At 64.6% G+C, this 56,203-nt stretch carries 53 protein-coding genes, 1 tRNA gene and 1 riboswitch; of the genes, 31 read left to right on the top strand and 23 right to left on the bottom strand.

The window, feature by feature from the left end:
• The first annotated feature begins 77 nt into the window (after positions 1–77).
• A complete protein-coding gene (locus tag OIU93_RS10390) occupies positions 78–1,544 on the top strand; it encodes an APC family permease (RefSeq protein WP_264270001.1) in 1,467 nt (488 codons plus the stop codon).
• A 204-nt stretch (positions 1,545–1,748) separates the two neighbouring features.
• Here OIU93_RS10390 and OIU93_RS10385 read toward each other — a convergent pair whose 3' ends face one another.
• A complete protein-coding gene (locus OIU93_RS10385) occupies positions 1,749–3,122 on the bottom strand; it encodes an aspartate aminotransferase family protein (RefSeq protein WP_264270000.1) in 1,374 nt (457 codons plus the stop codon).
• Positions 3,123–3,153: 31 nt separating this feature from the next.
• Entirely contained in the window at positions 3,154–4,647 is a 1,494-nt protein-coding gene (locus OIU93_RS10380) for a CoA-acylating methylmalonate-semialdehyde dehydrogenase (RefSeq protein ID WP_264269999.1), read from the bottom strand.
• A 118-nt stretch (positions 4,648–4,765) separates the two neighbouring features.
• Between OIU93_RS10380 and OIU93_RS10375 the strand changes: the two genes are divergently transcribed.
• Positions 4,766–6,418, top strand: coding sequence for a PucR family transcriptional regulator ligand-binding domain-containing protein (locus tag OIU93_RS10375; RefSeq protein ID WP_264269998.1), 1,653 nt, complete (start codon positions 4,766–4,768; stop codon positions 6,416–6,418).
• 21 nt (positions 6,419–6,439) lie between these two features.
• Here the strand turns inward: OIU93_RS10375 and OIU93_RS10370 are convergent, their stop codons facing one another.
• On the bottom strand, positions 6,440–8,389 hold the full coding sequence (locus OIU93_RS10370; RefSeq protein WP_264269997.1) for an acyl-CoA dehydrogenase family protein: 1,950 nt from the start codon (positions 8,387–8,389) through the stop codon (positions 6,440–6,442).
• Positions 8,390–8,561: 172 nt separating this feature from the next.
• Positions 8,562–9,230 carry a metalloregulator ArsR/SmtB family transcription factor gene (locus OIU93_RS10365; RefSeq protein WP_264269996.1) on the bottom strand — a complete coding sequence of 223 codons (669 nt, stop codon included), beginning with the start codon at positions 9,228–9,230 and terminating at the stop codon, positions 8,562–8,564.
• 96 nt (positions 9,231–9,326) lie between these two features.
• Between OIU93_RS10365 and OIU93_RS10360 the strand changes: the two genes are divergently transcribed.
• Both OIU93_RS10360 and OIU93_RS10355 read left to right on the top strand, forming a co-directional pair.
• A complete protein-coding gene (locus tag OIU93_RS10360; protein WP_264269995.1) occupies positions 9,327–9,734 on the top strand; it encodes a DoxX family membrane protein in 408 nt (135 codons plus the stop codon).
• Positions 9,735–10,228: 494 nt separating this feature from the next.
• Entirely contained in the window at positions 10,229–10,513 is a 285-nt protein-coding gene (locus OIU93_RS10355; RefSeq protein ID WP_264269994.1) for a cupin domain-containing protein, read from the top strand.
• Between the two features lie 114 nt (positions 10,514–10,627).
• Here OIU93_RS10355 and OIU93_RS10350 read toward each other — a convergent pair whose 3' ends face one another.
• Together OIU93_RS10350 and OIU93_RS10345 are read right to left on the bottom strand one after the other, a co-directional pair.
• Positions 10,628–12,043 (bottom strand): aspartate aminotransferase family protein, encoded by a 1,416-nt coding sequence (locus OIU93_RS10350; protein ID WP_264269993.1) that lies wholly within the window; start codon positions 12,041–12,043, stop codon positions 10,628–10,630.
• Positions 12,040–12,477: an Lrp/AsnC family transcriptional regulator gene (locus OIU93_RS10345; RefSeq protein WP_071213195.1), complete on the bottom strand. Its 438-nt coding sequence runs from the start codon at positions 12,475–12,477 to the stop codon at positions 12,040–12,042. The genes OIU93_RS10350 and OIU93_RS10345 overlap by 4 nt, the downstream gene beginning before the upstream one ends.
• A 318-nt stretch (positions 12,478–12,795) precedes the next feature.
• Here OIU93_RS10345 and OIU93_RS10340 point away from each other — a divergent pair, with 318 nt between their 5' ends.
• The 8 genes from OIU93_RS10340 to rpsN all read left to right on the top strand — a co-directional run bounded on the left by OIU93_RS10340 (position 12,796) and on the right by rpsN (position 18,730).
• Entirely contained in the window at positions 12,796–14,031 is a 1,236-nt protein-coding gene (locus OIU93_RS10340; protein ID WP_264269992.1) for a spermidine/putrescine ABC transporter substrate-binding protein, read from the top strand.
• Positions 14,032–14,134: 103 nt separating this feature from the next.
• Positions 14,135–15,289 (top strand): ABC transporter ATP-binding protein, encoded by a 1,155-nt coding sequence (locus OIU93_RS10335; protein ID WP_264269991.1) that lies wholly within the window; start codon positions 14,135–14,137, stop codon positions 15,287–15,289.
• Positions 15,286–16,230: an ABC transporter permease gene (locus OIU93_RS10330; RefSeq protein WP_264269990.1), complete on the top strand. Its 945-nt coding sequence runs from the start codon at positions 15,286–15,288 to the stop codon at positions 16,228–16,230. The genes OIU93_RS10335 and OIU93_RS10330 overlap by 4 nt, the downstream gene beginning before the upstream one ends.
• Positions 16,231–16,241: 11 nt before the next feature.
• A complete protein-coding gene (locus OIU93_RS10325; RefSeq protein ID WP_264269989.1) occupies positions 16,242–17,039 on the top strand; it encodes an ABC transporter permease in 798 nt (265 codons plus the stop codon).
• Positions 17,040–17,129: 90 nt separating this feature from the next.
• Entirely contained in the window at positions 17,130–17,603 is a 474-nt protein-coding gene (locus OIU93_RS10320; protein WP_264269988.1) for a MarR family winged helix-turn-helix transcriptional regulator, read from the top strand.
• Between the two features lie 415 nt (positions 17,604–18,018).
• Positions 18,019–18,255: a 50S ribosomal protein L28 gene (rpmB, locus tag OIU93_RS10315; RefSeq protein ID WP_132359223.1), complete on the top strand. Its 237-nt coding sequence runs from the start codon at positions 18,019–18,021 to the stop codon at positions 18,253–18,255.
• Positions 18,255–18,422 carry a 50S ribosomal protein L33 gene (rpmG, locus tag OIU93_RS10310; RefSeq protein WP_007270730.1) on the top strand — a complete coding sequence of 56 codons (168 nt, stop codon included), beginning with the start codon at positions 18,255–18,257 and terminating at the stop codon, positions 18,420–18,422. The genes rpmB and rpmG overlap by 1 nt, the downstream gene beginning before the upstream one ends.
• A gap of 2 nt (positions 18,423–18,424) precedes the next feature.
• Complete coding sequence (gene rpsN / locus OIU93_RS10305; protein WP_068733062.1) at positions 18,425–18,730, top strand: 30S ribosomal protein S14; 306 nt, start codon at positions 18,425–18,427, stop codon at positions 18,728–18,730.
• A gap of 101 nt (positions 18,731–18,831) precedes the next feature.
• Here rpsN and OIU93_RS10300 read toward each other — a convergent pair whose 3' ends face one another.
• The gene (locus tag OIU93_RS10300; protein ID WP_264269987.1) at positions 18,832–19,470 is read right to left on the bottom strand and encodes a DUF1992 domain-containing protein; all 639 of its coding nucleotides are present in this window, start codon (positions 19,468–19,470) and stop codon (positions 18,832–18,834) included.
• Between the two features lie 204 nt (positions 19,471–19,674).
• Between OIU93_RS10300 and OIU93_RS10295 the strand changes: the two genes are divergently transcribed.
• From OIU93_RS10295 to OIU93_RS10255, 9 genes are all read left to right on the top strand, one after another.
• Positions 19,675–20,652, top strand: a complete 978-nt coding sequence (locus OIU93_RS10295; RefSeq protein WP_264269986.1) for an SDR family NAD(P)-dependent oxidoreductase — start codon at positions 19,675–19,677, stop codon at positions 20,650–20,652.
• Positions 20,653–20,975: 323 nt separating this feature from the next.
• Positions 20,976–21,260 carry an HU family DNA-binding protein gene (locus OIU93_RS10290; RefSeq protein WP_071212675.1) on the top strand — a complete coding sequence of 95 codons (285 nt, stop codon included), beginning with the start codon at positions 20,976–20,978 and terminating at the stop codon, positions 21,258–21,260.
• Positions 21,261–21,447: 187 nt separating this feature from the next.
• Positions 21,448–22,083 (top strand): hypothetical protein, encoded by a 636-nt coding sequence (locus OIU93_RS10285; RefSeq protein WP_264269985.1) that lies wholly within the window; start codon positions 21,448–21,450, stop codon positions 22,081–22,083.
• A 58-nt stretch (positions 22,084–22,141) separates the two neighbouring features.
• Complete coding sequence (locus OIU93_RS10280; RefSeq protein ID WP_264269984.1) at positions 22,142–22,738, top strand: copper resistance protein CopC; 597 nt, start codon at positions 22,142–22,144, stop codon at positions 22,736–22,738.
• Between the two features lie 132 nt (positions 22,739–22,870).
• Positions 22,871–25,000: a bifunctional copper resistance protein CopD/cytochrome c oxidase assembly protein gene (locus tag OIU93_RS10275; RefSeq protein ID WP_264269983.1), complete on the top strand. Its 2,130-nt coding sequence runs from the start codon at positions 22,871–22,873 to the stop codon at positions 24,998–25,000.
• Positions 24,990–25,769: a hypothetical protein gene (locus tag OIU93_RS10270; protein ID WP_264269982.1), complete on the top strand. Its 780-nt coding sequence runs from the start codon at positions 24,990–24,992 to the stop codon at positions 25,767–25,769. The genes OIU93_RS10275 and OIU93_RS10270 overlap by 11 nt, the downstream gene beginning before the upstream one ends.
• Positions 25,770–25,915: 146 nt before the next feature.
• Positions 25,916–27,871, top strand: a complete 1,956-nt coding sequence (locus OIU93_RS10265) for an NHL domain-containing thioredoxin family protein (RefSeq protein ID WP_264269981.1) — start codon at positions 25,916–25,918, stop codon at positions 27,869–27,871.
• A gap of 229 nt (positions 27,872–28,100) precedes the next feature.
• Complete coding sequence (locus OIU93_RS10260) at positions 28,101–28,589, top strand: MarR family winged helix-turn-helix transcriptional regulator (RefSeq protein ID WP_264269980.1); 489 nt, start codon at positions 28,101–28,103, stop codon at positions 28,587–28,589.
• 5 nt (positions 28,590–28,594) lie between these two features.
• Positions 28,595–29,866 (top strand): MFS transporter, encoded by a 1,272-nt coding sequence (locus OIU93_RS10255; RefSeq protein WP_264270103.1) that lies wholly within the window; start codon positions 28,595–28,597, stop codon positions 29,864–29,866.
• 32 nt (positions 29,867–29,898) lie between these two features.
• On the opposite strand, the gene OIU93_RS10250 is transcribed toward OIU93_RS10255, so the two are convergent.
• The 10 genes from OIU93_RS10250 to OIU93_RS10205 form a co-directional block, all read right to left on the bottom strand.
• Positions 29,899–30,894: a hypothetical protein gene (locus OIU93_RS10250; protein ID WP_264269979.1), complete on the bottom strand. Its 996-nt coding sequence runs from the start codon at positions 30,892–30,894 to the stop codon at positions 29,899–29,901.
• 46 nt (positions 30,895–30,940) lie between these two features.
• Positions 30,941–32,650, bottom strand: a complete 1,710-nt coding sequence (locus OIU93_RS10245) for a helicase HerA-like domain-containing protein (RefSeq protein WP_372342907.1) — start codon at positions 32,648–32,650, stop codon at positions 30,941–30,943.
• 83 nt (positions 32,651–32,733) lie between these two features.
• Positions 32,734–33,516 carry an amino acid ABC transporter ATP-binding protein gene (locus OIU93_RS10240; RefSeq protein WP_302264883.1) on the bottom strand — a complete coding sequence of 261 codons (783 nt, stop codon included), beginning with the start codon at positions 33,514–33,516 and terminating at the stop codon, positions 32,734–32,736.
• Positions 33,503–34,168 (bottom strand): amino acid ABC transporter permease, encoded by a 666-nt coding sequence (locus tag OIU93_RS10235; protein ID WP_264269977.1) that lies wholly within the window; start codon positions 34,166–34,168, stop codon positions 33,503–33,505. Before OIU93_RS10235 ends, OIU93_RS10240 begins: the two co-directional genes overlap by 14 nt.
• 71 nt (positions 34,169–34,239) lie before the next feature.
• Positions 34,240–35,061: an amino acid ABC transporter substrate-binding protein gene (locus OIU93_RS10230; protein WP_264269976.1), complete on the bottom strand. Its 822-nt coding sequence runs from the start codon at positions 35,059–35,061 to the stop codon at positions 34,240–34,242.
• 181 nt (positions 35,062–35,242) lie between these two features.
• Positions 35,243–36,169 carry an AEC family transporter gene (locus OIU93_RS10225; protein WP_264269975.1) on the bottom strand — a complete coding sequence of 309 codons (927 nt, stop codon included), beginning with the start codon at positions 36,167–36,169 and terminating at the stop codon, positions 35,243–35,245.
• Between the two features lie 99 nt (positions 36,170–36,268).
• Positions 36,269–36,339: transfer RNA gene (locus OIU93_RS10220), tRNA-Gly, on the bottom strand.
• An 88-nt stretch (positions 36,340–36,427) separates the two neighbouring features.
• The gene (locus OIU93_RS10215; RefSeq protein WP_264269974.1) at positions 36,428–37,615 is read right to left on the bottom strand and encodes a cation:proton antiporter; all 1,188 of its coding nucleotides are present in this window, start codon (positions 37,613–37,615) and stop codon (positions 36,428–36,430) included.
• A 17-nt stretch (positions 37,616–37,632) separates the two neighbouring features.
• On the bottom strand, positions 37,633–38,115 hold the full coding sequence (locus OIU93_RS10210) for a cation:proton antiporter regulatory subunit (RefSeq protein WP_264269973.1): 483 nt from the start codon (positions 38,113–38,115) through the stop codon (positions 37,633–37,635).
• A 74-nt stretch (positions 38,116–38,189) separates the two neighbouring features.
• Positions 38,190–38,681, bottom strand: coding sequence for an SseB family protein (locus OIU93_RS10205; protein ID WP_264269972.1), 492 nt, complete (start codon positions 38,679–38,681; stop codon positions 38,190–38,192).
• A 110-nt stretch (positions 38,682–38,791) separates the two neighbouring features.
• Between OIU93_RS10205 and OIU93_RS10200 the strand changes: the two genes are divergently transcribed.
• Complete coding sequence (locus OIU93_RS10200; protein WP_264269971.1) at positions 38,792–40,498, top strand: fumarate hydratase; 1,707 nt, start codon at positions 38,792–38,794, stop codon at positions 40,496–40,498.
• Positions 40,499–40,654: 156 nt separating this feature from the next.
• Here OIU93_RS10200 and OIU93_RS10195 read toward each other — a convergent pair whose 3' ends face one another.
• Positions 40,655–41,488, bottom strand: coding sequence for a D-alanyl-D-alanine carboxypeptidase family protein (locus OIU93_RS10195; protein ID WP_264269970.1), 834 nt, complete (start codon positions 41,486–41,488; stop codon positions 40,655–40,657).
• Positions 41,489–41,668: 180 nt separating this feature from the next.
• On the opposite strand from OIU93_RS10195, the gene dcd reads away from it, so the two are divergent.
• On the top strand, positions 41,669–42,250 hold the full coding sequence (gene dcd, locus OIU93_RS10190) for a dCTP deaminase (RefSeq protein WP_264269969.1): 582 nt from the start codon (positions 41,669–41,671) through the stop codon (positions 42,248–42,250).
• 90 nt (positions 42,251–42,340) lie between these two features.
• Here dcd and OIU93_RS10185 read toward each other — a convergent pair whose 3' ends face one another.
• From OIU93_RS10185 to OIU93_RS10175, 3 genes are read right to left on the bottom strand one after another with little or no spacing between them, the layout of a single operon-like run.
• Positions 42,341–42,829, bottom strand: coding sequence for a GNAT family N-acetyltransferase (locus tag OIU93_RS10185; RefSeq protein WP_264269968.1), 489 nt, complete (start codon positions 42,827–42,829; stop codon positions 42,341–42,343).
• A gap of 29 nt (positions 42,830–42,858) precedes the next feature.
• Positions 42,859–43,887: a malate dehydrogenase gene (locus tag OIU93_RS10180; protein ID WP_264269967.1), complete on the bottom strand. Its 1,029-nt coding sequence runs from the start codon at positions 43,885–43,887 to the stop codon at positions 42,859–42,861.
• A 26-nt stretch (positions 43,888–43,913) separates the two neighbouring features.
• Complete coding sequence (locus OIU93_RS10175; protein ID WP_264269966.1) at positions 43,914–45,257, bottom strand: MFS transporter; 1,344 nt, start codon at positions 45,255–45,257, stop codon at positions 43,914–43,916.
• Positions 45,258–45,504: 247 nt separating this feature from the next.
• On the opposite strand from OIU93_RS10175, the gene OIU93_RS10170 reads away from it, so the two are divergent.
• The 6 genes from OIU93_RS10170 to mnhG are packed head-to-tail and all read left to right on the top strand — an operon-like array spanning position 45,505 to position 51,856.
• A complete protein-coding gene (locus OIU93_RS10170; RefSeq protein WP_264269965.1) occupies positions 45,505–48,492 on the top strand; it encodes a Na+/H+ antiporter subunit A in 2,988 nt (995 codons plus the stop codon).
• Positions 48,489–48,953: a Na(+)/H(+) antiporter subunit C gene (locus tag OIU93_RS10165; protein WP_264269964.1), complete on the top strand. Its 465-nt coding sequence runs from the start codon at positions 48,489–48,491 to the stop codon at positions 48,951–48,953. Before OIU93_RS10170 ends, OIU93_RS10165 begins: the two co-directional genes overlap by 4 nt.
• Positions 48,950–50,578, top strand: a complete 1,629-nt coding sequence (locus OIU93_RS10160) for a Na+/H+ antiporter subunit D (RefSeq protein WP_264269963.1) — start codon at positions 48,950–48,952, stop codon at positions 50,576–50,578. Before OIU93_RS10165 ends, OIU93_RS10160 begins: the two co-directional genes overlap by 4 nt.
• Positions 50,575–51,189 (top strand): Na+/H+ antiporter subunit E, encoded by a 615-nt coding sequence (locus OIU93_RS10155; protein ID WP_264269962.1) that lies wholly within the window; start codon positions 50,575–50,577, stop codon positions 51,187–51,189. Before OIU93_RS10160 ends, OIU93_RS10155 begins: the two co-directional genes overlap by 4 nt.
• The gene (locus OIU93_RS10150) at positions 51,186–51,449 is read left to right on the top strand and encodes a monovalent cation/H+ antiporter complex subunit F (protein ID WP_264269961.1); all 264 of its coding nucleotides are present in this window, start codon (positions 51,186–51,188) and stop codon (positions 51,447–51,449) included. The genes OIU93_RS10155 and OIU93_RS10150 overlap by 4 nt, the downstream gene beginning before the upstream one ends.
• Positions 51,449–51,856: a monovalent cation/H(+) antiporter subunit G gene (gene mnhG, locus OIU93_RS10145; RefSeq protein ID WP_264269960.1), complete on the top strand. Its 408-nt coding sequence runs from the start codon at positions 51,449–51,451 to the stop codon at positions 51,854–51,856. The genes OIU93_RS10150 and mnhG overlap by 1 nt, the downstream gene beginning before the upstream one ends.
• Before the next feature lie 99 nt (positions 51,857–51,955).
• Here the strand turns inward: mnhG and OIU93_RS10140 are convergent, their stop codons facing one another.
• On the bottom strand, positions 51,956–52,216 hold the full coding sequence (locus tag OIU93_RS10140; protein WP_264269959.1) for a DUF4235 domain-containing protein: 261 nt from the start codon (positions 52,214–52,216) through the stop codon (positions 51,956–51,958).
• A gap of 70 nt (positions 52,217–52,286) precedes the next feature.
• Positions 52,287–52,408, top strand: a riboswitch (TPP riboswitch).
• A gap of 54 nt (positions 52,409–52,462) precedes the next feature.
• On the opposite strand from OIU93_RS10140, the gene OIU93_RS10135 reads away from it, so the two are divergent.
• Both OIU93_RS10135 and OIU93_RS10130 read left to right on the top strand, forming a co-directional pair.
• Positions 52,463–53,086 (top strand): ECF transporter S component, encoded by a 624-nt coding sequence (locus OIU93_RS10135; RefSeq protein ID WP_264269958.1) that lies wholly within the window; start codon positions 52,463–52,465, stop codon positions 53,084–53,086.
• A gap of 15 nt (positions 53,087–53,101) precedes the next feature.
• The gene (locus OIU93_RS10130) at positions 53,102–55,471 is read left to right on the top strand and encodes an ATP-binding cassette domain-containing protein (RefSeq protein WP_372342906.1); all 2,370 of its coding nucleotides are present in this window, start codon (positions 53,102–53,104) and stop codon (positions 55,469–55,471) included.
• Between the two features lie 88 nt (positions 55,472–55,559).
• Here OIU93_RS10130 and OIU93_RS10125 read toward each other — a convergent pair whose 3' ends face one another.
• Complete coding sequence (locus tag OIU93_RS10125; RefSeq protein WP_264269957.1) at positions 55,560–56,021, bottom strand: NUDIX domain-containing protein; 462 nt, start codon at positions 56,019–56,021, stop codon at positions 55,560–55,562.
• Between the last annotated feature and the right edge of the window lie 182 nt (positions 56,022–56,203).

Below are 56,203 nucleotides of genomic sequence, written 5' to 3'. Positions count from 1 at the left end.
CGCTCACGCAAAGCCAAGCGCCAAATGGATACGTTCGCGCACGCTTGTAGGAAAGACGCTTCAAGGAGGAACTTCCCATGGCTGCATCCACTGATCCACGCATCACCGAGGCCCCGAGCCTCGGCAAACGCACACTCGGGGTACCCGCGCTGGTCTTCATGATCATCGCCGCCTCGGCACCGCTGACAGTTGTCGCCGGAGGTGTCACCAGCAACTACGCGGTGACCGGAGTGCTGGGCATCCCGCTTTCCTTTATCGTCCTCGGCATCGTCTTGTTGGTCTTCGCCGTTGGATACACTGCCATGAGCCAACACGTGCACAATGCCGGGGCGTTTTACGCCTACGTCGCGCGAGGTCTGGGAAAGGCAGCCGGTATCGGCGCGGCCTGGGTCGCGTTGATCAGTTACAACGCCATGCAGATCGGCATCTACGGACTCTTCGGCTTTGCCATGTCATCGTTCCTTGCCGGTACCTTCGGGCTGAGCCTCCCATGGTGGGGGTGTGCCCTGATCGGCTGGGCCGTTGTTGGGGTTCTTGGGGTGAACAAGGTTGACCTTTCGGCCAAGCTCCTGGGCATCGTCGTGGCCTGCGAGTTCCTCGTGGTCATCGTGTATGACGTGCTGGCCATAAAGGTTGCCCCCGAGGGAATCAGCACCCAGACCTTGGAACCGGGGAGCCTGTTCACTGCGGGAATCGGTGCAGCCCTGTCCTTCAGCATCGCTGCCTTCATGGGCTTTGAATCCGGGGCGATCTACGGCGAAGAGGTCAAGGACCCCAAGAATACCCCTCGTCGTGCCACGCTGATCGCCGTGGGAATCATCGCGGTTTTCTACGCCATTTCCGCTTGGGCCATGGCCGTGGGTGAGGGAGACAGCGCGGTCGTGGGCAGGTCGGCCGAGATGGGCCCGGATCTGATGTTTGTCTTCTTGGCGGAGCACACCCCGGGCTGGTTCGTGGATTTGGGCAACGTTCTCTTTATCACCAGCCTGCTCGCCGCCCTGATCGCCTTCCACAATGTGGTGGCCCGTTATCTGTTCTCGCTGGGACGCGAGGGAGTCCTGCCACGGGTGCTGGCCCGCACCAATCCCCGCACACATGCCCCGATGGCCGGTTCGTTGGCCCAATCGGTGTTGGCCTTGGTGGTCCTGGTGGTCTTCGCATTCATCGGCAACGGGCAGGACGAGATGTTCCCGGTGCTCACCCTCTTCACCTGGCTCACGAACACCGGTGCCTTCGGCCTGGTCATGCTCATGGCACTGACCTCCTTTGCCGTCATTGGATATTTCCGCACCGAGCCGCACGGACTCGGTCCGTGGGCCGCACAGGTGGCACCGCTGCTCGCCGGGGTGAGCCTGACGGTTCTTTTCGGCGCGATCGTGGTGAACTTCGATGTGCTGATCGGGCTGGAAGAAGCCAGCGTTTTGGGATGGCTGCTGCCGGCAGTCGTCATAGTTCCGGGGATCCTCGGTGTGCTGTGGGCCTTCCGCCTTCGCCGCAGCCAGCCTGCGGTCTATGCCAGGGTGGGCCGCGGCGGCGACCTTTAGGCAACCTGAAAGTTCCCGGGAATTCGCTTCCCATGGCCAGCGGGGCCAGCGCGAAGATGCTTGCCCGCCGGTTTCTGTCGGCAACTCCGGCTTGTCAGGTCGAAGGCAAGGCGGAGTTACCTGCCCTTAACGGCCGGTGGCCGTGTCCCGGGGAACTAATCCTCGGGACACGGCCACCGAAGGTGGTGCATATTCGCAGGGGTGTCAGGCCTCGACGAACGTGTCTGCGACGCTCAGGGCCGTATCCAGCATGGCCAGCCCTGTACGCAAATCCTCGTCCGTGATGTTCAGTGGCGGGACCACGTGGATGCGGTTGAAGTTCACGAACGGCAGCATGCCTGCCTTTTTCAAGGCACCGGTCACCGCGGCCATGGCCGGCGAGGATCCGCCGTACGGTGCCATCGGCTCGCGGGTCTCGCGGTTGGTGACCAGTTCGACGGCCCAGAAGCAGCCGGTGCCGCGCACGTCTCCCACGGAAGGATGCCTGTCCTTCAGCTCGCGCAGTGCCGGGCCGATGATGTCCGCCCCGAGGCGGGCGGCGTTCTCCACCAGGCCCTCATCCTTCATGGCGTTGATGGTCGCCACCGCGGCGGCCGAGGCCAGCGGGTGGCCCGAGTAGGTCAGCCCGCCCGGGTAGGGACGTTCGCGGAAGGTCTCGAAGATGGCCTCGGAAATGGCCACGCCGCCCAGTGGCACGTAGCCGGAGTTCACGCCCTTGGCGAAGGTGATCAGGTCCGGGGTCACGTTCCAGTGGTTGACGGCAAACCACCGGCCGGCGCGGCCGAAGCCGGCCATGACCTCGTCGGCGATGAAGACGATGCCGTACTTGGTGGTGAGCTCCCGTACACCCTCCATGTAGCCCCCCGGCGGCATGTAGATGCCGGCACTTCCCGGGATGGATTCCAGCACCAAGGCCGCGATGGTGCCCGGGCCCTCGAGGACTATGGTGTCCTCCAGGTGGCGCAGGGCGCGTTGGGTCTCTTCGGCCTCGGTGGTGGAGTGGAAGTAGGAGCGGTACGGGTAGGCCGGGAAGAAGTGCACGATCCCGTCGGTGGCGTTGTCGGATGCCACGCGGCGCGGGTCGCCGGTGACGTTGACCGCAAGGTGCGTGCCGCCGTGGTAGCTGCGGTAGGCGGACAGGACCTTGTTCCTGCCGGTATGCAGGCGGGCCATGCGGATCGCATGCTCGTTGGCGTCGGCGCCGCCGTTGGTGAAGAAGATCTTGTTCAGGTCCCCCGGGGTCAGTTCGGCGATCAGCCGCGCGGCCTCGGACCTGGCGTCGTTGGCGTGCTGCGGGGCGATGGTGCAGATCCGTGCTGCCTGCTCCTGGATGGCGGCGACGACCTTCGGGTGCTGGTGGCCGATGTTGGTGTTGACCAGCTGGGAAGAGAAATCGAGGAGCTTGTTGCCCTCCCCGTCCCAGACCCAGGAACCCTCGGTCTTAATGATGGTCATGGGGTCGAAAGGTCCTTGTGCCTGCCAGGAATGGAAGACATGCTTGCGGTCCAGCTCGTGGGCGCGGGCGCCGGCGGCGATCTGCTCGGGCGTGATGGTTTCGGTGCTCACATCGATGCTCATGGGGGTACCCCTTTCCGGGATTCTCGAGGCCCTAGGCGTTCTGCGGGAAGCCGAGGTTCAGGCCACCGTGGCTGGGGTCCAGCCAGCGGGAGGTGACGACCTTGCCGCGGGTGAAGAAGTTGATGCCCTCGGCGCCGTAGGCATGGGTGTCGCCGAAGAGGGAGTTCTTCCAGCCGCCGAAGGAGTAGTAGGCCATCGGCACCGGGATCGGCACATTGATTCCAACCATACCGACCTGGATCTCGTTTTCGAAGCGGCGTGCAGCGCCTCCGTCGTTGGTGAAGATGGCTGTGCCGTTGCCGTACGGGTTGGAGTTGATGGTCTCGATGCCTTCCTCGAAGGAGGCGACGCGGAGCACGGAGAGGACCGGGCCGAAGATCTCATCGGTGTAGATGGACATGTCGGTGGTGACGTTGTCGAAGAGGGTCGGGTTCAGGAAGAAACCCTCGCCCTCCGCGTCCGGGTTCACGCGCCGGCCATCCAGCACCATGGTGGCTCCAGCGGCCTCGCCGGCGTCGATGTAGCCGGCGACCTTGTCGCGGTGCGCCGCGGTGACCAGCGGGCCCATGTCGCAGCCGCGGGTGCCGTCGCCCACGCGCAGGGTTGCCGTGCGCTCGGCGATCTTGGCCACGAGTTCGTCGGCGATCGAGTCGATGGCGACAAGCGCGGAGATGGCCATGCAGCGTTCGCCCGCGGCTCCGAAGCCGGCGTTGACGGCAGCGTCGGCGGCCAGGTCCAGGTCGGCGTCGGGGAGGACGAGCATGTGGTTCTTGGCCCCGCCCAGGGCCTGGACGCGCTTGCCGTGTGCCGTGCCGGTCGCATAGACGTACTGGGCGATGGGGGTCGAGCCGACGAAGGAGACCGAGGCGACGCGCGGGTCGGTCAGCAGCGTGTCGACCGATTCCTTGTCGCCGTGCACCACGTTGAAGACGCCGTCGGGAAGGCCTGCTTCCTTCCACAGCTCGGCCATCCACTGGGCCGCTGTCGGGTCCTTTTCACTCGGCTTCAGGACCACGGAGTTGCCGGCCGCGATGGCGATCGGGAAGAACCACATCGGCACCATGGCCGGGAAGTTGAACGGGGAGATGATGGCCGCGACGCCGAGGGGCTGGCGGATGGAGTGCACATCAATCTTGGTGGAGGCGTTTTCCGTGTAGCCGCCCTTGACCAGATGCGGGATGCCGCAGGCGTACTCGACGACCTCCTGGCCGCGGGCGATCTCGCCCATCGCGTCCTCGAGCACCTTGCCGTGTTCCGCGGTGATGATGGCGGCCAGTTCGCCCTTGCGCTTGTTCAGCAACTCGCGATAGTTGAACAGGACCTGCGAGCGGCGGGTCAGCGAGGTGTCGCGCCAGGCCGGGAACGCGGCGTGGGCCACGGCGATCGCCTCGGCGGTCGTGTCGGCCGAAGCCAGGGCAACGCGAGAGGACACCTTGCCGGTGGCCGGGTTGGTCACGTCGGCAAAACGGGAATCGGTCGGGACTTCGAGGTTGGTTCCGTCGATCCAGTGGGTGAGTGTCTGCATGGTGTGTGGTTCCTTTCAAGGCGGGGCAATGGTCTGCTGAATCCATTGTGTAGCGCGGGACACACCTGGGCTATGGACAACCTGTCAACTCTTTGTCTAAAAGCAATACACTGTGTCCATGAGTACAGTCGCCAGTCGCCAAAAGCCTGCCGTTGCCGGGACCCTGAGCATTGCAAGGGTCCTTGAATTGCCTGCGGTAGCCGCGGGGGAGCCCGAAGTGTTGGGGGGTGCGGACATGCTGGGCAACCCCGTGCGCTGGGTGCACGTGGCCGAAACCCCCGATCTGGCCGATTTGCTTTCCGGCGGGGAACTGGTGCTGACCACCGGGCTGGCCTTCGGCGAAGCGGGGTCCGGAGTGGCTGGCTTTGTCTCACAAGTTCAGGCTGCGGGAGCGTCGGGACTTATTGTCGAGCTGGTTGCCGCCGGGGCGGCCGTGGACCAACAGGAATCCATCGCCGCGCTGCGTCGGGTTGCAGGGCAAGGCGACTTCCCTGTCATCCTGTTGCAGCGACGGGTGCGCTTTGTCGAGATCACCGAGGTGGTTCACCGCATGCTGGTCTCGGACCAGCTTGCCGCCTTGGAACGCTCCCGGATGATCCACGAGGTGTTCACCGCGTTGAGCTTGCAAAACGCCACGGAGGAAGGGATAGTGTCCCGGGCAGCCGAACTCATCGGTGCCCCGGTGGTGCTGGAGGACGTGGCGCACCTGGTCCTGGGCTTCGACGCCGGCCCGCAACCGGACGCCGGGCTGCTTGCACATTGGCCCGAACGCTCGCGTCGGGTCGGTTACCTGGAGGCCACGGGGCGCGGGGCGGGGGAGGAGAGCTGGTTGCAGACCCCGGTGGGAATCCAGGGTCAGCGCTGGGGGCGGTTGGTTGTTCCCAGGCAGCTGGGAAACGACGAGGACGCTGCCATGGTGCTCGAGCGCGCGGGGCAGACGCTGTCCATTGCCCGATTGGCCGGGCGGGACCAAAAGGAGCTGTTGCACCAGGCCCGCGCGGGACTGCTGCACGAGCTGCGCCAGCCCCATGCCCTGAGCGCGGACGAAGTGATGATCCGTGCCGGCGCGCTGGGTCTTGCGGAGTCGCCACACTACGTCCCGGTCGTTTTCCGCCTTGATGACCGCCGGGGGCAAACGCCAACCGGCGTGCAATTGCGCGAACGTGCACTGCTGGACGCACTCAACGACGTCGTGGGATCGGCCCGGGCAACCTCGCTGTCCGCCAGCCTGCAGAGCGGCCAAGTCGGCATGGTGCTGGGCGTGGGTGCCAGGCTACTCGAGGAGCCGCTGCTGGAACGAATCTGCCGGCAGCTGGCCCAAGGCCAGCAATCCGTCGAATGGTCGGTGGGCGTGGGGCGCGGGCGAAAAAGCGTGAAGGATGCGGCCCGTGGATTGGAAGAAGCGGTCCAGGTCGCCGAGACCGTGGCAACCCTTGACACCCGTGCCCGGCCCTTCTACCGCTTTGCCGACGTGCGGCTGCGCGGGCTGCTCGCGCTGATGCACGACGACGCGCGCCTGAAGGCCTTTGCCGAGGCCGAGCTGGCCGGGATCCTGGACCCGCTGGACGAGCCCGCACTCGAGTTGCTCGGGCTGTACCTCAAACACGGCGGCAACAAGTCCGCCCTGGCCCGCACCGGATTCCTGAGTCGGCCGGCGCTCTACGCCCGGCTCGAAAAGCTGGAGGACAAGCTAGGCGTCAGCCTGGATGACGCCGAGTCGCGGACCTCTTTGCACGTGGCCTTGCTTTGGCGCGGGTTGGGCCGGGCGTAGGGAACCGGCCGGGGACGACACCTATGACCCGTAGGGGCGCCGCCTGTCCGGCAAGTTCCCTGTGGACCAGGGAGCGATCCATTCGCCGGTGCCCTCCGAGGGATCGAGGATGCCCTTTTCCAACCAGGTGAAGTCCCCGGCGAGCACCTTCTTGGACAGTTTCCGATCGGTCTTGTCGCTGTTGGCCCACAGGTCCCGGAACAGGGCCTCGCAGCGGTGCTCGGCCTGTTCGCAGAACGCCAGCGCCAGAAGCTCGGCCGAGGCCGCGTTGGCCGGGTCCCGCGTGCGCATGAGCTCTACCCGGGAAATGCAGGCCGCCATGGCAAAGAGCTCAGCCCCCACGTCAACGACCCTTCCCAGGAACGCCTGGTGCTGTTCCATCCCCGCCTGCCACTTGGCCATGCCGGCGAAGGTGTGCCGGGCCAGGCGGCGCGAGGCCCGCTCGATGAAGCGCAGGTACTTGGCAAGCCTTCCGTGCTCCGCATAGGAGTTGGGAAGCAACCCCGATCCCAGGGCGAGGGTCGGCAGCCACTTCGCGTAGAAGCCGGAGGCGCCCATGGCGGCCTTGGCTTTTGCCTGCAGGTCCGAGTCCTTGTCGGCAAGTGCGCCGGCGGCCTTGAGGTGCGCGTCGACGGCCTCGCGGGCGATGAGCAGGTGCATGATCTCGGTGGAGCCCTCGAAAATGCGGTTGATGCGCAGGTCCCGCAGTGCCTGCTCCACGGGTACAGCGCGTTCCCCGCGGGCCCGCTGCGAGGCCGCGGTTTCGTAGCCGCGTCCGCCGCGGATCTGCAACAGCTCGTCGGCGATCTTGTAGGAGACCTCCGAGGAGAAGAGCTTGGCCAGCGCGGCCTCGATGCGCACGTCCTTCATCCCGGCGTCGGCCAGGGCCGCGGAAAGCTCGAAGACCGACTCCAGGGCGAAGGTGCTGGCGGCAATGTAGGCGATTTTCTTGCCGACGGCCTCGTGCCCCCCAACGGGCCTGCCCCACTGAATGCGGGCGTTGGACCATTCGCGGGCGATCTTCAACGACCATTTCCCGGCACCTGCGCACATCGCCGGAATGGACAGGCGGCCGGTGTTCAGGGTGCTCAGGGCGATCTTCAGCCCGGCTCCCTCCTTGCCCAGGCGGTTGGCGGCCGGGACCCTGACGTCGTGGAAGCGGGTGACGCCGTTTTCGATGCCGCGCAGTCCCATGAAGGCGTTGCGGTTTTCCACGACGATTCCGGGGGAGTCCGCTTCGACCACGAAGGCGCTGATGCCGCCGCGGGCCGTGGTTCCGTCTGGCAGTTGGCGGGCCGGAACGGCGGCCATGACCACCAGCAGCTCTGCAACCACCCCGTTGGTGGTCCAGAGCTTGGCACCATTGATGAGGTAGCTTTGTCCATCGTCCGCGAGGACTGCGGTGGTGCCCAGTCGGGCCGGGTCGGATCCCACGTCGTTTTCGGTCAGCAGGAAGGCCGAAATCGCTCCGGCGGCGCAGCGGGGGAGGAATGCCCGTTTTTGTTCCTCGGTGCCGAACATCTTCACCGGTTCCGGAACCCCAATGGATTGATGGGCCGAGAGCAACGCGCCGAGGCTTGGACTCAGGGTCCCCAAGAGCATCAGCGCCCGGCCGTAGTCGGCGAGGTCCAGGCCCAGGCCTCCGTATTGGGTGGGAATCTTCATGCCAAAGGCGCCCACGTCGCGCAGGGCCTTGATGTATTCGTCGGGGATCCGGGACTCGCGTTCAATGACGCCCGGGTCGAAGTCCTTGACGGCCGTGCGCAGGGCCACCATGAAGGCCGCGCCGCGTGCTGCGGCCTCGGGGTCGGGTTGTGGGTGGGGGTGGATCAGGCTCCAATCGAAATTACCCATGTACAGGCCCTTGGCGAAGCTGGGCCGATCCCATCCCTGCTCGCGTGCGGCCTCGGCCACCTGCCGTGCGGCCTTCTCATCGATGCGTCCACCGGAGTGCTTTTCGTCAATGCTCATGGCGCTTCCCCTGTCGAAAACAAGGGGCCTGCCATGCGGACTCACAGGCCCCGACGTATTCATGTCAGCCTAGCCGCGGCCATCGGTTGCCGATAGGGGCCCTCGGCGTCCTTTCCCGCGCGCGGTGTGGGTCGGGGAAATCTTAGGAGGCCGTCGAATTCCGATGCGGTAACTACTCCCGGGGGTCCAGCCTCACGCAGCAGTGGTGCTGGTGCGTGGGCGGATCAAGGCAGACGCGGTATGGCGCTTCGGCCCCGTCGACTACCGCCGTTAGCAGCTCGAGGTTCATGGAGCACACGGTGTCCCTGTGGTTTGCCGAAAGGTGGTGGAACGGACAGTCGAGGAGCTCGACGGAGCCGTCCCGGCGGACCTCCGGGCGGTACCCGTGATCCGCCAGCAGCTGGTTCAGTGAGCCTGCGCGGGTGCCGATCACCCGTCCGGCTTCCCGCGCGACCTCCGCCAATACTGTGGTGACCGGCCGGTCTTCGCTGCCGGCCCTTTCGATGGCCTTGGCCATGAGATCCGCGGCCAGGGCGTATTCGCGGTGCGGCACACTGGCCGCCACGTCCAGATGCGCGGCCGCGTAGAGCTTTGCCGGCCGTCCGGAACCCGGGCCGCCCTTTCCCTTAAGTCGGCGGAACTCCACGGTCAGCAGCCCTTGGTCGGCCAACTTGTCCAGCTGAAAGGCCACGGTGTTGCGGGGCCATCCGAGGGCGGCGGCGCACTCGTCCCGCCCCACGGCCGCCTCGCTGGTGCGCACGAATTCGTACACTGCCTTGCGTACCGGATCCGCCAACGCGGCCACGGCCGAGAGCCCTTGATCACCTGGTGGAAACTTCATGACTCCAGTGTAAATCTAAAGCTAGTAGCTGTTGACTTAGAGATGACTGCGTTTCTAAAATTAGGCATCATCACTTTAGAAAGAAGGGCCGACATCATGGCCACTCACACAGTGAGTGCTGCAACCGAACGCAGCGCCAAGCTCAATCACCAAGCGTTCGTGCTCCTGCGAACCATCTTTACCGTCGCGCCGATCGTCTTCGGGCTCGACAAGTTCACCAACATCCTCACCGATTGGACGCAATACCTGGCACCCTTGGCCACCGACATCATCCCGGTCAGCCCACAGGTGTTCATGTACGTGGTCGGTGTCGTGGAGATCGTTGCCGGCATCCTGGTCGCGCTGCGCCCCAAGATTGGATCGCTGGTCGTCGCCCTCTGGCTCCTGGGCATCATCGTCAACCTGCTCGTGCTGCCTGGCTTCTTCGACGTCGCCTTGCGCGATTTCGGGTTGCTGGTCGGCGCACTGGCGCTGAACAGGCTTGCATCGGCACGTGGAGCCTAGCTAGCGCCCGCTTCGGCGACGGCCGGAGTTTCCATCCGCAAAGGAATTTCAAGGGTCGGGGAAGTTCATGAGGAACCTCCCCGACCCCTTCTTCGTGAAATCAGTTGGGAAAGGTCGAGTTGTTCTTGCGCGTGTTGTTGTCGCTCATCGCCGGAATTGATTCTGCGACGCATCGGGTCCTGGGGCCAGGAACACGATGATGAGCGGCATCAGCCGACGAAGCGAGAGCCAGATGGCGGTGATGAATGGTTCACCTGCACCAGCGTCGCGGCGTTCTCGGCCGGGACTACTTCCCCCGGGAGCGGTTGCCCATTTCGGGTCCCGGCCATGTTTCTTGTCCTGGCCATTGGCATTGAGACAGAATGAGAGCGGCGAGGCAAGCCGCGGCGTTGTTGTCAGCCTTGCCCGGCTACGGGCCGGCGAACCGCGGCATTCCCCCTGGCTTCCACCTGAACATTGGGCTAGTACCGAAATATGGAGAGCGAACGATAACGATGACACGCCCTGCTGCCACTGCCACCATCCAGATAGAGAATGAGCGAATACGCGTCACCGAATGGCGTTTCGCCCCGGGAACGGCGACCGGCTGGCACGTCCATCCCGCCGACTACATCGTGGTTCCGATGTCCACTGGTGAGCTGGGTATGGAGACAAGGGACGGTGTCGTCGTGAATTCCTTGCAGGCGGGAATTTCCTACACCAGGGTCGCAGGCAGCGAGCACAACGTCTTCAACGACGGGGCATCCGAGTTCGTGTTCGTGGAGATCGAACTTAAGTAGCCAGGCCTTGGCGCCGACAGGGACGGCGGGGGCGCGAAAGTACAGCGGAGCAGAACAGGGACGGGAGCCGATGAAACCCATCGACTCCCACCCCTGCTGATGACCGAGCACTTTCTAGAAGTGGTTCTCCGCTTCGGTGAGCACCGACCGCAGGATCGACTCCATCGCATCGAACTCCGGCGGGCCCACCGTCAGCGGCGGTGCCAACTGGATGACGGGGTCCCCGCGGTCATCGGCCCGGCAATACAAGCCGGCGTCAAAGAGTGCGGTGGACAGGAAGCCGCGCAACAGGCGCTCGGACTCATCGTCGTTGAACGTCTCCTTGGTCTTCTTGTCCTTGACCAACTCGATGCCGTAGAAGTAGCCGGCACCGCGCACGTCGCCGACGATCGGCAGGTCCTTGAGCCTCTCCAGAGTGGACTTGAAGATCGGTGCGTTGTCTTTGACCCGTTGGTTCAGGCCCTCGCGCTCGAAGATGTCCAGGTTCGCCATCGCCACGGCTGCGGACACGGGGTGCCCGCCAAAGGTGTAGCCGTGATAGAACGTGGTGTCCCCGTGCTTGAACGGCTCGAAGAGCTTCTCCGAGGCGATCATGGCACCCAGCGGAGAGTAGCCGCTGGTCATGCCCTTGGCGCAGGTGATGATGTCCGGCACGTAGCCGAAGTCGTCGCAGGCGAACATCGAACCGATGCGGCCGAAGGCACAGATGACCTCGTCAGAGACCAGCAACACGTCGTACTCGTCGCAGATTTCGCGCACCCGCTGGAAGTAGCCCGGCGGCGGCGGGAAACAGCCGCCGGAGTTCTGCACCGGTTCAAGGAAGACCGCCGCTACGGAATCCGCCCCCTCGAACTCGATCGCCTCGCGGATGCGCTCGGCGGCCCACAGCCCGAAGTCCTTCTCGTTGTCGGCGAACTGCTCCGGGGCGCGGTAGAAGTTGGTGTTCGGCACCCGGAAGGTCCCGGGCACCAGCGGCTCGAACGGTGTCTTCATGTCCGGCAACGACGTGATGGCCAGAGCACCCTGCGGGGTGCCATGGTAGGCAAGAGCGCGGGAAATGACCTTGTGCTTTCCCGGTTTTCCCTGCAGCTTGAAGTACTGCTTGGCTAACTTGAATGCCGATTCGACGGCTTCTCCGCCGCCGGTGGTGAAAAAGACGCGGTTAAGGTCGCCTGGTGCGTAGTTGGCCAGGCGCTCGGCCAGGTCGATGGCCGGTTCGTGCGCATAGGACCACAAGGGCATGAAGGCCAGTTTCTCCGCCTGCTTGGCCGCGGCCTCGGCCAGCTCGGCCCTGCCGTGGCCGGCGTTGACGACAAAGAGACCGGCCAATCCGTCGATGTAGCTCTTGCCCGCATCGTCGTAGAGCATGTGCCCCTGGCCGCGGGTGATGATCGGGACTCGGGCCCCGCCCTGCAAGGGAGAGTGGCGAGCCATGTGCATCCACAGGTGGTCCCGGGCGGCTGACTGTCGGTCGGTTCCCAGGGGCGTGGTGCTGGTGGGGGTGCTGGCGGTGGTGCTTGAAATGCTCATCGGGTACCCCAGTTATATTCCTGTTTGCGTAGCGAGAGATACATGAACGTTTCGGTTTCACGTACCCCTTCCACGGATCGAATTTCAGTGATGATACGAAGCAGGTCCTCGTCATTGGCGCAAATGACTTCGGCAATGATGTCCGAGGGACCGGCCACCACAACGCAGTAGTCGACTTCGGGCAGGGCGGCGATCCGATCCGCGGTGGCAATGATGTCGCCGGTGGACCTAATGCCCAGCAGGGCCTGGCGCTTGAAGCCAAGCTGGAGGGGGTCGGTGACCGCAACCACCTGCATGACTTTGCTATCGACGAGTTTCTGGACCCGTTGCCGCACCGCGGCCTCGCTCAGGCCAACCGCTTTGCCGATCGCTGCGTAGGAACGGCGACCGTCCTGCTGCAACTGCTCAATGATGGCCTTGGAGGTTTCATCCATGATGAAACCGTTGGATGCTCCGTTGGGTGGGGACTGGGTCACTTCCTATCGACCTCCTGATCGATCAGACGGGTGTCCGTGCTCCGCGACGTGGCCCCTGCCACATTGCTTGGGAATGAGCATAACCCGAAGGAATCAGTTGCGGAAGGGTCGTCTTACGGTTGATTTCCTTCGTGTTCGAAATGTAAGTCAACGAAAACTATTGTCAGCACAGATGATTCCTGACATGATCCATGTCAAGAGTCGAGCGTGACTGGGGTCACGATCACCCACTGCGCGTCAAGGGAAGGCGCTGCCCAGTTGAAGGGGAATCCGAGTATGTCCAAGCAGAAGCAGCGTGAGCTGCCCAGGGATCCAGCGGTACGGGCCCTGGTCCAGCAGGCGCAAAGAATCCAGCTCTCGCGACGCAAGTTGCTGGCCGGTGCCGGGGGCCTTGGCCTCGCGGCCTTCCTGGCCGCCTGCGGAACCGGAGGCACGGGAAGTAGCACCGCGAGTAGCGCCCCCGCAGTGAGCGACTTGTCCCAAAGCGACAAGAACATCTTCTGGGCCAACTGGACCCTCTACCTGGACTACGACGATGAAGCCAAGAACTATCCGACGCTGGAGGACTTCACCAAGCGCACAGGAATCAAGGTGAACTACGCCGAGGACATCGACGGAAACGATTCCTATTACGGCAAGGTCCAGGCGCAGCTCGTCGCCGGGCAGGACATCGGGCAGGACATCATGACCCTGACCGACTGGATGGCGGGCCGCGTGATTCGCCAAGGGTTCACGCAGGAGCTGAACCAGGCGAACATCCCCAATATCAAGAACCTGCTGCCGAGCTTGCAGGAAGTCGACTTCGACCCGGGGCGCAAGAACTCGTTGACCTGGCAAAGCGGCTACGCGGGCATTGCCTATAACAAGGCAAAGTACCCCAAGGGCCTTCGGACGGTCTCAGATCTGTGGAATTCTGACCTCAAGGGCCGCATCACCGTACTCGATGAAATGCGCGACACCATGGGCCTGCTGATGCTCGACAACGGAGTGGACATCGCCGGCGGCTGGGGAGACACCGAATTCGCGGCCGCCACCGACGTGCTCTCCCAACAAATCGCCAACGGACAGATCCGACAGGTCAAGGGTAACTCCTACAAGGAAGACTTCATCTCCGGGGACGCGATTGCCGGAATAGTCTGGAGTGGCGACATCACCCAGATGAACTTCGAGAACGACGACCAGTGGGAGTTCGTGCTCCCGGAGGCAGGCGGAACGCTGTGGAGCGATAACCTCATGGTTCCCGTGGCATCCCCCCGCAAGGCCAATGCCGAAAAGCTGATGGATTACTACTACGAACCGGAGATCGCGGCCCAGGTGGCTGCCTACGTGAACTTCATTTCCCCGGTCCAGGGCGCCAAGGAGGCGATGGAAAAAATCGATCCGAGCCTGATGGACAATCCGTTGATCTTCCCCTCTGAGTCCGATCTGGCCAAGGCGCACGTGTTCAGGTCCCTGAGCGCCGAGGAAGAAACCAATTTCAACGGCCAGTTCCAGACATCGATCGGCGCTTGATGCCATTCCTCGGACACCGCCGGGCCTCGCACCGGCGACCAGTCCGCGGGATGGCCGAAACCCCGGTCCACAACAAGTCCCAGCAAGTGATTGGCGTCCGATAATGACAACCACGACCACCCTGAAGGACCAAACCCAGCCCACGGCCTCGTCCGGAGCCGACCTCCACCTGGGCAATGTCACGAAGCGGTTCACGGATTTCACCGCCGTCGACGACCTGACGCTGACGGTGCCAAGCGGTACGTTCTTCGCCCTGCTGGGACCCTCGGGCTGCGGCAAGACCACCACGCTTCGGATGATCGCCGGCCTGGAACAGCCCACCAGCGGCACCATCAGCATCGGTGGCAAGGACGTCACCAAGCTCCCGTCCTTCCAACGCCAGGTGAACACGGTCTTCCAGTCCTACGCCCTTTTCCCGCACATGACCGTTCTGGACAACGTGGCCTTTGGACTCAAACGCAAGCGGGTCAAGGATTCACTCGAGCGGGCCAAGGCGGCGCTGGCCATGGTGGAGCTGGACCACATGTCCGCGCGCAAGCCCATGCAACTCTCCGGCGGGCAGCAGCAGCGAGTGGCCCTCGCCCGCGCCCTGGTCAACCGCCCCGCGGTCCTGTTGCTCGACGAACCCCTCGGTGCGCTGGACATGAAGCTGCGGCGGCAAATGCAGGTCGAACTCAAATCCATCCAGACCGAGGTCGGCCTGACGTTCATCCACGTGACCCACGACCAGGAGGAGGCCATGACCATGGCCGACACCGTAGCGGTGATGAACAAGGGCAAGATCGAGCAAATGGGTGCACCGCGGGATTTGTATGAACTGCCCAGGACCGCCTTTGTCGCCAACTTCCTGGGCAAATCCAATCTCATGCCCGGAACCGTCACCGAGGACCTCGGCGACGCCGTCGCCGTCAACGTGGCGGGCCACCGGCTGGTCATGCCCAAGGAGCGGGCCGTGTCGCATCATGGTGCCGCGGTGGTGGGCGTTCGACCGGAGAAGATGCGGGTGATGAACGTGACCGACGAATACTCGGCCAGCGCCAACATGCTCACCGGCTCCGTCCTGGACGCCTCGTTCACCGGGGTCAGCACCGAATACCTGGTGGAGGTCCAAGGCATCGGAACCATCGCCACGTTTTCCCAGAACCTGGGACAAGCCCCGGCACAGCGCGGGGACACCGTCCGCATGACCTGGGAACCGGAATTCTCCTTCGGTCTCGACGGGTCAGAGAAGACCACAACAGGGCAGGACGCGGTATGACCGCCACGGCTGCCCGTTCGCCCCGGCGCAAGAGCAGGCCTCCACAGGACCTGCGCAGCGAAGAGGAAATCCTCGCCGAAAGGCGCAAGGGCCGGATCGGCCTGTACCTGATCATTCCGGGCATGGTCGTCCTGGCCCTGTTCTTTGCGGCCCCGGTCGTGGTGCTCCTGGGAATGTCGCTCTACGCCAGGCCGCCGGGAGCCGAAATCGGCGAGTTCGTTCCGGGACTCGAAATCGGCAACTACGCCACGGTGGTCAGCGCCTATTGGGAGGTGTTCCTGCGCTCGTTCCTCTTCGCGTTCATCGCAACCGTTGCTGCCTTGGTCATCGGCTACCCCATGGCGTATCTCGTGGCGGTTCGGCTGAGGGGGCGGCAGCTGTTGCAGGGGATCCTGTTGGTGCTTTTGATCGCACCCTTCTTCTCCAGCTTCATTCTGCGCACCCAGGCGTGGAAGCAGATTCTCTCCGACGAAGGACCGGTGGTGACGGTGCTGCGGGCCATCGCGATCCTGCCGGCGGACGGCCACCTCACCGCCACCGCTTTCGCCGTCGTGTGCGGTCTGACCTACAACTTCCTGCCGTTCATGATGTTGCCGATCTACGCGAACCTGGACCGGCTGGACACCAACCTCCTGGAGGCCTCGGGAGACCTGTACGCCAGTCCGCTGACCACCTTCTTCAAGGTGACCTTGCCCCTGTCGATGCCCGGCGTCTTTGCCGGTACCCTGCTGACCTTTATCCCGGCGGCCGGCGATTACGTCAATGCCGCACTGCTGGGGAACAACCGCGACACGGCCATGATCGGGCAGATCATCGATTCGCGCTTTTTCAAGGTTGTCGACTACCCCGGGGCCTCGGCGCTGAGCTTCATCCTGATGATCCTGATCCTTGCATTGGTCATGATCTACATCAGGCGCTTCGGTACCAAGGAACTGTTCTAGGAAGGCTTGGCATGAGACAAAAATTTGGGCGCTGGTTCATTCCGGTCGCCGGGGGCCTTGCCTTCATCTATCTGCTGGTACCAATTGCCTACATCTTCGTTTTCTCGTTCAACGATGCCGGGCGAACCAATCTTGAGTGGCGTGGATTCACGCTCGACAACTGGAAGAACCCCTGCGGTGCGCCCAACGTGTGCGAGTCGCTGGTGAACTCACTGCAGATCGGCGTGGTTGCCACCATCTTCGCCACGGTTCTCGGAACCTGCGTTGCACTGGGGCTGGTGCGCTACAAGTTCAAGTTCCGCAATACCGCGGACTTGCTGATCATCCTGCCCCTGGCAACACCGGAGGTGGTGCTCGGCGCCTCCCTCCTGGCCCAGTTTCTGAACCTTGGATGGGAACTCGGATTCAGCACCATCGTGATTTCCCACATCATCTTCTGCATGTCGTTCGTGGTGGTTACGGTTAGGGCGCGAGTGTCGTCGCTGGACCCGCGCCTGGAAGAAGCAGCCTCCGACCTCTACGCCAGTCCGTTCGCCACTTTCTGGAAGGTGACCTTCCCGCTATTGGTTCCCGGCATCGTGGCCGCGGCATTGCTGTCGTTTGCGATGAGCTTCGACGACTTCATCATCACGAACTTCAACTCCGGGAACTTCTCGACCTTCCCGAAGTTCATCTACGTCTCTGCCACCCGGGGCATCCCGGCCCAGGCGAACGTGATCGGATCGGCGATGTTCATCCTTGCGCTGGTGGTCGTGGTGACCTCCCAGGTCATTGCCTACCGCCGCCGCAAGGCGCTTGCCGCGCGCTGACGGTGCAAGGAGGGCGATTTATGCCACTAACCACTTGTGACAAGGGCGAAAAAGGGGAATGCGGGCGGGGCCTATGGAAGGATAGTGCCCATGACTGAACCGAAGTGGCTGACGCCCGTGGAACGAGAAGCCTGGTTGGCACTGGTGTCGGTTACGACGTTGTTGCCGGCGGCTCTCGACAGCGAATTGCAGGTCCAGGCAAAGATCACCCTGTTTGACTACACGGTGCTGGCCATGTTGTCGGAGGCACCCGATCACATCCTCCCCATGAGCGAGCTTGCATCGCGCACCAGTTCCTCGCTGTCGCGCCTCTCGCATGTGGTCAAGAAGCTTGAGGGGCGCGGGTGGGTCATGCGCAGCAGGTCCGCCGAGGACGCCCGGGTCACCATTGCCAAGCTCACGGGCGAAGGTTGGGGCACTGTCGTTTCCCTGGCCCCCGAACACGTCGATTCGGTGCAAAAGCTGATTTTTCAGGGACTTGACGACCGCGATGTCGCTGAATTGGCGCGAATCGGCCGGAAGCTCGTCGGCCGGCTGAACCCCGAACACTGGATCCTTCGGTAGGGAGCGTCCGGGCCATTCTGCCCCGCAGTGGCCCACTCAGCCGCGGTAGTGAGGTAGATCGCATGCAGGGAAGCTTAAAAGGCCTGTTGTCGATTTGGCTGCCGATGTGTTAATCGCCTAGAATGATTAGGCGTTAAGTCGTGCATGCCCAATCGGGTTTGTGCGGTTACCCGTAAAACCGAATATCGCGGTTATGTGAGTAGGGAAAAATACTCACCGACCGCGAGGTTCACCGTCTTTCACGCTAATCAAGGCGCTTCGGTTGGTTCTCACCCAGCCTGGTTACCTTCAAAGTGTGCAGTAATAACGGTGTCACAACTGGTGGCGGGACTCTTATACGCAGATTCAGAGGCAGCAGTTTCCGCTGTATCTGTCAACGAGTACCGCCAATATTTACTACAACTGAGGAGTGATCATGGCAGCAGTATGCCAGGTGACTGGTGCAGTTCCGAACTTCGGACACAGCATCTCCCACTCGCACCGCCGCAACAAGCGTCGGTTCGACCCGAATATCCAGAAGAAGCGCTACTGGGTTCCGTCCCTGCGCCGTAACGTCACGCTGACCCTGTCGGCAAAGGGCATCAAGCTCATTGACGTTCGCGGTATCGACGCCGTTGTAACCGGACTCATTGCAAAGGGTGTGAAGATCTAGTGGCTAAGGATAAGGACGTACGTCCCATCATCAAGCTCAAGTCGACCGCCGGCACCGGTTTCACTTACGTGACCCGTAAGAACCGTCGTAACAACCCAGACCGCATGGTTCTGAAGAAGTACGACCCGGTAGTCCGCAAGCACGTCGAATTCCGAGAGGAGCGCTAAAGATGGCCAAGAAGTCCATGATTGCTAAGAACGAGCAGCGCAAGGTCATCGTAGAGCGTTACGCCGAAAAGCGTGCAACCTTGAAGAAGACCCTCGTTGACCCGAACGCAACCGATGAGGCACGCGAAGAGGCCCGCTTGGGCCTGCAGAAGCTGCCCCGCAACGCATCGCCGATCCGCGTTCGCAACCGCGACGCCATCGACGGCCGTCCCCGCGGTACCCTCCAGAAGTTCGGTATCTCCCGTGTTCGCTTCCGCGACATGGCACACCGTGGCGAGCTTCCGGGCATCACCAAGTCTTCCTGGTAAATTCCAGAAGCAGTCAATGGCTCCAACCGATTCGGTTGGGGCCATTGGCCATTTAACCGGCCAGCGACTTTATTGCTGGCTGACTCCGGGCGACGTCGGGATTAGTGCGTTTTGCGCGTAGTCAGCCATCGACCGAGCCAGAAGGCACGCGGGCGCACCTCCGGCGTCTCATCAGTCCCTGCATCGGCGTTTCGCCGTGATTTCCAGGCTGCGATTTCGGCGTCGACGTCCCGTAGGGGAGTGATTACCGGAGGACCGCCCAATAGTTGGCGGCGTGCCTCGATGACACGGGCGTTGAAGTCCTCCAGCAGCTCGCGCACGGCGGTCTGGCCGGCCAGCTGGTCGAGCGTCGACTCAAGCTCTTCGTCTTCCTTTCGCAGCATCAAGGCAGGGGGACCGAGGCCGCTGATGTGCTCTCGCTCAATAAGTCCCTTGACCCACCAATCGGGGTCCGTTGAGGTGCCCAGGCCGGGTATGGGTTTGCCGGCGTATGCAAGGTTGTCGAATTCGCCCCGTGCAAAAGCTGCATCGAGGGCGCTGTTGGCGACCTCCCAAACATCGTCGTCGGCGTGGAACTGCGGGATGGTCGATGTCGAGTCCTCAGTGTCGCCAAATGTTTTCCCGGTCCGCCGGGCGTATTCATCGGCGGGTATGTGTTCTTCGGCGTTTTCACGTTCCGATCGGTAACGGGCCGAACGCAGCGAGGCCTCGCTGTTTTCCTCAAGATTGCGTCGGGACATGTGTAGTGCCAGCCTTCCAGAACGGTTCGTTGCCAAGACTATCGAGGCCAAGACAACGGGGCAACGAAGAACCATGGTGAGATTTGCAGGACCTGTGGTCGGGGCTTTCGGGCTGTTGCCCCCCCTGCGCCGAGGAGAGGGTGGGCGGCATCAACCACGCCGCAACGCCGGCCGAATGGAAGGCAGGCTGTAGCTTTGGAAATCATGAGCAAGAATCAAACCACAGATACGAACCCGAATCGGGCCGCACCACTGATGGACACCGAGGCACAGGCCGGCGATGCATCGGGGATGCGGATTCTGGTTACCGGGGCGAATGCCGGAATCGGCTTTTGGAGCAGCCTCCAGCTCGCCCAGCGCGGCGCCGAGGTCATCATGGCGTGCCGCAACACCGGCAAGGCCGAAATCGCTGCCAAGGCCATCCGAGCCCGGGTGCCCGAAGCAAATCTTCGCACCGTCGAGCTCGATGTATCCAGCCTCGATTCCGTGGCCAACACGGCCAAGATGCTCAACGGTCTCTCACATCTGGATGTCCTGATTGCCAACGCCGGCATGGTCCACACTCCGCGCACGCGCCGGAGCAGCGTGGATGGACTGGAACTGGTGGCAGCGACAAACTACTTCGGCCACTTTGCCTTGGTCGCCGGACTTCTGCCTGCATTGGAACGGGCAGGCGCCGCCCGCGTGGTGACACTTGGATCGCTGTCGACACGGCTGGTTCGCCCGTACCTTGACGATCCGCAGTTGCTGGAAAACTATTCGCCGTGGCGTGCCTACGCGCAATCCAAGATCATGGTCCAGTCCTTTGCCTTCGAGCTCGACCGACGACTCCAGCTGGCGTCGAGCAGCATCCGTGCACTGTGCGCGCATCCCGGCTATTCGATTTCCGGGCGCACCCCCGCTGTTGCCGGGATCAATGAGCCAGGCATTCTGAAGCGAACCGGCGATACGCTCCAGGCGCCCTTCACCCAGGGCAAGGACCGCGGCGCCTGGCCCATCGTTCGGGCGTCCCTGGACCCCAAGGCTTTCGAGCTGCCGGGACCAGTGTTTTACGGTCCGCGGGGTTGGGTCAAGGGTGGCCCAACAGTGGCCAGGCCCGCATCCATCACCACGAACCGGGACGCGGCGAAAGCCATCTGGTTCGCGGCCGAATCCGCCACCGGAAATTCCCTGCTCGGCTAGGGCCTGGTATCGCCCATGATTCGATCCCGGCGGGGCAAACCACACCGGAAATTGGTCGGCTAAAGGACAGTAAACGGTCGCTGGGGGTGACAGACCTGCTTGAACCCCTCTCGGTGCCCAAGCGTGCTGTTCGTCTCTCTTTTAGGGAAAAATCTACCGCTGACAGCGAAAAACCTGCCAAAGTTCAAAAATTTCCCGGGAATTCGGCCCAAATCGGGCGTTTCGCGCAGGAAGATTTGGTAAGTTCTCACACAGAAGTCCCCGCGAACGCGAGGCGACCCGCGCCGATAACGGGCGGGAAGAGAAGTCCAGGAGGACATACTTTGGCTATGAACCGTAGTGAACTTGTTGCAGCTGTCGCCGAGAAGACCGGCAACTCCCAGGTAGCCGTCAACGGTGTTTTGGATGCAGTGTTCGACGTATTCGTTTCCCAGATTTCCAAGGGCGAGAAGGTCTCGATCCCGGGATGGCTCGCAGTCGAGCGCACCGACCGTGCAGCACGCACCGGCCGCAACCCGCAGACCGGCGAAGCCATCCAGATTCCGGCCGGCCACTCGGTCAAGCTGACCGCTGGCTCGAAGCTGAAGGCTGCCGTCACCGGCAAGTAGTCTGCGCCCCGCGCAACAGCTTTCAAACCGCCTCCAGCCTCGGTCCACCGACCGGGTGCCAGGGGGCGGTTTGGCGTTAACGGGAGCCCTCGGCGAAATCCGGGTTCTACGTACAGTAGAAACCCGTAGAATGTCTGCTGGAACTTGTAGGCAAGACCTCGAAATTCCCTAGCGGAGGAATCACGGCATGAAGATTCAAGGCCTGCGCATACTGCGTGGCTGGATTGGTGCACTTCTATGCACCTGCCTTGCAGCTGCCTCCCACACCTTGGTCGACGGTGCCCTGCCGCCGCTGCCGATTCTCGGACTCTTGCTCTGCATCAGCGCGGCCATCTGCACGGCGTTGTCCTCGAGCGGGATCTCGTTGTTGCGCACCGTCCTGGCCGTGGCATTGAGCCAGGGTGCCTACCATGGGGCTTTCGCCCTTTTCGGGCACCGACACCAGCCCTCCGGATTGCTCCATGAGTCCACCGGCCTCGCCGGACATGCGGCACACGAAATGGATCTGGTCGTCGGTCCGTCATTGGCAGGCGCAGGCACTGGTGATGCCTCCCATCCCTGGTTGATGCCCGTCGCCCACCTGGTCGCTGCACTGCTGACCATTGCCGCCCTGCGCCGGGGCGAAATGGCGGTTCGTGCATTTGCCGAGGCAGTGTCCCTACGCGTGCCGCGACGGATCCTCTTCATTGGCGGCCTGCCGTCCGCAAGCGGCAAACAGCCGTTGCTCGGCGTCGCCTACCAGTCCCCGGTCCTCAGGGACGTGTTGCGGCCTGCCTTGCATCGCCGAGGTCCTCCCGGTGGTCCCGCTTTCGCCTTCTCGTAGAAGCCCCAGACCACAAGCGCGGCGCATAGCTGCCGCGAAGGACAGGACCACAAGACCCATGACCGATGCAATCCAAACCCCACGAACGGCTACCCGAATTGGCGTCATCTTTGCCGCAGTGCTGCTGTGCCTGATGACCTTCATTGGGGTCTCAAGTGCCCAGGCGCACGACGAACTGATCTCTTCGACTCCTGCCTCCGGCGACGTGCTGAAGAGCGCACCAACATCACTCGTGCTTACCTTCAGCGGTGACATCAAGAAGATCGGCACGATTCTCGAACTGAAAGCGGCGGACGGTCAAAAGGTCGGGACGACATTCAACGTCGACCGCCGAGACGTCACGGTGACTCCGGAGGCCCCGCTGACCAACGGCAGCTACACGCTGGTGGCCCGCGTGGTGTCCTCCGACGGCCACCCGATCGCCAAGGACATTGACTTCGAGATCAACGACCCCGCGGAGGTCGCCAGCTCCGCACCCGAGGGCGCGAACGCCAGCCCGCCTGCGGCAGCACCCGCACCTGTCGAGGCCACAGAGGATTCCGATGACAGCCAGCCCCTGGCCGGCATGCCCGCCGGCCTCATCTGGACCATCCTCGCACTTGCCGGCATCGGCATGATCGTCCTGGTGCTGCTCAAGGTCCGCCGGCAAAAGTAGCCGGCGTGTGCGGTACCGGAGCCGCATGCGCCGGGCAGCGGCCGGAGGGCCAGGGGTGGCACAGGCCACCCTGGTCCCTCGGCTTCTGCCAATCGGTGGGAGAATGAAGCGGCAGGACGCTGAAAGGACATTGTGAACAAGTCACGGAACACGCAGGCCACGGCCTCCCGGGCGCAGGCGGCGACCCCCACGGGGCCGCTTTGGCCCCTGTTGACCCTTCCGGCGCTGCTGGTCGGCGTGCTGGTGCTCGTCGCCGCCAGCTACTTTGCCGGCACCGCAACGGCCAGCGAGCTGGGGGACCCCGGTCCGTTGGTTCGGTGGGCCCTCCCTGCGGCCAAGGCGTTGCACCACTCCTCGATGGCCATCACCGTCGCCGCCCTGGTCTTTGCCGCAACCATCCTGCCGCGTTCCACCAAGCCCAAACGCCCTGCACCGGGTGAACAGGACACCGATGGCGGCGAAGTCCACCCGGCCTTTGCCCGCGCCATGAACCTGGCCGCCGCCGCCGGATTGCTCTGGACGGTTTCCGCGGCGGCGGTGCTGGTCTTCACCTTCTGGGACCTCGTGGGCAAGCCCATGAGCACCGACCCGAGCTACACATCCGCGATGCTCGACTACGTCCTGAATATTTCCGTGGGCCGGGCATGGGCCTGGATGATCGTGATTGCCGCGATCACCTCGTCGCTGGCCTTTGGCGTGAGGTCCCCGTCATGGGTCGGTGCCACCGCCGTCTTCTCCCTGGCCGGAGTCCTCCCGATGTCGCTGATCGGACACGCCGCGGGCGGCGACGACCACTGGGGCGCGGTCAACTCGATCATGCTGCACCTGGTAGGCGTGTGCCTCTGGTTCGGCGGCATCGTCGTGCTGGCCGCTCTGGCACCGCTGCTGGCCTCCAAGGCCCCGGGGCGCCATTCGGGCACCCGGCCCATCCTGGCCGGCACCGTGCTGCAGCGTTTCTCGGCATTGGCCACCATCTCCATCGTCCTGGTCGCCGGTTCCGGAGTCGTCAATGCCTCGATCCGCATCTCCGGCTGGGACCAGTGGATGACCCCCTACGGCTTGATCGTGATCGCCAAGGCCGGGGCCACCCTTGCCCTGGGGGCGCTGGGCCTTGCCCACCGCAGCCGGGTGATCCCGGCGCTTCGGTCCGGGAAGCTGGAGGCCACGCGCGCCGCATGGCTGGTGGTGGCTGCCGAAACCATTGTCATGGCCGCCGTCATGGCACTGGCCACCGTGCTGGCCCGCACCGCACCCCCAACCCCGGAAACCGCGCCGGAACTGCCGACCCCCGCCCGGCTGCTGACCGGATACGAACTTCCCCCCGAGCTCACCAGCGCCAGCTGGCTGCAGGTCTGGCGCTTCGATTGGCTCTGGATCGCCATTGTGATTTTCCTGGCCGTCGCCTACCTGTGGGCCGTGGTGACGGTGCGCCGCCGGGGCGACAAGTGGTCCCTCCTGCTCACGATCTCCTGGCTGGTGGGTCTGGCCTGCCTGTTCTACTTCACCTCCGGCGCCCTGGCCGTGTACGGCACAATCCTTTTCTCCGTGCACATGGTCGACCACATGGCCTTGACCATGGTCGCGCCCTTGTTCATGGTGATCGGCTCGCCCGTCACCCTGGCACTGAAGGCCCTGTCCTCGCGCTCCGACGGCACCCGCGGACCGCGCGAATGGATCCTGGTGCTGGTCCACTCGAAGTTCTCGGCGTTGGTCACCAACCCGATCTTCGCCGCCGCCAACTTCGCCGGATCCATCATCATCTTCTACGGCACCGACATCTTCGGCTTCGCCCTGCGCAACCACGTGGGCCACGAATTGATGAACGTGCACTTCCTGATCACCGGCTACCTCTTCGCCCTGTCCATGATCGGCACCGACCCGGTGCCGCGTCGCGCGCCCTACCCGCTGCGCCTGGTGATCCTGCTGGCTACCATGAGCTTCCACGCCTTCTACGGGGTCTCCATCATGAGCTCCACCTCGCTGATGCAGGCCGACTGGTTCGGCAACATGGGACGCACCTGGGGCGAGGACGCGCTGGAGGACCAACGGCTGGGCGCCGGGGCCATGTGGGGGATCGGGGAGATCCCCACACTGCTACTGGCCCTGGGTGTCATGGTGTCCTGGAACCGGGACGATTCCAAGGAATCCAAGCGCAAGGACCGGCAGGCCGACCGGGACAACGAAGCGGAACTGAACGCCTACAACGACATGTTTGCCCAATTGAAAAAGCGAGACGAGGAGATTGCGCGCCGTGGCCGCTAGGACCAAGACGGGTGCGCTGCGCGCCCTTGCCCTGAGCATGTCAATGGGCCTGTTGCTGGCCGGATGTGCCGGATCCCCGCAGGCCGTTGAACTGCCCGAGGGCCACGCACCGCTGAGCACCGCGCCTTCGGCGCCTTCCTCCGCGGCACCTTCCAGCGCGGCGGCGGAGCTGGACGTCTCCGAGCTGTCGGTGGCCTCGGGAATCTCCATGGCCGCACGATTGGGCTTCGACCAGGCCCGGGTGATCTCCGGAACGGAACTCGCCGGGCTGAAGAAGTCACCGGAGGAGAACCGGGGTTCGGTTGCCGTGCTGCCCACGCAGTGCGGGGACGTCATCGAGTCGCTGAACTGGTCGCCGCTGCAAATGGGCGGCGAGGGGGCGCGCACCGACTTCCTGACCGAAAAGATCGCCGCCACCGGTTCCGTCGAGGTCGCCGAGATCACCGACAAGGCGGCCCTGGAGGCGCACTACGCCACCGTGCTGGCCATGCTGACGGAGTGCAAGTCGGTGACCATGCACCAGGAAACCGAGACCGTTCCCTTCAAGACCTCCAAGCCGCAGCTCAAGGCCGGCGCGGCGGACTCGGCCATCGCCTGGACGCGCGGCACGCCGGGCCAGGGAATGCGACAGCAGGCCCTGGTGTTGATCAAGTCCAAGGGGGACCACGTGGCAATGGTGTCCTTTATCGCCGCCGACGGCCTCGAGGCGCCCGAGTTCAGCCAGATGGCTGCCGAGATCCTCAACGCCGCACTCGCCCAGGCGGGCTAGCCGCCCGCGCTTCCCGTCCAGGAGGCACCTGGCGACGGTCCCTGACCCGGGTTCGTCGCATCAGGTCATGATGTCCCGCTCCCGGCAGCAAACCGGGATAATTGAATCCAGCACAGTGTCAGCCGACAAGCCGAGGAGTACCCCACATGACAGCGTCCACAAACACCGGAACCGAATCCGTGCGCACCTCCTACAAGGTCCGCGCCTCCGAACTGGTCGGCCGCAATTGGCTGAACACCGGCGGGAAGCAGCTGTCCCTTGAGGACTTCCGCGGCAAGATCACGATCCTGGACTTCTGGACGTTCTGCTGCATCAACTGCCTGCACGTGCTGGACGAGTTGCGCCCGCTGGAGGCCAAGTACTCCGATGTCCTGGTGACCGTGGGCGTGCACTCCCCGAAGTTCGAATACGAGGCCGACCCGGTGGCGCTGGCAGCTGCAGTGGAACGCTACGAAATCCAGCACCCGGTGCTCGATGACCCGGAACTGGTCACCTGGCAGGCGTATGCCGCCCGTGCCTGGCCGACACTGGTGGTCGTTGACCCCGAGGGCTACATCGTCGCCCACCTCTCGGGCGAGGGCCACGCGTCCGGACTGGAATCCCTGGTTGAGGAGCTCATCGCCGAGCACGACGCCAAGGGCACGCTGCACCGCGGCACCGGCCCCTACGTGGCGCCCCCGGCCCGCGAGGGCGACCTGCGCTTCCCCGGCAAGGCGGTTGCCCTGGAAAACGGGAACTTCCTCGTCGGCGACTCCGGCCACCACCGCATCGTGGAACTGGGCAACGACCTGTCCACCGTTGTGCGCACCTTCGGCTCCGGGACCAAGGGCTTTGCCGACGGCGACGCTGACACGGCACAGTTCAACGAACCCCAGGGGCTGGCTCTGCTCCCGGCCGATCGCGCCGCGGCACTGGGCTACCACGCGGTCATCGCCGACACCGTCAACCACCGCCTGCGCGGGCTGAACCTTGACACCGGCGTCGTCACCACGCTGGCAGGCAACGGCATCCAGCGCCTGCTCGACGCCGAACAGGCGCGCTCGGAAGTCGGCGAGGACAACGAAGAGGCCTGGCTCAGCGACCTGGGCAACGATCCGCTGAACACCTCGCTGTCCTCCCCGTGGGACGTGCTGTGGAGCCCCAAGACCGACTCCGTCATCATCGCGATGGCCGGAACCCACCAGATCTTCGCCTTCAACCCCCAGACCTCGGCCCTGTCGGTCTTCGCCGGCACCGGGCTGGAGGGCCTGACCGACGGCACGGCCTCGGAGAGCTGGTTCGCCCAGTCCTCTGGCCTGGCCTTGGACAAGGCGGAAAACATCTGGGTGGCCGACTCGGAGACCTCCGCACTGCGCCGCCTGGTGTTGGCCGAGGACGGCTCGGTGGCCAACGTCGAGACCGCCATCGGCGCGGGGCTCTTTGACTTCGGGTTCCGCGACGGAGCCGCGGACGCTGCGCGGTTGCAGCACCCGCTGGGTGTCGCGGCGCTGCCCGACGGCTCGATCGCCATCGCCGACACCTACAACGGCGCGGTGCGCCGCTACGACCCCTCAACCGCCACCGTCAGCACCCTGGCCCGCGGACTCAACGAGCCCGCGGACGTGCAGCTCGACACCTCGGTGGACGGTGAACCGGTGCTGCTGGTCGTGGAGACCAACAGCCACCAGCTGGTTCGCCTGCCGCTGCCTGCCGAGGCCCTTCTCGTAGACGAGGGTGCCAGCCAGACCCAGCGTCCCAAGACCAAGGTCACCGCGGGGGAGCACGCGCTGACCGTGCGCTTCTCCGCACCCAAGGGCCAGAAGCTCGATGACCGCTGGGGCGATCCCACGCAGCTGAAGATCTCTTCCTCCCCGGAGGAGCTGCTGCTGTCCGGCGGCGGCACCTCGACCGGGCTGACCCGGACCCTGGAATTGAACCCCGAGGTCCTCGAGGGCGTCCTGCACATCACCGCCCGCGCGGCCGCCTGCGACGGCGAGCCCGGTGGCGAGATCCCGATGCACGCCGCCTGCCACCTGTACCAGCAGGACTGGGGCATCCCGGTGATCCTGGATGCCGAGGGCGAAAGCGAACTGGTCCTGGACCTGCGCGGCCTGGACACCTAGCCGGCTGCCCCACGACCACTGCACGAGGCTCGTTCCCTTTCCGGGGGACGGGCCTCGTGCCGTCTGGAGATGGCGGCGAAAGTGGGGCATCTCACCCGCCCCGAAACGCCTTCGGTGAGGCGCGTCATGGCGGGGAGAATTCGGCCCGAGTATCGTTAGCAATGCTAAAGAAACTAACGAGGTCGAAACCAAAGACGCCGGGGTCGCCCGGCGCATTGAAGGAGGGTCCGTGGCTCGCCCGGATCAAGTGAACGCAACCAACAACGCCCCGAAACCCGCACCAACAACCCCCGCCGATGCCGGCGGCACCGGCGACCTGGCCGCCGAACTGCGGGTGGCCGTGATGAAGACATCCCGCCGCCTGCGTCTGGAATCCAGTTCCGAGACGCTCACCGCCGCCCAGTATTCGGTGCTCGCGGGCCTGGGAAACGAGCAGCACACCATCGGCGAGCTGGCCGCCCGCGAACAGGTCGCCGCACCGTCCATGACGCGCATCGTGAAGTCCCTGCTGGAGGCGGGGCTGGTCACCCGCACGGCCAGCGAACAAGACGGGCGCCAGGTGCTGGTTGAGCCCACCACCGAGGGGAAGGTCGCTCTCCAGGCGGCCCGCCGCCAGCGCACCGCCTGGCTGGCGCGTCGCGTGGAAACACTCGGTGCCGAGGACCGGGCGACACTGAAACGGGCAGCCGCCCTGCTGCAGGAAATGAGCGCCAAGTGAGTCGGATGTTCAGCGCCCTGAAAAACCCGAACTACCGCCTCTGGACCGCCGGTGCCCTGGTCTCGAACATCGGCACCTGGATGCAACGTGTGGCCCAGGACTGGCTGGTGCTCACCATCCTGACCGACCACGACGGTACCGCCGTCGGCATCACCACCGGCCTGCAATTCCTCCCCATCCTCCTCCTTGGCCCGTTTGCCGGGGTACTCGCGGACCGCATGGACAAGCGCAAGCTGCTGTTGGTCACCCAATCGGCCATGGGCTTCTTTGCCGTGCTGCTGGGCACGCTGGTGCTTACGGGGGCGGCCGAGCTCTGGCATGTCTACCTGCTGGCCCTCGGCCTGGGCGTGGCAAGCGCCTTCGACGCCCCTGCCCGCCAGGCCTTAGTCTCCGAACTGGTTCCGACAAGCGACCTGCCCAACGCCGTGGCGTTGAACAGTGCCTCGTTCAACCTGGCCCGGTTGGCCGGCCCCGGCGTCGCCGGGATGCTGATCGCCGTCTTCGGGACCGGACCGGCATTCCTCATCAACGCCGCCAGCTTCGGTGCGGTGATCTTCTCCCTGGCCAAGATGCGCAAGGAGCGCTTCCAGCCCACCACCCTGGTGGCCCGCCGGAAGGGCCAGATCCGGGAGGGCGTGGCCTATGTGCGCCAGCGCCCCGACCTGTTGCTGATCTTTGGCCTGGCCTTTGTCGTGGCCACCTTCGGCCTGAACTTCCAGCTGACCAACGCCATGATGGCCACCGACGTCTTCCACGTCGGTGCCGGGGAATTCGGCTTGCTGGGAACCATCATGGCCATCGGCACACTCGCCGGGGCCCTGCTGGCAGCCCGGAGGGGAAGGCCGCGCATGCGCTACCTGCTGGGTGGCGCCGTTGGCTTTGGCGCCACGGCACTGATCGCCAGCTTCATGCCGAGTTTCCTCTGGTACGCGCTGATGATGGTGCCGGTGGGCCTGGCCTCGCTGACATTCCTGAACAGCGCCAACACCATGATCCAGCTCTCCGTGGATCCGGCCTACCGGGGGCGCGTCCTGGCGCTCTACATGATGGTGGTCCAGGGGGGAACGCCCCTGGGCGCCCCGTTGGTGGGCTGGTTGGGCACGGAATTCGGCGCCCGCTGGTCGGTCGGCAGCGGCGCCGTGCTGTCCCTGGTTGCCGGGCTCATTGCCGTTGCCCTGGTGGTGCGCAGGTCGCGGGCGACCCCTGGCAAGCCAGCCGGGGCCCCGGCCCGGCACAGGGCCAGGGCCCGCGCCCTGGTCCCCGCGCTCGGACGGTAGTCCACTGGGGGCCGGACCGGGCGACGCGGCCGTTACTCGCTGGAGACGGGCGTGACGCTGACCTTGGTGGTGTTGGCCCTGAGTGACGCGGTGAATCCGAAGTCGTTGTCGATGGTCTGTTCGGTGTACCTGCCGGTGCGCAGGTCCTGCTCGGTGAGTTCCAGGCGGACCTTGACCGTCAGCGGGCGCAGGGCCCAGCCGCCGTCAAAGGAAACGATCTCGGCGGGCGGGTAGCTCAGGATGCTCCAGTGGATGGAGTCCGACTGCACCCGCGCCGTGGTGGAGTAGCTCATGGGGCAGCCCGCAGGCATGAGTACCTGCTGCTCGGCGCAGCCATCGAGGTATGCATTGATTTGCTTGTTGACCTCGTCCTGCAACTTCTTGGTGGGTTGGGTCCGCAACTTCACGGCAGTGTCCTTCTTCGCGAAGTCGGTGACGGCAAGGCCGCGTGAGTCAGCCGCGAAATTGGGCGTCGCAAAACTGGTGTCAATGACCGCCGGCACAAAGACCGGAACCGTGGCCCGGCCCTTGACCAGCGGTGCAGGACGCGAGTTCACGACGACTTCATTGGTGGTGTTTGCCGAGATCGCCACGGTGGGAAGAGTCGTGGGAATGAATTCCCACTCATCGAAGAACATCCAACGGTTGCCGGCGTTCCGCAACTGGTAGGAGGTCTGCTGCTCGACCCCATGGACCGAGTAGCTTGCCACCACCTTGACGGTGTCTTCGGCCCCGGGGATCTCCTCGGGCTCGCCGACGGTGAAATCCTTGATGTCGGCACTGGCCGCCTTCAGGCCCTCCCCGTCGAGAAGCAGGGCATTGCCCGGTGGCACCTTGGCATTCAGCAGCCCCAATGCCCGGGCGCCTTCGCCGTTGACGAGGTGGGAGTGGAGTGTCTTGACCATTTGGGCGGGCCCAAACACCCTCTGGTTCACCAGGGCGATGACGGAAACTGCAACTACGGCCAGCACCACAAGGGCCGCCGCCCAGATGGCAGCGACCCTTGTGGGTGATAAACGTTCGCTCATTGAATCCAAGGCTACCGGGAAAATCGCGCCGTTTGCGCAACCCTTCCTAGCGGCGACGCCTCCGCTTGGTGCCGAACATGCCGCGGAGCATCTCCCGGCCAAAAATGTTCGCCGCCTGTAAAGCCATGTCAAGCAGCGGATTGTCCGGATTCTGCGCCGGGGCGGGGGCCTTGGTCTTCCGCTTGGGGGAGCCCGTGGTGGCCACCGGCGGTTCGGGCATGGTGTAGTCCGAGGCGCCCGGCTGCGGAGCCGAATTCGGGAGGGAGGACGGGCGTCCCAGGATGGATTCCTCGATGTTCCGTGCCGCCGCATCGATGTCCGCCTGGCTCTGGCCGGGGCCGGGGACCCTGGCGGCGACCGACCCTCCGGTGGGCACCGGTGCGGCCGTGGCCTCGGTGCTGGTTCCGTTGATCTTCTCGTAGGCGGATTCACGGTCCACGCTGGTGCCGTAAACCTGCATCAGGGCCGAGGAAGCGATGATTCCGGATACCGTGTCCGGGGAGGAGGGGCCCATGGTTGATTCAGGGCTCCACATGCGAGTCCAGGCCACCGGGGTGGGTGCGCCCTTCTCGTTCATGACGGTAACCACCGCTTCACCGGTGCCCGCCTGCGTCAGCGCCTCGTCCAGGTCGTAGTCGCTGGTGGGGAACGTGGAGACGGTTGCCTTCAGCGCCTTGGCATCATCAGGGGTAAAGGCACGCAGCGCGTGCTGGATCCGGTTGGCCAGCTGTCCCAGCACGTCGCCGGGAACGTCCTTGGGAGTCTGGGTCACGAAGAACACGCCGACGCCCTTGGAACGGATCAACCGGACGGTGGCCGTGATCGAGGTCAGGAAGGCCTTGGATGCCCCGTTGAAGAGCAAGTGTGCCTCGTCGAGGAAGAACACCAGCTTGGGCTTCTCCGGGTCTCCGGCCTCCGGCAGTTCGGCAAAGAGGTCCGCCAGCAGCCAGATCATGAAGGTGGAAAAGAGCAGCGGCTTTTGCATCAGGGTCGGCAGCTCCAGGATGCTGATGACCCCGCGGCCGTCGGGAGCCTGTCGCAGGAGCTCTGCGGTGTCGAACTCCGGTTCGCCGAAGAAGGACTCCATGCCCTGGGCCTGCAGGGTGACAAGCTCGCGCAGGATGACGCCGGCGGTCGCCTTGGACACGCCACCGAGGCCCTCAAGTTCGTCCTTGCCCTCGTCGCTGGTCAGGTGCTGGATGACCGCGCGCAGGTCCTTCAGGTCGTGGAGTTCCAGGTCCTTGGTGTCGGCGTAGTGGAAGATCAGCTGCAGACAGGATTCCTGGGTCTCGTTCAACTCCATGATCCGCGATAGCAACAGGGGGCCAAATGAGGAGATCGTGGCGCGGATCGGGGTTCCCTGCCCGTCGCCGCCCAAGGCGTAGTACTCGACGGGAAAGGACTTGGCCTGCCACTTCATGCCGACCGACGCGGTGCGTTCCGTGAGTTTTTCCGTGGCCGTGCCCGGTGTGGAGAGGCCGGTGAGATCCCCCTTGATGTCTGCAAGGAACACCGGAACGCCGTGGGCGGAAAGCTGTTCGGCCATCAATTGCAGGGTAATGGTCTTGCCGGTTCCGGTGGCTCCCGCCACCAATCCGTGCCGGTTCATCATCCGCAGCGGCAAACGGACCTGCGCAACGGGGAAGACCTGCCCATCGACCAGTGCCGCCCCCAGATTCACCGCCAAACCGTCAAAGGCATAACCTGCGCTGATGGATTCCACATGCTGGGCTGTTGTCATCTTGGCCATGTCCATAGCCTACGGTCTGGATCGTGTCCGTAGTGGTGGGCGCGCCAATTCTTTTTAGTCCCGAACCCCGCGTCGGAAGCTCCATGCCCTTAGAACGGGTTGAGCAGGCGGTGCACGAATTGCTGGGTCCGCTCGTTTTGCGGTGCCCGCAAGACGACATCCGGGTGGCCGCGCTCGATCACCACTCCCTGGTCCATGAATACGACTTCGTCTGCGACCTCCCGGGCAAAGGCCAACTCATGGGTCACCAGGACCATGGTCCAGCCTTCGTCGGCCAATTCCTTGATCACCTTCAACACATCACCCACCAGCTCCGGATCCAGCGCGGAGGTCGGCTCGTCAAAGAGCAACAGCGAAGGCTTGAGCGCGAGCGCCCGGACAATGCCCACCCGCTGCTGCTGCCCGCCGGAAAGCTGGTGCGGGTACTGGTCGCGCTTCTGGCCTAGTCCGACCCTGGCCAGCAGTGCTTCGGCGTCGGCGACGGCCTCGGAACGCTTGCGGCGCTGGACCTGGATCGGCCCTTCGATCACATTTTCCAGCACTGTCATGTGCGGGAAGAGATTGTAGTTCTGGAAGACCATGGCGCTGCGGGTGCGCAAGACCTGGGCTTGCTTTTGCGTTGTCTTCGGCGCAAAGACCACGGCGGGACCGTCGCTGAAGGCGACCTCCCCGCCGTCGGGGATCTCCAGGCCGTTCAGGCAGCGCAACACCGTCGTCTTGCCCGAGCCGGAGGGGCCGATCAAGGCGAGCACCTGGCCCTTGCCGATCTGCAGGTCAATGGACTTCAGGACTTGGTGGTCGCCAAAGCTCTTCTGCAGGCCGGTCACCTTCAGCAGAGCGGGCGCGTTCGTGGCGGGATCAGTGTGCGACATAGCGGTCAAGCCTTCTTTCCAATCTGGTCTGGCCGGCGGAGAGCACCAGGCAGAACACCCAGTACACGAACGCTGCCTCGATATAGACCAGCAAGAATTGCTGGCTGAAGGCGGCTATTTCCTGGGCGTTGCGGAACAACTCCGTCACCAGGATCAGCGATGCCAGGGACGAGTCCTTGACCAGGGAGATGAAGGTATTCGACAACGGCGGCACCGACACCCTTGCTGCCTGCGGCAGGATCACCCGGCGCAGTGTCGTGGTGCGCGACATACCGATGGTGTAGCCGGCCTCCCACTGGCCCTTGGCCACCGAGAGGATGGCCGCGCGGATTACCTCGGCAGCGTAGCCGCCCACGTTCATCGAGAAGGCGATGATGGCGCTGGGCCATGGGTCCAGCGTGACCCCGATCGAGGGCAACCCGTAGAAAATGACGAAGAGCTGCACCAACAACGGGGTTCCGCGGATCACCGAAATGTACGCCTTGGCAATGAACGTGACAGCTGGATTCCGGCTCAACCGCATCAGTGCCATGAGCAAGGCGATCGCCAGGCCGATGGCAAAGCTGGCCAGCGAGAGGGGAATGGTCCCGCGTAGCCCACCCACCACTATGGGCCAAAATGAATCGCTGACTAATTGCCAATCAATATCCATGGCAGGACTCCTTCGCATTCGCAAGGTGAAACCGCGGGCCACTGGGGTGCGGCCCGCGACACTGCCGGAAATTACTTGGTGACGTCTGCTCCGAAGTACTTCTCGGAAATCTTCGAGAGCGTTCCGTCGGCCGAGAGTTCATCCAAGGCCTTGTCGACTGCCTCGACCAGGTCGCCGCTACCCTTGCGGAAGGCCATGGCACTGAGCGACTTTTCGGCTGTTTCGGCGGCGATCTTGATGCCGTCGTCCTGCTTGGTGGTCTGTGAATCCAGATAGGTCAGCTTGTCATTGACAGTGGCGTCCACACGGCCCTGCTTCAGCAGCGTGATGGCCTGAGCCCACCCTTCCACGGCTTGGACGTTCGCCCCGGCATCCTTGGTCAGCTGGTACCAGTTGCTGGTCAGCGACTGTGCGGTGGACTTGCCTTTCAGGTCCTCGAAAGACGTAATATCTGTGTTCCCCGCCTGGGTCACGACAACACCGGTGCTCACGGTATATGGCTTGGAGAACTCGTACGTCGCCTCGCGCGCGGGAGTGATGGAAATCTGGTTGGCAATGACGTCAAAGCGTCCGGCCTCGAGACCGGCGAAGATCCCGTCAAACTGGGTTTCCTCGAACTGTGGCTCCACACCCAGCTTCTGGGCTACGGCCGTCACGATTTCCACATCGAATCCGGTCAGCGGACCGGTTCCGCCCTCATGGAAGGAAAACGGCTTGTAGGTCCCTTCCGTTCCGACCTTCAGGACGCCTGCATCCTGGACCTGTTGGAGGGTCAAACCGGTCGCGGTTCCGCTGGCGGCCGGTGATCCGGATGGCTCGGAGGAGCCGCTGCAGCCGGTGACCGTCAAGGCGAGCAATGCGGTGGTCATTAGCGCGATAATTTGACGCTTCATGGAAACGGTCCTTTCGATGACAATTGTTCACTCGCCGAAGGGGGAGCGGCGCCCCGGGATAGGGATCCGCACTCGTGGCAGGATGAACCTTGCTCTGACGCTAACACGGAGGTGGGGCTCGCATAAGCCCCTATATTGCCGCACGCGTCGAGGCAAGGTCTGACCCGGCCGTTCGGTGAAGTCAGGTCAACAGCAGGGGAACAAGCATCATCGCCGGCACGGCGACGATGGTGGTGAGCAGGACGGTGTCCTTGGCCAGCACGACGCCGCGCTCGTAGCGAGAGGCAGTCACGAAGATATTTTGGGCTGTGGGCAAGGCGGCCATGATCACCGCAACAAACACCGCGTGGCTGTCCAGCCTAAAGAGCCACACGGCAAGCACCCAGGCGACAACGGGCTGGAAGAACAATTTCATGCCGGTGGCCAACAGCGTATCGGCTCGACGCCCGCCGGAAGCCTCGAGCGGCTTGGAGCCTACCAAGGAAATGCCGAAGGCTATGAGCATGGCCGGGATGGAAGCACCGGCAATCAGCTCTATCGGGTCGGCGAGCGGCTGGGGAAGTTCCACGTCGAAGAGCGCGCACACCAATCCGGCCAGGGAGCCGACAATCATCGGGTTCCTCAATGTCTGGACCAACATGGAAAACACGGTGGTCCGGTGCCTGGACGTGCTGGCGTCCAGGATGGCTAGGCATACCGGGGAGAACAGGGCCAGCTGCCACAGGATAACCGGTGCCGCATGGGCCATGTCGCCCAGGACGTAGAGGGCAATCGGAAGGCCGAGATTTGCCGAGTTCACTGTTGAGGCGCTCATCGCGCCGATGGTCGACTCGGTCAGGTCGCGCCGCAGCCACCACCGGGTCACCAGCACGAAGACGATGGCGGTGGCCAGGGAGGAAATCGCAGCAACGCCCAGGAAGGGGCCGAGCACCGAAGCGGGGTCCGAATCGGCGAGCGTGGTGAACAACAAAGCTGGGCTGGCCACGAAGAAGGTGAGCCGGTTCAGCACATAGCGCGCGTTTTCGCCCAGGACACCCGTGCGTCCGACGAAGTACCCCACGGCAATGACGGTCCAGACCACGGCAAAACCAGAGAGCACGCCGTTCATAAGCCTTTGGATTCCCTCTTTCCGCTGTTCCTTCACCGCACCGGGGGTGCGCTTAACGCATTGGGACCCGGCCGCCGGCCGGGTCCCAATGTCATAGCGAGCGGGCGACGGGAATCGAACCCGCGTGTCCAGCTTGGGAAGCTGGCGCTCTACCATTGAGCTACGCCCGCAAAGCTCCGGGAAGCCTAATGGCGTCCCGGGCTAAAACAGCATATCCCAAGGTGGGGTGCCAAAACCTAATCGGGAACGTCGGGCGCGTCAAAATGCGGCGTCGGGTGCCTGCGAAGGTTTGGGCAAGAACGGCCTGGCCAGGGGCTCGGCGAGGCGGGCGGCAACCGGTCCGAAGACCGCCAACAACAACACGTATGCGGTTGCCAAGGCGGCTAGTTCCCCGGTAACCGCACCGGAGGCAACTGCCAGTCCGGCGATGACAATGGAAAACTCACCCCGGGCAATTAAGGCGACGCCGGCGCGAACCCGGCCGGGGATCCCGATCCCGGCCCGCTTCGCCGCCCATACTCCGGTGGCCACCTTCGTCAGCGAGGTGACAATGGCCAACAAGATGGCCATGGGCAAGACCGCGGGAATGCTCGATGGATCGGTGTTCAGGCCGAAGACCACGAAGAACATGGCAGCGAAAAGGTCGCGCAGCGGCTCCAGGACCTTGGTGGCCGAATGTGCGGTTGATCCGGAAATGGCAATACCGAGCATGAAAGCGCCGACCGCAGCAGAGACCTGCAACGCTGAGGCCAGACCCGCAACCAGCAGCGCGGCACCAATGAGCTTAAGCAGGAAATTTTCCCGGTCCGAGGAATGGATCAACCTTGAAATCTGCGGCCCGAAGCGCAGCGCCGCCAGCAATACCAATGTGATGGTGCCCATGGCAATACCCACTGCACGCAGCCCGCCCAGGAATCCGAGTCCTGCCAAGGTGGCGGTGAGCACCGGCAGGTAGACTGCCATGGCCAGGTCCTCGAGCACCAGGACGGACAACACCACCGGAGTCTCGCGGTTGCCCAACCTGCCCAAGTCGGAGAGCACCTTGGCAATGATTCCGGAGGACGACACGTAGGTGACCCCGCCAAGGACCAAGGCTCCGGTAACGCCCCAGCCCATGATCAAGGCCAAGGCCGCACCCGGAGTGAAATTCAGGACCAGGTCGACGACCCCGGCGACCCAGGAACCTTTCAGTCCGGTGACAAGTTCGCGGGCGGTGTATTCCAGGCCCAGCATGAGCAGTAGCAGGATCACGCCGATTTCGCTGGCAACCTCCCCGAACTCCGAGATGCCGGCAAGGTTGACCACGCCCCCGCTTCCGAAGAGCAGGCCGCCGAGTAGGTACAGGGGAACCGGTGACATGCCGATTTTCGCTGCCAGGCGCCCCAACAGGCCAAGCCCCAAGAAGACGGCGCCGAGCTCAACGAGTATTAGAGCGGTGCCGTGCATGTTCCGCGCACCTCCCCTTAGCCGTTGTTGATCAGGTGCGCTGCTTTTTCCAAACCTGCGGCGGTTCCGACAATGACCAGAACGTCACCCACATTGAGTTCAAAATCAGGAGCGGGGGAGGGGAAGACCTTCCCGCTGCGGGAAATGGCGACAACAGAGGTGCCCGTACGGGTCCGCAGGCGGGTGTCGCCCAGGGTCTGGTCCACGTAGGGGCTTTCATGGCTCAACACGAATTGCTGGGTGTTGACACCGGGCAAGTCGCGATGCTGGTCCGATAACTGGGTCACCAGCTGCGGGGCACCGAGCATGGCGCCGATGGCCCCGGCCTCCTCAACGCTCAACGGAATCGACGCGGCACAGGCATCGGGGTCCTCGCGCTGGGAAATGATCAACTGCATCGATCCATCACGCAGGATCACCACGCCGACCCGGCGCCCGGACGCGAGGATTATTTCGCGACGGACGCCGAGACCGGGCAACGACGTATCTTCAAAATCCATGCTCCCACTCTAGACCTCCCGGAACGCGAAAGGAGGCCGGGTTTCGGGGGTGATGCGCGGGGTGTTCGCGACCCCTACTTCGAGGGGTCCTTCGGCGTTCCGTCGAGGTTGAATTCCTCGCGAATGGTCTTCACCCCGGCGGCGTCGATCTCCAGGCACAGCTCGTGACCGGGGTTGATGACCAAGCCGGTGTCCTGCAGCGAGCTGACGACGGTTCCGCCGAGGACCTGGACGCCGTAAGGGGCGACATCGATGTAGGCGCCGGGAATGCGGGCCAGGTGGGTGAACAAGGCAATCACCGGCTCGCCCGCGGCGTTCTGCAGGACCATGGGCTGGGCGTTGCGGGCTTCGCCGCTGACTTCCTCGCGGCTGAGGAAATACACCTCGGAATTCATGAGGGTCGCGATGACCTGGCCGTTGAGGGCGGGGTCGTTCTGCGCGGCCCGGATCATCATTTCAAAATGGGTCGCCGGTTCGTTGCCGGTGACGGTCGGTTCAATGCCCAGCGCCGCCTGGATGTCGTCGGTGCCATTGGTGGACTTGGCTTGCGGGTTCTCTTCGCTCATGCCCCCAAGCATGTCTACATTGCGCCCGTCGGCGCAACCCGATGTCTGGTTGTTCGCCCAACCGTCCTAAACTGGTGGGAAACGTTTTGAATCTTTTGCGAGGAAGCCTCATGCCCGAATTCCAGTACGAAGACCTCCTGCCCATCGGGGCGGACGAGACCACCTACCGCCAGATTTCCACCGATGGTGTCCGCACCATCGAGGGGCCGGGCGGCCGAACGTACCTCGAGGTCGACCCCGAGGCCCTGCAGAAGCTGGCCACCACCGCGCTGCACGACATCTCCCACTACCTGCGCCCGGCGCACCTGCAGCAGCTGCGCAACATCCTCGATGACGAGGACGCCAGCCCCAACGACAAGTTCGTCGCCCTTGACCTGCTCAAGAACGCCAACATCGCCGCCGGCGGTGTCCTGCCCATGTGCCAGGACACCGGAACCGCGATCGTCATGGGCAAGCGCGGTTCGCAGGTGCTGACCCAGGGCCCGGACGAGAAGGACCTGTCCAAGGGCATCTACGACGCCTACACCACGCTGAACCTGCGCTACTCGCAGCTGGCCCCGCTGACCACGTGGGAAGAGAAGTCCACGGGCAACAACCTGCCCGCGCAGATCGAACTGTATGCGGACACCGAGCCGGGCCACGAGAACCAGTACAAGTTCCTGTTCATGGCCAAGGGCGGCGGATCGGCCAACAAGTCCTTCCTCTACCAGGAAACCAAGGCCATCCTGAACCCGAACGCGATGTTGAAGTTCCTCGATGAGAAGCTCCGCTCGCTGGGCACCGCCGCCTGCCCGCCCTACCACCTCTCCATCGTCATCGGCGGCACCAGCGCCGAATTCGCACTGAAGACCGCCAAATACGGTTCGGCCAAGTACCTGGACAACCTGCCGACCACCGGTGCGATGACCGGCCGTGGCTTCCGCGACACCGAGCTGGAGGAGCAGGTCCTTGAACTGACCCGCAACTTCGGCATCGGCGCCCAGTTCGGCGGCAAGTACTTCTGCCACGACGTGCGCGTGGTGCGCCTGCCGCGCCACGGCGCCTCGCTGCCGGTGGCCATCGCCGTCTCCTGCTCGGCCGACCGCCAGATGCTTGCGAAGATCACCCCCGAGGGCGTCTTCGTGGAACAGCTGGAAACCGACCCGGCGCGCTTCATGCCCGAGTCCGACCACCCGGCGATCGCAGCGCACGACGATGAAACCAGCGGCGTCTCCGGCACCGGCGGTTCCTCCGTGGTGAAGATCGATTTGAACAAGCCAATGGATGAGATCCTGGCCGAGCTGACCAAGCACCCGGTCAAGACCCGTCTCTCGCTCTCCGGCCCGCTGGTGGTGGCCCGCGACATCGCGCACGCCAAGATCAAGGACCTGCTGGATGCCGGCGAGGAAATGCCTCAGTACCTCAAGGACCACCCGGTGTACTACGCGGGCCCGGCCAAGACCCCCGAAGGCATGGCCTCGGGTTCCTTCGGCCCGACCACGGCCGGACGCATGGATTCCTACGTCGAGCAGTTCCAGGCAGCCGGCGGCTCCATGGTGATGCTGGCCAAGGGCAACCGCTCCAAGCAGGTCACCGATGCGTGCAACACCCACGGCGGTTTCTACCTGGGATCCATCGGCGGCCCGGCCGCCCGCCTGGCCCTGGACTGCATCAAGAAGGTCGAGGTGCTCGAATATGAGGAGCTCGGCATGGAAGCCATCTGGAAGATCGAGGTCGAGGACTTCCCTGCGTTCATCGTCGTCGATGACAAGGGCAACGACTTCTTCTCCGAAACCTCGAAGCCGACCTTCACGGGCCTTCCGATCCGCACCAAGTAGGCCGCGGCAGGAAGATTCCAAAAGGCATCGGTGGTTCGGGTTCAAACCCGGACTACCGATGCCTTTTTGGTTCGCGGTGTGTGGGGGCGCCAGCCCAGCGGCGGCTCGCCAAAATCTTCTGGCGCTGCGCGGCAACTGATGTGCCGCGCCTATTCGTTAGCGGGCGAAGTCGTAGCCGATCGACCAGTCGCGGTAGGGCGGAAGGAATCGGAGGATCAGCAGTGCCTCGCGCTGCTTCTTGATCTCGGCCGCGGTGGGCGTCTTGACCTTCGAAGCCTTCAGCAGAGCCGCATGGAATTGTTCAAAGGTGACGGCCTTGGACTTTTCCATGGCCTTTGCCTGGTCCACGCCGATAAAACGAAGATGCCATGGCTCGTACTTGTAGCCGGTCACCTTCTCACCTTCGGCCGGGTAGCGAATGATGAATCCAAAGTCAGCGGCGTTGGCGGCTAGCCATTTTCCGCCACTCGTGTCTCCGAAGCAGGCCTTGAGATCGCACCGGCCGCTGCTCATGCCGATGTCCGCCGCGAGCCCGATCTGGTGCTCGCTGGTGCCGGCAGGTGCCGAGATCCGCGTGGCATAGTCTGTCCCGTAGCGAGCCTTGTACCCATTGAACAGCGCAAGTTGACGGTCGTAGGAACGGTAGGCGCTGAGCACGCTCAGCGACTGTGAATCCTTGCGTGCGGCCTTGAGCAGGCTTTCGAGTGCGGTGGCCGCATCCTTGCGCAGTTCCAGTCCGGTCCCGGAAATCGTGCGCAGGTCCTTGGGCTTGTAGTTCGCCGGATCCAGGGGGTGGTCCCGGCTTACCAGCGCCAGGTACGAGCCTTGGTCCTTCGTCAGTTCATCGGTGGTCGGTGCCTTCCGCGGCTTTTCGGCACGCAACGTCGCAGCTGCGGGTCCCGCGGGTGCAGCCTGTGCGGCGAGCGGGGCCGCCAGCACCAGGCTCACGCCTAACAAGATGGCGGGGATGCCGCCACGAAACAAAGACACGATGTCCCTTCGGGGAAAAAATCTGGATGGAGCCCTTTCAGGATAACTGCAGACCCCGTGGTTCTGCCCATGTCTGCCGGGCACTGATTTGCGATTCGGGGCCACGGCTACCCTGCCGCCGGCAATCCGCCCGCGTCTTCGATGCCTGAACCGCGGGACAAATGGGATATTTTGGGTACTGTGCTGATTTCTGATGGTGATATTCGACGCGAGCTGGCGTCCGAACGTATAAAGCTGGACCCCTTCGACCCGGCGATGATCCAGCCGGCAAGCGTGGACGTGAGGATCGACCGGTTCTTCCGTCTCTTCGACAACCACAAGTACGCCCACATCGACCCGGCCACGGACCAGCCCGAGCTGACCCGACTGGTGGAAGTCGAGCCGGACGAGCCGTTCATCCTGCACCCGGGCGAATTCGTCCTGGGATCCACCTATGAAACGGTCACCCTGCCCACCGACATTGCCGCCCGGCTTGAAGGCAAAAGCTCACTGGGACGACTTGGATTGCTGACCCACTCCACCGCCGGTTTCATTGACCCCGGATTCTCCGGACACGTGACCTTGGAACTGTCGAACATGGCGACCCTGCCCATCAAGCTGTGGCCGGGCTCGAAGATCGGGCAGTTGTGCTTCTTCAAGCTCTCCTCCCCGGCCGAGCACCCGTATGGTTCCGGGGCCTACGGGAACCGCTACCAGGGCCAGCGCGGCCCCACGGCGTCGCGCAGCCACTTGAACTTCCACAGGACCACCCTGGAAAACTAGGTAGCCGGGCGACCGGCCAATACGCCTGCGGGCCCCGATTCCCCGGGGCCCGCACGCGTATGCGGGCCAGGGCACCGGGTGGGAATGTTACTAGAAAACCAGCTTCATGCCCTCGTGGCTAGCGATGAAGCCCAGGCCCTCATAGAAGCGGTGGGCATCCGCGCGGCTCTTGTCGGTGGTCAACTGCACCAGCGCGCAGCCACGGTTGCGCGCGTACTCGATGGCCCACGTCAAAAAGCTCCTGCCCAAGCCGCGGCCGCGGAAGTCCGCGTGGGTGCGAACAGCCTCGATCTGGGCGCGCCAAGCCCCGCGGCGCGAAAGCCCCGGGATAAATGACAGCTGTAACATGGCGAGAACCTGCCCGGCGCTCTCGCACACCAGTAGTCGGTGCGCCGGATCGCTGTCGATTGCCGCCAAGGCTGCTAGATAAGGCGCTGAATCGGCGTCTGGGGACGAATCACGGGTCGCTCCCAGGGGATCGTCGGCCAACAGGGCCAAAAGTGCCGGAAGGTCCTCCCTGACGGCATCGCGCACCGCTACCTCCAGCCCGTCGATCTGCAAGACCGCTCTTTGCTCCACTGGCCATTTCCTTTCTCGGGCAGCCCCCGTTAGACCAGTCCCAGGGACCTGACCATGTCGCGTTCCTCTTCGAGCTCCTTGACCGACCTGTCGATGCGGGCGCGCACGTCCGCGGCCATCGAAAGTCCCTGCTGGATCTCCCAGGCGCCGTCGCGGGCATGTACCGGGAAGGAACTGACCAGCCCCTTCGGAACGCCATAGGAGCCGTCGGAGCGGATGGCCGCCGATGTCCAGGAACCGGCGGTTCCCTGCACCCAGTCGCGGACGTGGTCGATGGCCGCCGCCGCTGCGGAGGCCGCCGAGGAGGAGCCCCTCACGTCGATGATCTCCGCCCCGCGCTTGGCCACCCGGGGAATGAAGGTTTCATCGAGCCATGGGGCCACCTTGCCGGCACCGCCAAGGGCTTCGGCCAGGGCATCGGGCAACGGGCGTTGGGTGCCGTCCTCCCCGAGGAGGACGCCGTGGGAGACATCGGGAACCTGGGATGCCGAATGGTTGCCCCAAATGACGACATTCCTGATCGAACCCACCCCAACCTCCAGGGTGCCGGCCAACTGGGCCAGCGCACGGTTGTGGTCCAGGCGGGTCATCGCGGTGAAGCGTTCGGGTGGGACATCGGGCGCATGGGCGGCGGCAATCAACGCGTTGGTGTTCGCTGGATTGCCCACCACCAGGACCTTCACATCGTCTGCGGCGCCGGTGTTGATTGCCGCCCCCTGGGGGCCGAAGATGGCGCCATTGGCCGAGAGCAGGTCCCCGCGTTCCATGCCCGGGCCGCGGGGCCGGGCGCCGACAAGCAACGCAACATTGGTGCCGGCGAAGGCGCGGGCGGCATTGTCGGTGACCTCGACCGAGTCCAGGGTGGTGAAGGCGCAATCCTGCAACTCCAGGGCGGTGCCCTCCGCAGATTTCAGGCCGGCCGGGATTTCCAGCAACCGCAGCCTGACCGGAACCTCCTGCCCGAACATGGCACCCGAGGCGATGCGAAAGAGCAACGCATACCCGATCTGCCCTCCGGCGCCGGTCACTGTCACTGTCACTGGTGTATGGGTGCTCATGGCTCCCATACAACCATCAACGCCGCTCAGGGGCCACGGTCCAGGGGGACCGGCCCGTGGCCCGGTGCCCGCACCGGGATCAGCAGAAGCAACCCCAACAGGAGCACGGCCAGGATGCCCAGGATGCCATAGCGTTGGGCCTCGGCAACGTGGGGGGCCGCCAGGGCAATCGACGCGGCAAACAATGCCGGGGCCAGGAAGCTGACCGCGCGGCCGGTGGTGGCATAGAGGCCAAAGAGCTCGCCCTCCTGCCCCGCGGGGGCCAGCCGGGCCAGGAACGCGCGGCTGGAGGACTGGGCAGGCCCGACGAACAGGCAGAGCAGCAGACCGAAGACCCAGAACCCGGAGGCACCGGGGGAGAGGAAGACACCCAGACCCGCCACGAGCAACCCGATGAGCGAGGCGATGATCACGCGCTTGGGTCCGATCTTGTCATCGAGCACCCCGCCCACCATGGCGCCGAAGGCAGCAACGACGTTGCCGACGATGGCGAAGATGATCACCTGCTGCAGCGGGAACCCGAAGGTTCCGGCGGCGATGATGCCGCCGAAGGTGAACACCGCCGCCAACCCGTCACGGAAGACGGCGCTGGCAAGCAGGAAAAAGACGGTGTGGCGGTCCTTGCGGGCCAAGGCAACGACCCTTCGCCACAGCTCTGCGTAGGACTGCAGGATGGTGAAGCGCGGCCCGCCGGGTTCCCCCGGGATCTCCGGCACCGCGAAGAGCACCGGTAGCCCGAAGCCCAGGAACCACACCGCGGAGAACACCGCGACCAGTCGCAGGTTCAGGGCATCGGTCTCGGAGGCACCGGCCCATGGGAAGATCGGGGTCACCAGCGTGAACAAGACAATGGCCAGCGCCAGGATTCCGCCGAGGTAGCCCATGCCCCAGCCAAAGCCCGAGACCTTGCCGATGGTCGCGGGGGTGGAAATCTGCGGAAGCATTGCGTTGTAGTTCACCGTCGCGAACTCGGCAAAGACCGAAGCCAGCGCAATGAGCGTCACTCCGAGGACCAGGAAGCGCGGTTCGGGGAAAATGAAGAAGCATGCCGCGGTGAGCACCGCGACGATTATCGTGTTCACTCCGAGCCAGAAACGGCGGCGTCCGCCGGCATCCGAGCGCAATCCCATCACCGGGGCCAGCAGCGCGATCGCCACGCCGGCTATGGCCAGTCCGTTGCCCAGGACCACCGAGTTGGCATCCGTGTCTCCGAAAAGGTCACTGGTCAGGTAGACGGTGAACACGAAAGTGATCATCACCGCGTTGATGGCTGCGGAACCCCAATCCCACGAAGCCCACGCCACAACGGGTTTGGTGATAATACGTTGCCGATCGGTCGAGGCCGACGGTGCCGCGGGAAACTCGCTCATGGGTGCATCGTAGCCGCATCGAACCAACAACGGGGATGCCTCGGATAAATGCATCGTGGCGTGCCGCGAAATGAATCATTGTGCGACGGATCTTTAACAATCTGAAATGACGCATTATTCCGCAAGATTTCATCAGCTGAATCACGAGTCAAATCGCCGGGCAAGGGCATGCCGGCTGTTAGGATGAAGGAGACTTTTTGACCGTTTTGCTGCCAGTGCACTGGCCCGCCGACCATAGGAGATACGTGTGCTCCTTGTCCTGATTGCGCTTTTTGCCGTTGCGGGAATTGCACCTTTGATTTTTCGATATCTGGGCCGGTCAACGTTTTATGTCCTGGCCGCGGCTCCGGCGCTGGCCTTCGTCTGGCTGCTGGCGAATTTCCCGGCATTCACCCAGTCCGAACAGGCCGTCGCCAGCGGCGGCCCCAATGCACCGCCGTCCGAGCTCTATAGCTGGATCGGTCCGCTGAACGCCCATCTTGATTTCCGGATGGATGCCCTTGCCGCGGTGATGTGCCTTCTGGTGCTGGGAGTCGGTGCCCTGGTGCTGTTCTATTGCGCACGCTATTTCAAGAACGAGGATCCGCACACAGCCGCCTTTGGTGCCCAATTGCTCGCCTTCGCTGCCTCAATGTTCGGCCTGGTGACCGCCGACGACTTGCTTCTGCTGTTCGTCTTCTGGGAATTGACCACGATCCTGTCGTTCCTGTTGATCGGCTTCAACCGCACCCGCATGAGCGCCCGACGTTCGGCCCTCACCGCGCTGATGGTCACGACGTTTGGCGGCCTGACCATGCTGGCCGGGCTGATCATGCTCGGCAATGCCGCGGGAACCTATCGCATCTCCGAGATCCTGGCAATGGCACCGGACCTCACCGCCCTGGGCACCTACATCGACGTGGCCATTGCCCTGGTGTTGATCGGGGCCGTCTCGAAGTCCGCGTTGGTTCCCTTCCACTTCTGGCTGCCCGGTGCGATGGCCGCACCGACGCCGGTCTCCGCGTACCTCCACGCCGCAGCCATGGTCAAGGCCGGCATTTACCTGGTTGCGAGGTTGGCGCCCGGCTTTGGTGAAACCGCCTTTTGGCAACCGATGCTGCTGTGGCTCGGCCTTGCCACCATGCTCATCGGCGGCTGGCGCGCGCTGAAGCAACACGACCTCAAACTGCTGCTGGCCTACGGCACCGTCTCACAGCTGGGCTTCCTGATCCTGATCATGGGCGTAGGCACCCCCAACGCGGCGCTGGCGGGCCTGGCCATGATGCTGGCCCACGGATTCTTCAAGGCCACGCTCTTCCTGATCGTGGGCATCATCGACCACAAATCCGGTACGCGCGATGTCCACCAGCTTTCCGGGCTCTACAAGTCCTCGCCGTTGCTCTTTACGGTCGCGGCTATTGCCTCGGCCTCCATGGCCGGGTTCCCGCCGCTCTACGGCTTCGTGGCCAAGGAAGCCGTCTACGAGTCCCTCCTGGAATACGCCCAGGGCCATGGCACAACCGGCATTGTGCTGTTCATCGGCGTGGTGGCCGGGTCAATGATGACCTTCGCCTATGCGGCCCGTTTCCTCTGGGGCGGATTTGCAGCGAAGCCAGGCATGGCACCGACCGCCTTCCCCAAGGTGCCGCTGTTGTTCCTGTCGCCGTTGCTCGTCCTGACCGCCGCCACCGTCGCATTCGCCTGGATCCCGCAGGTCCTTGAGGGCGCCATTGCCCCGTACATCGGGTTGTTCGAGCCCGCCCAGACCCCCATCCACCTGGCACTCTGGCACGGTTTCACCCCCGTGCTGGGACTCACGGCCCTGACCATGGTGGTCGGTGCATTGCTCTTCCTGGCGCGTGAAAAGGTCTTTGCCTTCCAGGCCAAGGTCCCCGCGGTGTTCGATGCCGAACGCGATTACAAATACACCGTCGGCGGCGTGGACAACCTGGCCATCTGGCTCACCGGCCGCACCCAGCGTGGTTCCCTGTCCTTCTACCTCGTAGTGATCCTGTTGGTGGCGCTGCTGCTGCCAAGTTCGGTCGCCATCATGCTCAGCACCCCGGACCCGGGGAACTTCATCGCCTTTGACCATCCCGCACAGATGGTTATCGGCCTGATCATGATTGTCGGCGCCATCGGGGCAGTTCAGGCCAACCGGCGCTTCCTGGCCGTGCTGATGGTTTCGGTCAGCGGCTACGGCATGGCGGCGATCTTCGCGCTACAGGGAGCGCCAGACCTGGCCATCACCCAGCTGCTGGTGGAAACCATCGTGCTGGTGGCCTTCGTGCTGGCACTGCGTGCCCTGCCGGTGGAACTGTGGGCCAAGAACCCCACCGGCCATCGGCTGGGCCGCGCGCTGATCGGCATCGGCTTCGGGGCGTCGATGATCTACATCGCCGCCACCTCAATGGCCTCGCGCGTGGCCGACCCCATTTCGCTGGCCTACCCGGAGCTGGCCTACGTCGGCGGGGCGGGCAAGAACATCGTGAACGTGACCCTGGTGGACATGCGTGCCTGGGACACCTTTGGCGAGATCACCGTGCTCGCGGCCGCCGCCACCGGCGTCGCGTCGCTGATCTTCGTGCGCGGTCGCGGAGACAAACGGCTGCGCGTCTCCGCGGTGCCCCACGGTTCGGTGGACCACGGCTCGGAGGCCATCGGCGGACGTGACCAGAGCCGTGCGGGACTTGCCGTGGCGCGGAACTTCGCAATCTCCAAGAAGGACTCCTGGCTGGTGGCCGGCCATACGCTGGCCCCCGAGCGACGCTCCATCACCTTCGAGGTGGTCACGCGGCTGGTTTTCCACACCATCCTGCTGGCCTCGGTGTACCTGCTGCTGGCCGGGCACAACACCCCGGGCGGCGGCTTTGCCGGCGGCCTGCTGGCCGGCCTGGCCCTGGCCATCCGCTACCTGGCCGGCGGCCGGGTTGAACTGGCCGAGGCCACGCCGGTGAGCCCGGGAACGTTGATGGGCACCGGGCTGGGGCTCGCGGCACTCACCGCGGCGGCACCGCTACTCTTCGGCGCCCAGATGTTCACCTCCGCCGCCATCGAATTCACCTGGCCGCTCTTCGGGGAGCAGAAGTTCGTGACCTCGACGATCTTCGACATCGGCGTCTACCTGGTGGTGGTCGGGCTGGTCATCGACGTCCTCCGTTCCCTGGGCTCGGAAATCGACGACCGTTCCGAGGGCCGCAGCCCCACCGACACACATGACATGGTTTCCGACGCGGAGACGGGAGTGGGACGTTGAGCACCAATATCACCTTGCTCATAGTGATGGGCGTACTTTTTGCCGTCGGGATCTACCTCCTGCTCGAACGCTCGCTGACCCGGGTGCTGCTGGGCATCGTGGTGCTGGGCAACGGGGTGAACCTGTTGATCCTCTCCGCCGGCGGACGCCGCGGCGAGGCCCCGCTGTACCAGTCGGCGCTGGGCCCGGAACAATACAGCGACCCGCTGCCGCAGGCGCTGATCCTCACGGCCATCGTGATCACCTTTGCGGTGACCGCGTTCATGTTGGGCATCATCTACCGCTCCTGGGTGATTTCCCGGGCCGACGTGGTTGCCGACGACGTCGAGGACCTTCGCGTCTCCCAGCAGTCGACCTTCGACTTCGAGGAAGACTCGCCGGTGCCGGAAGACACCACCGAATTCGAGGGGGACGACTTCGTGCCAACTGACACCACCACCGACAAGGGGCCCGGCGCATGATCGACGCACCACTGAGCGCCGTTTCCTTTGCCCCGCTTGCCGTGGCCCTGCCGATCTTCGGCGCGGCCCTGGCCTTCATCCTGCGCCGCAAGCGCCGCACCCAGCGCGCGGTGACCATTGGCGTCCTGGTGTTCACCCTCATCCTTGAGACCTGGATGCTGGCCACGGTCTGGAACGGCGGGACCTACTCGGTCACCCTGGGCGGCTGGGCGCCGCCCTTCGGAATCTCCATGGTCGTCGACGGGTTCTCCGCCTTCATGCTGGTGGTCTCAACCATCGTCTCCCTCGCGGTGCTGCTCTACGCCACCAGCCAGGGCATGGCCGACGGGGACGAGGACGGGCCGGTGTCGATCTTCCACCCTGCCTACCTGATCCTGGTGGCCGGCGTGTCCAACGCCTTCCTCGCAGGGGACCTGTTCAACCTTTATGTGGGCTTCGAGATCCTGCTGACCGCCTCCTACGTGTTGCTGACCCTGGGCGGCACCACTGCGCGCATCCGCGCGGGAACCACCTACGTGGTGGTGTCGGTGACCTCCTCGGTGCTGTTCCTGATCACCATCGGCATGATCTACGCGGCCGTCGGCACCGTGAACATGGCCGATTTGGCACAAAAGCTGCCGGAGATTTCCCCTGGCACCCAGACGGTGCTGCATGTGATGCTGCTGGTGGCCTTCGGGATCAAGGCCGCGGTCTTCCCGCTGTCCTTCTGGCTCCCTGACTCCTACCCGACGGCGCCCGCGCCCGTCACCGCGGTGTTCGCCGGGTTGCTGACCAAGGTGGGCGTCTACGCCATCATCCGCACCGAGACCCTGCTCTTCCCCGGGGACCGGCTCTCCGACGCGCTGATGGTCGTCGCCGGCCTGACCATGCTGGTTGGAATCCTCGGTGCCGTGGCGCAGACCGACATCAAGCGAATGCTTTCCTTCACGCTGACCAGCCACATCGGCTTCCTGATCTTCGGCGTGGCCGTGGGCAACCAGCTGGGACTCGGCGCCACCGTGTACTACGTGGCCCACCACATCGTGGTGCAGACCTCGCTGTTCCTGGTGGCGGGGCTCATTGAGCGCCGCGCCGGAACCTCGAACATCGACCGGCTCGGATCCCTCGCGAAACTCTCCCCGCTGCTGGCCCTGCTCTTCTTTGTCCCCGCCATGAACCTCGGCGGCATCCCGCCGTTCTCCGGCTTCCTGGGCAAGCTGGGGCTGGTCCAGGGAGGTGCCGAGCTGGGCACCCCGATGGCCTGGGCGCTGGTGGGAGTCTCCCTGCTGACCTCGCTGCTGACCCTGCTGGCCGTCGCCCGCATCTGGAACAGGGCCTTCTGGCGCAATGCCGAGGACGCCGTGGACCCGGACCCGCTGCTGCTGGTGGGCGTCTCCGCGGCGCGCGGCGCCACCTACGATATCGTCGCGGACGAGCCGGCAAGCCGCTATTCCGACCGCGGCAACGCAGCCCTGCTGCCCAACGGCATGGTCGCCATGACCGCCGCCCTGGTGCTGGTGGGCGTGGCCTTGACGGTGTTTGCCGGACCGCTCTTCGACTTCACCGACAGGGTGGCCATGGAAATGCTGGACAAGGGCAACTACATCGAGGCCGTCCTCGGCACCGGAGAAGGGCAGGCACGATGAGTCCGGAACAACGACTGGTCGACGCCAAGGACGAGAGCGGCCATCGCCAACGCTCCACGCTGCGCCAGGAAATCCCGCTGCTGATCGGCATGACCCTGGTGTGGGGCGCGCTTTGGCAGGACTTCGCCGTCGGCAACCTGGTCTTCGGGCTGCTGATCTCGCTGCTGCTGGTGCGGGTCTTCCGCCTGCCGCCGATCATCCTCTCGGGACGCTTCAACATCTGGCGTGCAGTCGTCTTCATCCTCGCCTTCCTGCGCGACATCACCCGGGCCAGCTTCGAGGTCATGTTCCTGGCGATATTCCGCGGGCCGCGGACCACCAGCGCCGTCATCACCGTCACGCTGCGCACCGAGTCCGACCTGCTGGCCACCTTCGTGGGCCACGTGCTGACGCTGGTGCCCGGCTCCTATGTCGTCGAGGTGGACCGAAGGTCCTCCACGCTGTACCTGCACGTGCTCAACGTCAACGACCAGGCCGGCGTGGAGAAGGCCAGGGCGGCCGTCCTGCTGATCGAGGAACGGCTGATCCGCATGATGGGCACCAAGGAAGAACTGGCCGCGCTGAACGCCGAAACAACGGCCCCGAACAACCAAGACGGAGCACCCTCATGATCATCGTCCTGTGGATCTGCGGCATCACGCTCTCGATTGCCGCCTGCCTGGCCATCGTCAGGCTGGCAATGGGCCCGTCCATCCTGGAACGCGTCATCGCCACCGATGTCCTGCTGCTGATCATCTCCGCGGCACTCTGCGTGGAAATGACAGTCAACCGACACACCAACAACCTGGTCTTCGTGCTGCTGGCGTGCCTGGTCGGATTCGTCGGTTCGGTCACCGTTTCCCGCTTCGTCACGGATCGGAGAAACGCCTGATGCTTGACACCATCATCGACATCATTGCCGGGACGTTCATGATCGTCGGCTGCCTGATGTCCCTGGCCGCCGGAATCGGCATGCTGCGCTTCCCGGACCTGCTTTCGCGCCTGCACGCGGCAACCAAGCCGCAGGTGCTGGGTTTGTTCCTGCTGCTGGCTGCGCTCGGGCTGGAATTGCGTTCCTGGGCGGTGCTGCCGGTGCTGGTCCTGGCCTGGTTGCTGCAGTTGCTCACCGCGCCGGTCTCCGCGCACATGGTGGGACGCGCCGGATACCGGACGCGGCACCTCAAGCGCGAGACACTCGTGGCCGACGAACTGGCCGCCGTCGTCGAAGCCGCGGCCCAGCGCGAGGAACAAGACCACGGCAAGGGCCGGCCCCGGGACCGCACCGACTTCATCGACTAACTCCCGCGGCGCCAAACCCTGCCCGCGAGGCGCGGAGGATCGCCGGAAAGGCTTCAGGGGCCCACGGGATATCCGTGGGCCCCTGAAGCGTTTGTGGTGTCAGGCCTTCTTGGCGAACCGGGCCAGGGCACGTTGGGTGCCGCGGTCGGTGAACACCTGGATCAGGGCCGCAGTTGTGGCCGACAGGACGGCGAAGCCAATGATCTGGCGCAGGCTGGCCTCGGCCTGCGCTTCCGCGTTGCCATGCTTCGGCGGCTTCCGGCCGGTGAAACCGGTCCAGGCCTTGTCGACGATTTTTCCACCCAGGAAACCGGCGGCGATCGAGATAGCTGGGCCGATGAGTTTCATCAAGCTGTTCAAGGGGACTCCCAAATGTTGCGGCAACGGTACCTGCCCCAGCATAGCCTGAGGTAACATCAAAGGACTGAAACAATCACGACAGGGGAGCGTCGTGCGAAGAAATTCGCACCAAGACGCTGAGAGTGCGGATAGCCGCAGACCCTCGAACCTGCCCCGGCTAGTACCGGCGAAGGAAGTCGAGTTCTCAGGGGTGCGTTCAAAGTAGCGTTTTCCCTCCCCTCCTTGTATCCAAGGAGGATCACCACCATGAGCACCACCAACCAGCCCGCCGGGCACAAGCCGGCAACCTCGTCCTGGCGTGTCGTTGACATCGTCATCGCGGCCGTCATCGCCGTGTCCTCGGGCGTCATCTTCTGGGCCTGGAACAGCACCCACCACCTGCTTGACTTCCTGTTCCTGGCCTTCCCGCCCTCCGCCTCCCTGGTCTCGGGCATGTGGCTCTTCCCTGCGGTGCTCGGCGCGCTGATCATCCGCAAGCCCGGTGCCGCACTCTTCTGCGAAATCGTCGCCGCCATGGTCTCGGCACTCATGGGCTCCGAATTCGGGCTGACCGTCCTGGCCTCCGGCCTGATCCAGGGCCTTGGCGCTGAACTGGTGTTCGCCGCGTTCCGCTACCGCACGTTCAACCTTCCCGTGGCACTGCTGGCCGGAGGCGCGGCAGGACTCTTCGGCAGTGTCAACGACACCTTCATCTTCCGCTGGTTCCCCGAATACACCACCGGCATGCTCTTCTCCTACATCGCGTTCATGACCATCTCGGGCATCGTCATTGCCGGGCTGCTCTCCTTCCTGGCCACCCGTGCCCTGGCCAAGACCGGTGCCCTGGGCGCCCTGGCCAGCCGCAAGGCGGCCACCGAAGCCATTCGCTAGGACGCGGCAACCATCATGACATCACCTTCGATGCTGGATCGTGAAGCCGGCGCCCCGGACACCGGCAGCCGGTTGGCCACGGCCGTCTCGGTCAGCGCCCGCAACTGGGGTTGGCGGCATGCCGACCGCGCCGAGCCGGCGCTCCGCGGCCTTGACCTGGATATCCGCGCCGGGGAACGCGTGCTCCTGGCCGGTCCTTCGGGCGCCGGCAAATCCACGCTGCTCTATGCCCTGGCGGGGGTCCTGCACGAAGACGACGAGGCCTATTCCTCCGGCGAACTGCTGCTGGACGGAATCCCCGCGGCCCAGGGCCGCGGCCTGGTCGGGCTCATGCAACAGGACCCCGAAACCCAGGTCGTCCAGGCCCGGGTTGGGGACGACACGGCTTTCGGTGCCGAAAACCTGTCGGTGCCGCCGGAAGAGATCGCCCAACGCATCATCGATGCCCTCGATGCCGTGGGCCTCGATGTCCCGCTGGACCACCCCACCGCCGCACTTTCCGGCGGACAAAAACAGCGCCTGGCCCTCGCCGGGATCCTTGCCATGGGCCCGGGGCTGGTCCTTCTGGACGAGCCGACGGCGAACCTCGACCCCGACGGCGTGCTGGAGGTCCGCGACGCGGTGCTGGCGGCGCTGGATGCCACCGGGGCGACCCTGCTGATCGTCGAACACCGCCTGGAGGCCTGGGCTCCGCACATGGACCGGGTCATCGTGTTGGAACCGGGCGGCGGCATCGCCCACGACGGAACCCCCGACGAGCTCTTCGGGCCCGGGAAGGTGCGCGAGGAACTGATCTCCGCCGGGGTCTGGGTCCCCGGATACACCCCGTCGATCCACGTGCGGCCCGCCGCAACGGATGGCGGCGCACTGCTGCTCGAGGCCAAGGAGCTGGCGGTCACCCGGAAGCGCGGCGGATCAATCGCTGCCGGGGGACTTGACCTGCGCGTCGCGGCCGGCGAGGCCTGGTGCGTGCGCGGGGCCAACGGCTCGGGCAAGTCGACCTTCGCCCTGACGCTCGGGGGCTTGCTGCCACAGGCCTCCGGCACCGTGCTGGCCACCGGGGAGCTGGCTGCCGGCTCCGAGGCCCGCCCCTACCACTGGCGCGCCACCGAACTGGTGGGACGCATCGGTTCGGTGTTCCAGGAACCGGAGCACCAATTCGTCACCAACACGGTCCGCGAGGAATTGGCCTTCGGGCCTGCCCACGCGGTCAAGCCCGGCACCCGGGGCCCGCTGTTCACGGACGGGGAGATCGAGGCACGGGTCGAAACGCTGCTGTCGCGGCTGCGGCTGGGACATCTTGCCGAGGCGAACCCCTTCACGCTTTCGGGCGGTGAGAAGCGACGTCTCTCGGTGGCCACGGTCCTGGCTTCGGGCCCGCGGATCCTGATCCTTGACGAGCCGACCTTCGGCCAGGACGCCAACACCTGGCGGGAGCTGGCGTTGTTGCTGCGCGAGGAACTGGAGCGCGGCACGGCAATCATCGCCGTGACCCACGACGTGGATTTCGCCCGTGCCCTCGGTGCCGGCGAATTTGTCCTCGAGAGCCCGGGGACCGCGCATGGCGAACCCGGCGTCGCGGTCCGGCCCGGGTTGCTGGAGGCCGATGCGCGCGGCGGGGCCAGCTTCCTGGGCAGGGCCAACCCCCTGGCCAAGCTCGCCGCGGTGGCGCTGGCGACGATCCCGCTGGTGGCCTCCATGGACTGGGTCAGCAGCGCCCTCGTGGTGATGGCGACCTTCCTGGCCTTGCCGCTGGCGGGGCTGTCGATCCCGCGCTTCCTGGCTCGCGGCTGGCCGCTGCTGCTCGCGGCGCTCTTCGGGGCCTGGGGCACCGCACTGGTGGGCAACGATTCCGGCGCGGTTCTTCTTGACCTGGGAATCTTCGACATCACCGAGGGTTCGCTGGCTGCCGGCGCCGCCACGGGCCTCAGGGCCTTCGCGATTGCCATCCCGGCGGTGCTGGTGCTGTTCACCACCGACCCCACGGACCTGGCCAACGCGCTGGCGCAGAAGGCGCGGCTTCCGCACCGCTTCGTGCTCGGGGCGCTGGCGGGCATGCGCCTGCTGGGGTTGCTGATTGAGGAGTGGACCACGCTGGGCATGGCCCGGCGCGCCCGCGGCGTGGGCAGCCGGGGCTCGGCGGGGCAGCGGCTGCGCGCCAACCTGGGACAGGTCTTCGGGCTGCTGGTCCAGGCCATCCGCCGGGCCTCGCGGCTGGCGGTGACCATGGAAGCCAAGGGCTTCGGGACCAATGCCCGGACCTGGCTCCGGACCTCTGTCTACGGGCGGCGGGATGCCGTCATCGTCGCCGCGGGCCTGCTGCTGGGTGCCGCGGCCACCTGGGCGGCCGTCACGGTGGGAACGTGGAACCTGGTCTGGAGCTAGCCAGGCCAACGACACGACGGGGCCTTGCCCGGGTGCATCTTGCGATGGGCACGGGCAAGGCCCCGTTTGTTTCCCTGCGTGCTCCGGGCTACCCGGTGAAGCCCAGCGAGGCGATGGCCGGCAACGTGCCGGCCGCAAGGTTTTGCAGCACGTAGCGTTCATGCTCCGGCATGGGGTCGGGCAGCTTGTCCAGATCGAACCAGGCAATGGCCCCGCACTTCTCCGGCTCCATGATGCTCGGTTCCCCGGCCCAGCGGGACACGGCAAAGAAGAAGTCCACGCGCTGGGCGCGCGGCGAATCCCCGCCGTTGGTACGGTGCAAGGTTGCCAGCGGGAGCAGGTCCCGCGGATCCAGGCGCAATCCCATTTCCTCGGCGGCCTCGCGCACCGCGGCGGCTTCCACCGATTCCCCCGCCTCGACATGGCCGGCCGCGGCGCAGGCCCAGTGCCCGTCCATGAAGCCGGTGTTTTGGCGCAACTGGAGCAGCACCCGGTTGCCGCGGCGCAGCACTACGTAGGCGGCAGGCACCAACTGGAACAGCTCTTGCATGGGGGCGTGTCTCGAATCCTTTGGGGGGGGTCTGTCGGGGTCGTGGTTGCGGGCAAGCGCCCCCCTAGATGAGTCAGTCCTAATTGACGCTTGGAACGAGACAGGGTCCGGGAACTTGTTCCCGGACCCTGTTAATCGCTGGCGGAGAGTGCTAAGTCTCGTATGTGAACCCAAAACTGAAC

Source organism: Paeniglutamicibacter sp. ZC-3, assembly GCF_025847175.2.
GTDB lineage: Bacteria > Actinomycetota > Actinomycetes > Actinomycetales > Micrococcaceae > Paeniglutamicibacter > Paeniglutamicibacter sulfureus.
Note: the sequence above shows the minus strand (reverse complement) of the source record. Positions and strands in the feature narration are given on the sequence as shown.

What these genes read in the sequence shown, in the direction of transcription:
- OIU93_RS10205 (WP_264269972.1), bottom strand. Translation starts at nt 38,681, where the DNA reads ATGAGCGAAGAGAACCCGCAAGCCAAGTCCACCAATGGCACCGACGAC.
- OIU93_RS10200 (WP_264269971.1), top strand. Translation starts at nt 38,792, where the DNA reads ATGCCCGAATTCCAGTACGAAGACCTCCTGCCCATCGGGGCGGACGAG.
- OIU93_RS10150 (WP_264269961.1), top strand. Translation starts at nt 51,186, where the DNA reads ATGATCATCGTCCTGTGGATCTGCGGCATCACGCTCTCGATTGCCGCC.
- OIU93_RS10215 (WP_264269974.1), bottom strand. Translation starts at nt 37,615, where the DNA reads ATGCACGGCACCGCTCTAATACTCGTTGAGCTCGGCGCCGTCTTCTTG.
- OIU93_RS10245 (WP_372342907.1), bottom strand. Translation starts at nt 32,650, where the DNA reads ATGGACATGGCCAAGATGACAACAGCCCAGCATGTGGAATCCATCAGC.
- OIU93_RS10135 (WP_264269958.1), top strand. Translation starts at nt 52,463, where the DNA reads ATGAGCACCACCAACCAGCCCGCCGGGCACAAGCCGGCAACCTCGTCC.
- OIU93_RS10125 (WP_264269957.1), bottom strand. Translation starts at nt 56,021, where the DNA reads ATGCAAGAGCTGTTCCAGTTGGTGCCTGCCGCCTACGTAGTGCTGCGC.
- OIU93_RS10330 (WP_264269990.1), top strand. Translation starts at nt 15,286, where the DNA reads ATGACCGCCACGGCTGCCCGTTCGCCCCGGCGCAAGAGCAGGCCTCCA.
- rpsN (WP_068733062.1), top strand. Translation starts at nt 18,425, where the DNA reads ATGGCCAAGAAGTCCATGATTGCTAAGAACGAGCAGCGCAAGGTCATC.
- OIU93_RS10130 (WP_372342906.1), top strand. Translation starts at nt 53,102, where the DNA reads ATGACATCACCTTCGATGCTGGATCGTGAAGCCGGCGCCCCGGACACC.
- OIU93_RS10250 (WP_264269979.1), bottom strand. Translation starts at nt 30,894, where the DNA reads ATGAGCGAACGTTTATCACCCACAAGGGTCGCTGCCATCTGGGCGGCG.
- OIU93_RS10375 (WP_264269998.1), top strand. Translation starts at nt 4,766, where the DNA reads ATGAGTACAGTCGCCAGTCGCCAAAAGCCTGCCGTTGCCGGGACCCTG.
- OIU93_RS10225 (WP_264269975.1), bottom strand. Translation starts at nt 36,169, where the DNA reads ATGAACGGCGTGCTCTCTGGTTTTGCCGTGGTCTGGACCGTCATTGCC.
- OIU93_RS10335 (WP_264269991.1), top strand. Translation starts at nt 14,135, where the DNA reads ATGACAACCACGACCACCCTGAAGGACCAAACCCAGCCCACGGCCTCG.
- OIU93_RS10350 (WP_264269993.1), bottom strand. Translation starts at nt 12,043, where the DNA reads ATGAGCATTTCAAGCACCACCGCCAGCACCCCCACCAGCACCACGCCC.
- rpmB (WP_132359223.1), top strand. Translation starts at nt 18,019, where the DNA reads ATGGCAGCAGTATGCCAGGTGACTGGTGCAGTTCCGAACTTCGGACAC.
- OIU93_RS10340 (WP_264269992.1), top strand. Translation starts at nt 12,796, where the DNA reads ATGTCCAAGCAGAAGCAGCGTGAGCTGCCCAGGGATCCAGCGGTACGG.
- OIU93_RS10355 (WP_264269994.1), top strand. Translation starts at nt 10,229, where the DNA reads ATGACACGCCCTGCTGCCACTGCCACCATCCAGATAGAGAATGAGCGA.
- OIU93_RS10325 (WP_264269989.1), top strand. Translation starts at nt 16,242, where the DNA reads ATGAGACAAAAATTTGGGCGCTGGTTCATTCCGGTCGCCGGGGGCCTT.
- OIU93_RS10230 (WP_264269976.1), bottom strand. Translation starts at nt 35,061, where the DNA reads ATGAAGCGTCAAATTATCGCGCTAATGACCACCGCATTGCTCGCCTTG.
- OIU93_RS10235 (WP_264269977.1), bottom strand. Translation starts at nt 34,168, where the DNA reads ATGGATATTGATTGGCAATTAGTCAGCGATTCATTTTGGCCCATAGTG.
- OIU93_RS10295 (WP_264269986.1), top strand. Translation starts at nt 19,675, where the DNA reads ATGAGCAAGAATCAAACCACAGATACGAACCCGAATCGGGCCGCACCA.
- OIU93_RS10280 (WP_264269984.1), top strand. Translation starts at nt 22,142, where the DNA reads ATGACCGATGCAATCCAAACCCCACGAACGGCTACCCGAATTGGCGTC.
- OIU93_RS10255 (WP_264270103.1), top strand. Translation starts at nt 28,595, where the DNA reads ATGTTCAGCGCCCTGAAAAACCCGAACTACCGCCTCTGGACCGCCGGT.
- OIU93_RS10285 (WP_264269985.1), top strand. Translation starts at nt 21,448, where the DNA reads ATGAAGATTCAAGGCCTGCGCATACTGCGTGGCTGGATTGGTGCACTT.
- mnhG (WP_264269960.1), top strand. Translation starts at nt 51,449, where the DNA reads ATGCTTGACACCATCATCGACATCATTGCCGGGACGTTCATGATCGTC.
- OIU93_RS10240 (WP_302264883.1), bottom strand. Translation starts at nt 33,516, where the DNA reads ATGTCGCACACTGATCCCGCCACGAACGCGCCCGCTCTGCTGAAGGTG.
- OIU93_RS10385 (WP_264270000.1), bottom strand. Translation starts at nt 3,122, where the DNA reads ATGAGCATCGATGTGAGCACCGAAACCATCACGCCCGAGCAGATCGCC.
- OIU93_RS10300 (WP_264269987.1), bottom strand. Translation starts at nt 19,470, where the DNA reads ATGTCCCGACGCAATCTTGAGGAAAACAGCGAGGCCTCGCTGCGTTCG.
- OIU93_RS10345 (WP_071213195.1), bottom strand. Translation starts at nt 12,477, where the DNA reads ATGGATGAAACCTCCAAGGCCATCATTGAGCAGTTGCAGCAGGACGGT.
- OIU93_RS10320 (WP_264269988.1), top strand. Translation starts at nt 17,130, where the DNA reads ATGACTGAACCGAAGTGGCTGACGCCCGTGGAACGAGAAGCCTGGTTG.
- OIU93_RS10380 (WP_264269999.1), bottom strand. Translation starts at nt 4,647, where the DNA reads ATGCAGACACTCACCCACTGGATCGACGGAACCAACCTCGAAGTCCCG.
- OIU93_RS10155 (WP_264269962.1), top strand. Translation starts at nt 50,575, where the DNA reads ATGAGTCCGGAACAACGACTGGTCGACGCCAAGGACGAGAGCGGCCAT.
- OIU93_RS10160 (WP_264269963.1), top strand. Translation starts at nt 48,950, where the DNA reads ATGATCGACGCACCACTGAGCGCCGTTTCCTTTGCCCCGCTTGCCGTG.
- OIU93_RS10210 (WP_264269973.1), bottom strand. Translation starts at nt 38,115, where the DNA reads ATGGATTTTGAAGATACGTCGTTGCCCGGTCTCGGCGTCCGTCGCGAA.
- OIU93_RS10265 (WP_264269981.1), top strand. Translation starts at nt 25,916, where the DNA reads ATGACAGCGTCCACAAACACCGGAACCGAATCCGTGCGCACCTCCTAC.
- OIU93_RS10360 (WP_264269995.1), top strand. Translation starts at nt 9,327, where the DNA reads ATGGCCACTCACACAGTGAGTGCTGCAACCGAACGCAGCGCCAAGCTC.
- OIU93_RS10180 (WP_264269967.1), bottom strand. Translation starts at nt 43,887, where the DNA reads ATGAGCACCCATACACCAGTGACAGTGACAGTGACCGGCGCCGGAGGG.
- OIU93_RS10370 (WP_264269997.1), bottom strand. Translation starts at nt 8,389, where the DNA reads ATGAGCATTGACGAAAAGCACTCCGGTGGACGCATCGATGAGAAGGCC.
- OIU93_RS10175 (WP_264269966.1), bottom strand. Translation starts at nt 45,257, where the DNA reads ATGAGCGAGTTTCCCGCGGCACCGTCGGCCTCGACCGATCGGCAACGT.
- OIU93_RS10390 (WP_264270001.1), top strand. Translation starts at nt 78, where the DNA reads ATGGCTGCATCCACTGATCCACGCATCACCGAGGCCCCGAGCCTCGGC.
- OIU93_RS10365 (WP_264269996.1), bottom strand. Translation starts at nt 9,230, where the DNA reads ATGAAGTTTCCACCAGGTGATCAAGGGCTCTCGGCCGTGGCCGCGTTG.